General features: G+C 73.2%; 53 protein-coding genes, 1 tRNA gene and 2 pseudogenes (1 of these 56 running past the window's edge). 36 read left to right on the forward strand and 20 right to left on the reverse strand.

Annotated features, from left to right (window positions below; all coding sequences use genetic code 11):
• The coding region (locus ACWC9T_RS24245; RefSeq protein ID WP_449823146.1) for an MFS transporter at nt 1-1,363 on the reverse strand (1,363 nt) is incomplete at its 3' end.
• 110 nt (nt 1,364-1,473) lie between these two features.
• Here ACWC9T_RS24245 and ACWC9T_RS24250 point away from each other — a divergent pair.
• Entirely contained in the window at nt 1,474-2,064 is a 591-nt protein-coding gene (locus tag ACWC9T_RS24250; protein WP_449823147.1) for a TetR/AcrR family transcriptional regulator, read from the forward strand.
• Nucleotides 2,065-2,087: 23 nt separating this feature from the next.
• Here ACWC9T_RS24250 and ACWC9T_RS24255 read toward each other — a convergent pair whose 3' ends face one another.
• Entirely contained in the window at nt 2,088-2,405 is a 318-nt protein-coding gene (locus ACWC9T_RS24255) for a cupin (RefSeq protein ID WP_449823148.1), read from the reverse strand.
• Between the two features lie 121 nt (nt 2,406-2,526).
• On the opposite strand from ACWC9T_RS24255, the gene ACWC9T_RS24260 reads away from it, so the two are divergent.
• Nucleotides 2,527-2,793: a hypothetical protein gene (locus ACWC9T_RS24260; protein WP_449823149.1), complete on the forward strand. Its 267-nt coding sequence runs from the start codon at nt 2,527-2,529 to the stop codon at nt 2,791-2,793.
• Nucleotides 2,794-2,904: 111 nt separating this feature from the next.
• Here the strand turns inward: ACWC9T_RS24260 and ACWC9T_RS24265 are convergent, their stop codons facing one another.
• Nucleotides 2,905-4,062 (reverse strand): acyl-CoA dehydrogenase family protein, encoded by a 1,158-nt coding sequence (locus tag ACWC9T_RS24265; protein WP_449823150.1) that lies wholly within the window; start codon nt 4,060-4,062, stop codon nt 2,905-2,907.
• A gap of 199 nt (nt 4,063-4,261) precedes the next feature.
• Here ACWC9T_RS24265 and ACWC9T_RS24270 point away from each other — a divergent pair, with 199 nt between their 5' ends.
• Nucleotides 4,262-5,410, forward strand: a complete 1,149-nt coding sequence (locus tag ACWC9T_RS24270; RefSeq protein WP_449823151.1) for a TetR/AcrR family transcriptional regulator — start codon at nt 4,262-4,264, stop codon at nt 5,408-5,410.
• Between the two features lie 25 nt (nt 5,411-5,435).
• Here ACWC9T_RS24270 and ACWC9T_RS24275 read toward each other — a convergent pair whose 3' ends face one another.
• Nucleotides 5,436-5,603, reverse strand: a complete 168-nt coding sequence (locus ACWC9T_RS24275; RefSeq protein WP_449823152.1) for a hypothetical protein — start codon at nt 5,601-5,603, stop codon at nt 5,436-5,438.
• Nucleotides 5,604-5,609: 6 nt separating this feature from the next.
• Here ACWC9T_RS24275 and ACWC9T_RS24280 point away from each other — a divergent pair, with 6 nt between their 5' ends.
• The 9 genes from ACWC9T_RS24280 (at nt 5,610) to ACWC9T_RS24320 (ending at nt 17,462) form a co-directional block, all read left to right on the forward strand.
• Nucleotides 5,610-5,849: a hypothetical protein gene (locus ACWC9T_RS24280; RefSeq protein ID WP_449823153.1), complete on the forward strand. Its 240-nt coding sequence runs from the start codon at nt 5,610-5,612 to the stop codon at nt 5,847-5,849.
• A gap of 186 nt (nt 5,850-6,035) precedes the next feature.
• The gene (locus ACWC9T_RS24285; RefSeq protein ID WP_449823154.1) at nt 6,036-7,940 is read left to right on the forward strand and encodes an ATP-binding protein; all 1,905 of its coding nucleotides are present in this window, start codon (nt 6,036-6,038) and stop codon (nt 7,938-7,940) included.
• Nucleotides 7,941-8,010: 70 nt separating this feature from the next.
• The gene (locus ACWC9T_RS24290; protein ID WP_449823155.1) at nt 8,011-10,374 is read left to right on the forward strand and encodes a hypothetical protein; all 2,364 of its coding nucleotides are present in this window, start codon (nt 8,011-8,013) and stop codon (nt 10,372-10,374) included.
• A 132-nt stretch (nt 10,375-10,506) separates the two neighbouring features.
• Complete coding sequence (locus tag ACWC9T_RS24295) at nt 10,507-10,812, forward strand: hypothetical protein (RefSeq protein WP_449823156.1); 306 nt, start codon at nt 10,507-10,509, stop codon at nt 10,810-10,812.
• Nucleotides 10,813-11,018: 206 nt separating this feature from the next.
• Complete coding sequence (locus ACWC9T_RS24300; RefSeq protein WP_449823157.1) at nt 11,019-12,779, forward strand: threonine/serine exporter family protein; 1,761 nt, start codon at nt 11,019-11,021, stop codon at nt 12,777-12,779.
• A gap of 88 nt (nt 12,780-12,867) precedes the next feature.
• Entirely contained in the window at nt 12,868-13,953 is a 1,086-nt protein-coding gene (locus tag ACWC9T_RS24305) for a hypothetical protein (RefSeq protein ID WP_449823158.1), read from the forward strand.
• Nucleotides 13,954-14,191: 238 nt separating this feature from the next.
• Complete coding sequence (locus ACWC9T_RS24310; protein ID WP_449823159.1) at nt 14,192-15,466, forward strand: C40 family peptidase; 1,275 nt, start codon at nt 14,192-14,194, stop codon at nt 15,464-15,466.
• 156 nt (nt 15,467-15,622) lie between these two features.
• Nucleotides 15,623-16,141 carry a GNAT family N-acetyltransferase gene (locus tag ACWC9T_RS24315; protein ID WP_449823160.1) on the forward strand — a complete coding sequence of 173 codons (519 nt, stop codon included), beginning with the start codon at nt 15,623-15,625 and terminating at the stop codon, nt 16,139-16,141.
• Between the two features lie 40 nt (nt 16,142-16,181).
• Nucleotides 16,182-17,462 carry a GNAT family N-acetyltransferase gene (locus tag ACWC9T_RS24320; RefSeq protein WP_449823161.1) on the forward strand — a complete coding sequence of 427 codons (1,281 nt, stop codon included), beginning with the start codon at nt 16,182-16,184 and terminating at the stop codon, nt 17,460-17,462.
• Nucleotides 17,463-17,540: 78 nt separating this feature from the next.
• Here ACWC9T_RS24320 and ACWC9T_RS24325 read toward each other — a convergent pair whose 3' ends face one another.
• Together ACWC9T_RS24325 and ACWC9T_RS24330 are read right to left on the reverse strand one after the other, a co-directional pair.
• A complete protein-coding gene (locus ACWC9T_RS24325; RefSeq protein WP_449823162.1) occupies nt 17,541-18,341 on the reverse strand; it encodes a TetR family transcriptional regulator in 801 nt (266 codons plus the stop codon).
• Nucleotides 18,342-18,350: 9 nt separating this feature from the next.
• Nucleotides 18,351-18,500, reverse strand: coding sequence for a hypothetical protein (locus tag ACWC9T_RS24330; RefSeq protein ID WP_449823163.1), 150 nt, complete (start codon nt 18,498-18,500; stop codon nt 18,351-18,353).
• 32 nt (nt 18,501-18,532) lie between these two features.
• Between ACWC9T_RS24330 and ACWC9T_RS24335 the strand changes: the two genes are divergently transcribed.
• Nucleotides 18,533-19,111: an N-acetyltransferase family protein gene (locus tag ACWC9T_RS24335; RefSeq protein ID WP_449823164.1), complete on the forward strand. Its 579-nt coding sequence runs from the start codon at nt 18,533-18,535 to the stop codon at nt 19,109-19,111.
• Here the strand turns inward: ACWC9T_RS24335 and ACWC9T_RS24340 are convergent.
• Both ACWC9T_RS24340 and ACWC9T_RS24345 read right to left on the reverse strand, forming a co-directional pair.
• Complete coding sequence (locus ACWC9T_RS24340; RefSeq protein WP_396248417.1) at nt 19,096-19,575, reverse strand: macro domain-containing protein; 480 nt, start codon at nt 19,573-19,575, stop codon at nt 19,096-19,098. The genes ACWC9T_RS24335 and ACWC9T_RS24340 overlap by 16 nt on opposite strands.
• 9 nt (nt 19,576-19,584) lie before the next feature.
• Nucleotides 19,585-20,868 carry an MFS transporter gene (locus ACWC9T_RS24345; RefSeq protein ID WP_449823165.1) on the reverse strand — a complete coding sequence of 428 codons (1,284 nt, stop codon included), beginning with the start codon at nt 20,866-20,868 and terminating at the stop codon, nt 19,585-19,587.
• 284 nt (nt 20,869-21,152) lie between these two features.
• Here ACWC9T_RS24345 and ACWC9T_RS24350 point away from each other — a divergent pair, with 284 nt between their 5' ends.
• Nucleotides 21,153-22,130 (forward strand): LysR family transcriptional regulator, encoded by a 978-nt coding sequence (locus ACWC9T_RS24350; RefSeq protein WP_449823166.1) that lies wholly within the window; start codon nt 21,153-21,155, stop codon nt 22,128-22,130.
• 84 nt (nt 22,131-22,214) lie between these two features.
• Here ACWC9T_RS24350 and ACWC9T_RS24355 read toward each other — a convergent pair whose 3' ends face one another.
• A complete protein-coding gene (locus tag ACWC9T_RS24355; RefSeq protein WP_449823167.1) occupies nt 22,215-22,826 on the reverse strand; it encodes a YceI family protein in 612 nt (203 codons plus the stop codon).
• Between the two features lie 222 nt (nt 22,827-23,048).
• Here ACWC9T_RS24355 and ACWC9T_RS24360 point away from each other — a divergent pair, with 222 nt between their 5' ends.
• From ACWC9T_RS24360 to ACWC9T_RS24390, 7 genes are all read left to right on the forward strand, one after another.
• Nucleotides 23,049-26,189, forward strand: coding sequence for an SNF2-related protein (locus ACWC9T_RS24360; protein WP_449823168.1), 3,141 nt, complete (start codon nt 23,049-23,051; stop codon nt 26,187-26,189).
• Nucleotides 26,186-26,389, forward strand: a complete 204-nt coding sequence (locus ACWC9T_RS24365; protein WP_449823169.1) for a hypothetical protein — start codon at nt 26,186-26,188, stop codon at nt 26,387-26,389. Before ACWC9T_RS24360 ends, ACWC9T_RS24365 begins: the two co-directional genes overlap by 4 nt.
• A gap of 34 nt (nt 26,390-26,423) precedes the next feature.
• Nucleotides 26,424-27,305, forward strand: coding sequence for an RNA polymerase sigma-70 factor (locus ACWC9T_RS24370; protein ID WP_449823170.1), 882 nt, complete (start codon nt 26,424-26,426; stop codon nt 27,303-27,305).
• Nucleotides 27,306-27,339: 34 nt separating this feature from the next.
• Nucleotides 27,340-28,461, forward strand: a complete 1,122-nt coding sequence (locus tag ACWC9T_RS24375) for a DNA polymerase III subunit beta family protein (RefSeq protein WP_449823171.1) — start codon at nt 27,340-27,342, stop codon at nt 28,459-28,461.
• A 181-nt stretch (nt 28,462-28,642) separates the two neighbouring features.
• Nucleotides 28,643-29,050, forward strand: a complete 408-nt coding sequence (locus ACWC9T_RS24380) for a helix-turn-helix domain-containing protein (RefSeq protein WP_449823172.1) — start codon at nt 28,643-28,645, stop codon at nt 29,048-29,050.
• Between the two features lie 2 nt (nt 29,051-29,052).
• A complete protein-coding gene (locus ACWC9T_RS24385; RefSeq protein WP_449823173.1) occupies nt 29,053-29,568 on the forward strand; it encodes a hypothetical protein in 516 nt (171 codons plus the stop codon).
• Nucleotides 29,569-29,689: 121 nt separating this feature from the next.
• Nucleotides 29,690-30,040 carry a DUF2516 family protein gene (locus ACWC9T_RS24390; protein WP_449823174.1) on the forward strand — a complete coding sequence of 117 codons (351 nt, stop codon included), beginning with the start codon at nt 29,690-29,692 and terminating at the stop codon, nt 30,038-30,040.
• 128 nt (nt 30,041-30,168) lie between these two features.
• On the opposite strand, the gene ACWC9T_RS24395 is transcribed toward ACWC9T_RS24390, so the two are convergent.
• Complete coding sequence (locus ACWC9T_RS24395) at nt 30,169-31,689, reverse strand: SpoIIE family protein phosphatase (RefSeq protein ID WP_449823175.1); 1,521 nt, start codon at nt 31,687-31,689, stop codon at nt 30,169-30,171.
• A gap of 236 nt (nt 31,690-31,925) precedes the next feature.
• Here ACWC9T_RS24395 and ACWC9T_RS24400 point away from each other — a divergent pair, with 236 nt between their 5' ends.
• Nucleotides 31,926-32,489 (forward strand): O-acetyl-ADP-ribose deacetylase, encoded by a 564-nt coding sequence (locus ACWC9T_RS24400; RefSeq protein WP_449823176.1) that lies wholly within the window; start codon nt 31,926-31,928, stop codon nt 32,487-32,489.
• Nucleotides 32,490-32,671: 182 nt separating this feature from the next.
• On the opposite strand, the gene ACWC9T_RS24405 is transcribed toward ACWC9T_RS24400, so the two are convergent.
• Entirely contained in the window at nt 32,672-33,505 is an 834-nt protein-coding gene (locus tag ACWC9T_RS24405) for a class I SAM-dependent methyltransferase (RefSeq protein WP_449823177.1), read from the reverse strand.
• A 241-nt stretch (nt 33,506-33,746) separates the two neighbouring features.
• Between ACWC9T_RS24405 and mshA the strand changes: the two genes are divergently transcribed.
• Together mshA and ACWC9T_RS24415 are read left to right on the forward strand one after the other, a co-directional pair.
• Complete coding sequence (gene mshA / locus ACWC9T_RS24410; RefSeq protein ID WP_449823178.1) at nt 33,747-35,120, forward strand: D-inositol-3-phosphate glycosyltransferase; 1,374 nt, start codon at nt 33,747-33,749, stop codon at nt 35,118-35,120.
• A gap of 101 nt (nt 35,121-35,221) precedes the next feature.
• A complete protein-coding gene (locus tag ACWC9T_RS24415) occupies nt 35,222-35,734 on the forward strand; it encodes a YbjN domain-containing protein (RefSeq protein WP_449823179.1) in 513 nt (170 codons plus the stop codon).
• A 65-nt stretch (nt 35,735-35,799) separates the two neighbouring features.
• Here the strand turns inward: ACWC9T_RS24415 and ACWC9T_RS24420 are convergent, their stop codons facing one another.
• Nucleotides 35,800-37,101, reverse strand: coding sequence for an MDR family MFS transporter (locus tag ACWC9T_RS24420; RefSeq protein WP_449823180.1), 1,302 nt, complete (start codon nt 37,099-37,101; stop codon nt 35,800-35,802).
• 150 nt (nt 37,102-37,251) lie between these two features.
• Between ACWC9T_RS24420 and ACWC9T_RS24425 the strand changes: the two genes are divergently transcribed.
• Both ACWC9T_RS24425 and ACWC9T_RS24430 read left to right on the forward strand, forming a co-directional pair.
• Complete coding sequence (locus tag ACWC9T_RS24425) at nt 37,252-38,010, forward strand: phosphoglyceromutase (RefSeq protein ID WP_449823181.1); 759 nt, start codon at nt 37,252-37,254, stop codon at nt 38,008-38,010.
• Between the two features lie 157 nt (nt 38,011-38,167).
• A pseudogene (locus ACWC9T_RS24430) lies at nt 38,168-38,242 on the forward strand (lytic polysaccharide monooxygenase); the annotation flags it as partial.
• A gap of 83 nt (nt 38,243-38,325) precedes the next feature.
• On the opposite strand, the gene ACWC9T_RS24435 reads toward ACWC9T_RS24430, so the two are convergent.
• Nucleotides 38,326-38,505, reverse strand: a complete 180-nt coding sequence (locus ACWC9T_RS24435; protein ID WP_355672135.1) for a hypothetical protein — start codon at nt 38,503-38,505, stop codon at nt 38,326-38,328.
• Between the two features lie 167 nt (nt 38,506-38,672).
• A complete protein-coding gene (gene phoU, locus ACWC9T_RS24440; protein ID WP_449823182.1) occupies nt 38,673-39,362 on the reverse strand; it encodes a phosphate signaling complex protein PhoU in 690 nt (229 codons plus the stop codon).
• Between the two features lie 306 nt (nt 39,363-39,668).
• Between phoU and ACWC9T_RS24445 the strand changes: the two genes are divergently transcribed.
• Both ACWC9T_RS24445 and ACWC9T_RS24450 read left to right on the forward strand, forming a co-directional pair.
• A complete protein-coding gene (locus tag ACWC9T_RS24445; RefSeq protein ID WP_449823183.1) occupies nt 39,669-41,093 on the forward strand; it encodes a sensor histidine kinase in 1,425 nt (474 codons plus the stop codon).
• Between the two features lie 2 nt (nt 41,094-41,095).
• Nucleotides 41,096-41,791: a response regulator gene (locus tag ACWC9T_RS24450; protein WP_396248397.1), complete on the forward strand. Its 696-nt coding sequence runs from the start codon at nt 41,096-41,098 to the stop codon at nt 41,789-41,791.
• A 128-nt stretch (nt 41,792-41,919) separates the two neighbouring features.
• On the opposite strand, the gene ACWC9T_RS24455 is transcribed toward ACWC9T_RS24450, so the two are convergent.
• Nucleotides 41,920-42,633: a DUF461 domain-containing protein gene (locus ACWC9T_RS24455; RefSeq protein WP_449823184.1), complete on the reverse strand. Its 714-nt coding sequence runs from the start codon at nt 42,631-42,633 to the stop codon at nt 41,920-41,922.
• Nucleotides 42,634-43,061: 428 nt separating this feature from the next.
• Here ACWC9T_RS24455 and ACWC9T_RS24460 point away from each other — a divergent pair, with 428 nt between their 5' ends.
• The 7 genes from ACWC9T_RS24460 (at nt 43,062) to ACWC9T_RS24490 (ending at nt 50,036) form a co-directional block, all read left to right on the forward strand.
• The gene (locus ACWC9T_RS24460) at nt 43,062-43,544 is read left to right on the forward strand and encodes a CarD family transcriptional regulator (protein WP_030244332.1); all 483 of its coding nucleotides are present in this window, start codon (nt 43,062-43,064) and stop codon (nt 43,542-43,544) included.
• Between the two features lie 258 nt (nt 43,545-43,802).
• A complete protein-coding gene (ispD, locus tag ACWC9T_RS24465) occupies nt 43,803-44,558 on the forward strand; it encodes a 2-C-methyl-D-erythritol 4-phosphate cytidylyltransferase (RefSeq protein WP_449823193.1) in 756 nt (251 codons plus the stop codon).
• Nucleotides 44,548-45,039: a 2-C-methyl-D-erythritol 2,4-cyclodiphosphate synthase gene (ispF, locus tag ACWC9T_RS24470; RefSeq protein WP_449823185.1), complete on the forward strand. Its 492-nt coding sequence runs from the start codon at nt 44,548-44,550 to the stop codon at nt 45,037-45,039. The genes ispD and ispF overlap by 11 nt, the downstream gene beginning before the upstream one ends.
• A gap of 147 nt (nt 45,040-45,186) precedes the next feature.
• Nucleotides 45,187-45,582, forward strand: coding sequence for a PPOX class F420-dependent oxidoreductase (locus tag ACWC9T_RS24475; RefSeq protein ID WP_396248394.1), 396 nt, complete (start codon nt 45,187-45,189; stop codon nt 45,580-45,582).
• Between the two features lie 94 nt (nt 45,583-45,676).
• Nucleotides 45,677-47,071 carry a cysteine--tRNA ligase gene (gene cysS / locus ACWC9T_RS24480; RefSeq protein WP_449823186.1) on the forward strand — a complete coding sequence of 465 codons (1,395 nt, stop codon included), beginning with the start codon at nt 45,677-45,679 and terminating at the stop codon, nt 47,069-47,071.
• A 136-nt stretch (nt 47,072-47,207) separates the two neighbouring features.
• Entirely contained in the window at nt 47,208-48,200 is a 993-nt protein-coding gene (rlmB, locus tag ACWC9T_RS24485) for a 23S rRNA (guanosine(2251)-2'-O)-methyltransferase RlmB (protein WP_387618400.1), read from the forward strand.
• Nucleotides 48,201-48,368: 168 nt separating this feature from the next.
• The gene (locus ACWC9T_RS24490) at nt 48,369-50,036 is read left to right on the forward strand and encodes a DoxX family membrane protein (protein WP_449823187.1); all 1,668 of its coding nucleotides are present in this window, start codon (nt 48,369-48,371) and stop codon (nt 50,034-50,036) included.
• A 66-nt stretch (nt 50,037-50,102) separates the two neighbouring features.
• Here the strand turns inward: ACWC9T_RS24490 and ACWC9T_RS24495 are convergent, their stop codons facing one another.
• The 3 genes from ACWC9T_RS24495 to ACWC9T_RS24505 all read right to left on the reverse strand — a co-directional run bounded on the left by ACWC9T_RS24495 (nt 50,103) and on the right by ACWC9T_RS24505 (nt 52,664).
• Entirely contained in the window at nt 50,103-50,891 is a 789-nt protein-coding gene (locus ACWC9T_RS24495) for a nucleotidyltransferase family protein (RefSeq protein ID WP_449823188.1), read from the reverse strand.
• Between the two features lie 54 nt (nt 50,892-50,945).
• Nucleotides 50,946-51,389, reverse strand: a complete 444-nt coding sequence (locus tag ACWC9T_RS24500; RefSeq protein WP_449823189.1) for a hypothetical protein — start codon at nt 51,387-51,389, stop codon at nt 50,946-50,948.
• Nucleotides 51,390-51,566: 177 nt separating this feature from the next.
• Nucleotides 51,567-52,664 (reverse strand): ABC transporter ATP-binding protein, encoded by a 1,098-nt coding sequence (locus tag ACWC9T_RS24505; RefSeq protein ID WP_355672123.1) that lies wholly within the window; start codon nt 52,662-52,664, stop codon nt 51,567-51,569.
• A 276-nt stretch (nt 52,665-52,940) separates the two neighbouring features.
• Here ACWC9T_RS24505 and ACWC9T_RS24510 point away from each other — a divergent pair.
• Nucleotides 52,941-53,014 (forward strand) — tRNA-Thr (locus tag ACWC9T_RS24510).
• A 126-nt stretch (nt 53,015-53,140) separates the two neighbouring features.
• Here ACWC9T_RS24510 and ACWC9T_RS24515 read toward each other — a convergent pair.
• Nucleotides 53,141-54,664: pseudogene (locus ACWC9T_RS24515) on the reverse strand (site-specific integrase); the annotation flags it as partial.
• Nucleotides 54,661-55,088, reverse strand: the 3' portion of a protein-coding gene (locus tag ACWC9T_RS24520; protein ID WP_449823190.1) for a helix-turn-helix domain-containing protein. Its footprint extends 196 nt past the window's final position; the window shows 428 of its 624 coding nt (coding positions 197-624); the start codon falls outside the window, past its right edge; its stop codon occupies nt 54,661-54,663. The pseudogene ACWC9T_RS24515 and the gene ACWC9T_RS24520, both read right to left, overlap by 4 nt.

Raw genomic sequence — 55,088 nt, forward strand, 5'->3', positions numbered from 1 at the left:
TCGCGCAGCGAGGGGGCGGCGGTTGACGCCTCGTCCCCGCGTTGCCGGTTCGGTAGCCGACGCCCGCCGGGAGGGTGCCGTCCAGCTGGTGGCGGTAGACCGCGGCGCCGGCCGCGCCGAGCAGGGCGATGCCGAGCGAGCTGCCGAGTTCGACGGCGGTCTCGGAAGTGGCGGAGGCGGCGCCGGCCTGCTCGACCGGGGCGGCGGAGACGACCATCTCGGCGGTCATCGTCATGGTCCCGACCGTCCCGGCGGCCAGCACGCCCGCTGCCGTGAGGATGAGCGCCAGCGGGGAGTGGGCGCCGACCTGGGTCATCATCGCGAAGCCGGCCGCGCCGACCAGGAAGCCGCCGCCCATCAGCGCCGCCGGGCGGACCTTGCCGGCCAGTGCCGAGGTGACCCCGATCGCCGCGCCGACGCCGACGCTCGGCACCAGCGACCAGAGCGAGGCGGTGAACGGGCTCATGCCCTTGACCAGCTGCAGGTACTGCGAGGTGAAGAGGGCGAAGCCCATCATCGCGAACATCGCGACGGTGTTGACGCTGATCGCCCCGCTGAAGGTGCGGATCCGGAACAGGCTCAGGTCGATCAGCGGGTTGGTGGCGGTGCGCTGGCGCTGGACGAACGCACCGGCCAGCAGCAGTCCGGCGACGACGGCGAGTGCGGGCAGCGTGCTCCAGCCGTCCACGGCGAGGGTCTTGATCCCGTAGACCAGCGGCAGGATCGCGGCGAGCGAGACCGCGGCGCCGGGCAGGTCGAAGCGGCCGCTGCGGGTGGCGGTGCGGTACTCGGGCAGCAGGACGGGCGCGGTCAGCAGCACCAGGACCATCACCGGGACGGCGAGCAGGAAGGCCGAGCCCCACCAGAAGTGGTCGAGTAGCAGGCCGCCCGCGACCGGGCCGAGGGTGGCCCCGGCGGTGAGCATGCCGCCCCAGGCGCCGAGGGCGATCTGCCGCTGCTTCGGGTCGTGGAACATGTTGCGGATCAGCGCGAGGGTCGACGGCATCACGGTGGCCCCGGCGGCGCCGAGCACGGCGCGGGCGGCGATCAGTTGCTCGGCGCTGCCGGACCAGGCGGCCAGCAGCGAGGCGCCGGTGAAGCCGGCGGCGCCGATCATCAGCAGCCGGCGGCGGCCGATCCGGTCGCCCAGCGCACCCATGGTGATGAGCAACCCGGCCAGCAGGAACGAGTACATGTCCATGATCCACAGCTGCTGGGTGCCGCTCGGTGCCAGCGTGGTGGAGATGTACGGGACGGCGAAGAACAGCACGCCCATGTCCATGGACAGGACGAGCGTCGGGAGCAGGAGGACGGCCAGGCCGATCCATTCGCGACGGCCTGCGCGGCCGGTGGTTGCGGTCATGGGAAGGACAGTACGGCCGTGTCAGACGTTTGTCTAGTACAAACGTGCAAGTCGATCGTGCAAGACGTCCGTGCAAGACATCCGTGCAGTCCTTCCGTAGGATCAAGGGCATGGGAAACCGCGAAGACCTGATGGCCGGCGCCAAGCGCTGCCTGTACGAGAAGGGCTACGGGCGCACCACGGCCCGCGACATCGCGACCGCCTCGGGCGTCAGCCTGGCCGCGATCGGCTACCACTTCGGCTCGAAGGACGCCCTGCTCAACGCCGCGATGATCGAGGCGATCGGCGAGCTGGGGCAGAGCATGGGCGAGGTGGTCGTCGCCGCCAACGGGACCTCCGACGATCCGGAGGAGCGCTTCGCCGCCACCTGGGAGGGGCTCAAGGGCGTCTTCGTCGAGCACCGGGGCCTCTGGGCGGCCCAGTTCGAGGCGCTCGCCCTGGCCGGGCACGAGCCCGAGCTGGCGGCCGCGTTCGCGGAGGCGCAGAAGAAGGGCCGGCTCGGCCTCGCGGCCCTGTTCCAGGGGCTGCCCGAGGTGCCGGACACCGAGGAGGAGCTCGCCCGCGGCGCCTTCTACCAGATCCTGCTGGCCGGGTACCTCGCCCAGTGGCTGGCCGCGCCCGAACTGGTGCCCAGCGGCCAGGAGTTCCTGCGCGGACTGCGACTGGTCAGCGGCAGCGTGCTGGGCGCCGCCAAGCCCTGACGGCCGTTACGCCCTGACGGCCGTCACGCGGTGACGGCCGTCAGCAGCACCACCGAGTCGACGTGGGCGAGCAGCCCGTGCCGCTCCTGCGGGACGGGCTCCAGCTCGCCGACGGACAGTTCCGTCCGCCGCCCGGCGATGGTCAGCGACACCCGGCCGCGCAGCACCTGGACGCTGCCGGCGGTGGGCGGGGCGTGCTCGTCCAGCGCGGTTCCGGCGGTCAGCGCGATCACGGTCTGCCGCAGCACGCCGTCGTGCAGCACCAGATGGGCGCTGCGCCCGTGCGGGCTCTCGGCTGCCAGGGCCGCGTGCTCCACGGCGAGCTGTTCGAGATCGGGCATCGCGCCGCCTCCTCCTCACCCTGTAGCCAGGGTCGCGGACGCGCTGCCGAACCGCACCCGGAGGGGCCCGGAGCGGGGCACCCGAGGTGCAACCCCCGCCGATTGCCCCCATCGTGGAGGTATGGCGACCAACCAGAGAATCCCCAACGGGTTCCAGGTCAACCGGACGATGCTGACCGGCGGCGTGGTGCTCACCGGTATCGGCTCGGCGCTCGGCGCGGCCGGGACGGCGATGGTGTGCGTGGCGCTGCTCACCGCCGGCCGCAACTGGCTGCGCAGCCTGGACGCTACGCCGACCGCACTCGCCCAGCGGGCCCTGCACGAGGCCAAGGTGGCCTCCTCGGCCGGCTGGGAGGCCTGGCGCGCGGAGCACACCTCACCCAACTGAGCGCGCCCGCCCGGTCGAGCGCACCGGCCCGTACGGAGACGGGCGCGGCGGGCCGTCATGGGGGTACGGCCCGCCGCAGCTTGGAACTTTCCCCGGGCTCCTACGACGCGCCTACAGTCCCATCGACTTCGCGACGATGCTGCGCATGACCTCGCTGGTGCCGCCGTAGATCCGGAACACCCGGTTGTCGGTGTAGAGCCGGGCGATCGGGTACTCCAGGATGTAGCCGTAACCGCCGTGCAACTGAAGGCACTTGTCGATGACGACGGAGGCCGACTCGGTGCAGAACAGCTTCGCGGCGGCCGCGTCCGCGACGCTCAACTCGCCGTTCTGGTACAGCTCCAGCGCGCGATCCACCATCGACTGCTGCGCCATCACCTGGGACTCGCAGTCGGCCAGGGTGAACTTGGTGTTCTGGAACTCGGCCACCGCCTTGCCGAACACCTTGCGGTCCTTGACGTACTGCACCGCGAAGCGCACCGCCGCCGCGGCCGCCGCGTAGGCGCCGACGGCGATCGCGAGGCGCTCCTGCACCAGGTTGTGGGTCAGGTAGGAGAAGGCCCTGCCCTCCTCGCCGAGCAGGTTCTCCACCGGCACCTTGACGTCGCTGAACGCCAACTCGGCGGTGTCCGAGGTGCGAAGGCCGATCTTCTGCAGCTTGCGGCCGACGGTGTAGCCAGCCGACGTGGTGTCCACGCAGAGGATGGACAGGCCGGCCCGGCGGTTCTCCGGGTCGTACGGCGCGGTGCGGCAGACCACCAGGACCAGGTCGGCCAGCACGCCGCCGGTGATGAAGGTCTTCGCGCCGTTCAGGACGTAGTGGGTGCCGTCCTCGGAGAGTCGCGCGGTGGTGGTGATGCCCGCGAGGTCGGAGCCGGCGCCCGGCTCGGTCATCGCGATCGCGGTCATGATGTCGCCGGAGACGAAGCCGGGCAGCCAGCGCTGCTTCTGCTCCTCGTTCGCGTACTCCAGCAGGTACGGCAGCACCAGGCCGGTGTGCACGCCGGAGGAGCCGAAGCTCACGCCCGCCCGGGCGGTCTCCTCGGCGATCACCGCCTGGTACTTGAAGCCGCTCTCGCCCGCGCCGCCGTACTCCTCCGGCACCTCGATGCCGTAGACGCCGAGTTCGCCGAGCTTGCGGTAGAAGTCGCGCGGCGGGTGGCCGTCGGCCTCCCAGCTCTCGTAGACCGGGACGACCTCGTTGGCGATGAAGTCCCGGATGGTCTCCCGGAAGGCCTCGTGGTCCTCGTTGAACACGGTGCGGCGCACGGCGGCGCTCCCTTCGACGGTGCCGGCCGGTGGACCGGCCAAGGCGGAACGGCCCAGGTGGTGGCCCCACAAGTTAATCGCCGGTAGCTTCGGCTGTCCAGAGTCGACCAGCTTGTGAACCCCAGCCGCCGGGGCTGCCAAGTGAATCCTTGCTAGCCTTCGTACGGCGTTCAAAGGAGTCCGCGAGGGAGGTGCCGCCATGGTGGTCCGACGGCCGCCCGGCCGGCGCGCCCAGATCCTCGCCGTGGCCGCCGACCGCTTCCACCGCAGCGGCTACCACCAGGTCTCGATGACCGAGGTCGCCGCCGGGGTCGGCATCACCGCGCCGGCGCTCTACCGGCACTTCCGCGGCAAGCCCGAACTGCTCGACCGCGCCGTCCGGCTGGGCCTGGACGCGCTCGCCGACGGCCTGCGCGCGGCCGGCACCACCGCCGAACTCGGCGCCGCGCTGGCCGCGGTGGCGGTCGGCCACCGCCCACTCGGCACCCTGGTGCAGCGCGACGCCCGGCTGCTGCCGCCGGCCCGCCGGGCGGCGCTGCGGCGCGAACTCCGTACCGACGTCGCACTGATGGCCGCCGTGCTGCGCGCCGAGCGCCCCGAACTGGTCCGCTCCGACGCCGAGTTGCTCTGCTGGGCGGCGCTCTCGGCCTGCTCCGGGCTGTCCTACCAGTCGGCCGCGCCGCAGCCCCGCCGGGCCGAGGCGCTGCTGCGCGAGACGGTCGCGGCCGTCCTCGCGGTGTCCCTGGACGGTACGGCCGCCGGCCCCGAGGCCGTCCCGGGGCCGGAGCCGAGGCCCGGGGCCCGCCGGGAGGAACTGCTCGCGGCGGCCGTCCGGTTGTTCCACCAGCGCGGCTTCGACAACGTCAGCACCGACCAACTCGGCGCCGCAGTCGGCATATCCGGCCCCAGCGTGTACCGGCACTTCGACAGCAAGGCGCACCTGCTCGCGGCCTCCCTGGTGCGCAGCCGCGAGCGGCTCCGGCACGAGGTGGAGGGCGCCGTCGCGGCCGCCGCCGGGCCGGAGGATGCGCTGGCGGCCGGGCTCGGCGCGTACGTCGGCTTCGCGCTGCGCAACGGCGACTACCTGGGCGCGATGCTCAGCGAGACCGAGCGGCTGGCCCCGCCGGACCGGCGGGCCGCGGTGGACTTCCGACGGGACTTCCTGCGCACCTGGGTCGAGCTGCTGCAGCAGGTGCGCCCCGCCTTCGACGCGGTGGACGCCCGGATCCGGGTGCACGCGCTGTTCGCGCTGGTCAACGACGGGGTGCGGAACCGTCCGCACAGCGCCCGGCCGGACCTCGGCGACTGTCTGCTGCGCCTCGGCCGGGCGGTGCTGGGGCTGTCCTGACGCGCGGGGCGGGCACCCGGCCCGTTCAGCCCGTTCGTGTCGGCGAGTGGGGGACGTGCGGGTAGTAGACCCGGGCGTCGAAGTCCCCGTTGCCCTGCAGGGCGCCGACGTTCCCGCCGTTGCCGGCCACGGCGAGGCCGTTGTCCTGGTTGCTCACACCCGAACCGGTGGCCGTCTTGTGGGTGTTGACCACGTTGCCGTGGACGGTGCCGATGTGTTGTTGGAGCCGACGTTGCTCACGACGCTGCTGTTGGAGTGGTCGGTCGCGCCGGCGCCGTCGTCGGCGTGCGCGGTGGCGGCACCGACGCCGACGAGGAGGAACGCCCCGACGGCGGTGACGGCGGAGGCTGCGCGAATACGGGACACGCTGGACTCCCTGAGCTGGAAGTGCGAGATGTGGCGCGATCCGGAGTGGCCGCTCCGCGGCGCCGTTGCCTGACGTCGCACGATCAGCATTCACCAGCGACGTGGACGAACTCCGTCGAACGGGTGGCATTTCCCCGACGGTGGGGGAGTGGTCAATTCGGAGTTGACCGCAATGCGTCATCAGCTCGTCGTCTGTCCGTCATTCCGTCAGGGAGAAAGAAATGGTCGCCGGATTGTCGCACTGGCACACTGGGGACCCATGTCTGAAGGTGCCCCGACCGAGCCCACCCCCGCCGAGGACCTGCGCACCACCGAGGTCGATCTCGGCGGCCTGGTGAACGTCCTCGCCACCCACCTCTACTCCACCCCGCTGGTCGCCCTGCGCGAACTCGTCCAGAACGCCCACGACTCGCACACCCGCCGGTTCCTGGAGGACCCGGAGGGCAGCCACCGCCCGCTGGTCCGGGTGCGCGCCGACACCGGGCGGCGGACCGTCGCCATCGAGGACACCGGGGCCGGCCTCACCGAGCCCGAGATCCACTCCTACCTCGCCACCGTCGGCACCGGCTACACCCGGATGCTGCGCGAACTGACCGGCAACCAGGAGCTGATCGGCGCCTTCGGTCTGGGCTTCCTGTCCGCCTTCTCGGTCGCCGACGAGGTCACCGTCACCACCACCTCGCACCGCGAACCGGGACTCGGCCACCGCTACCGCAGCCGCGGCGGCGAGCAGTACCAGGTCGAGCCGGTCCCCGCCCGACCGCAGCCGGGCACCGTGGTCGAGCTGGCGCTCAAGACCGAGCACGCCTACCTCGCCGACGAGCACGCCCTGCGCGACGTCCTCCGCCGCTACTGCGTGTTGCTGCCGATCCCGGTCTACGTCGGCGAGGACACCGAGCCCGTCAACTCGGTCCGGGTGCCCTGGCGGCAGACGATCGACGGTGACCAGCACGCCGCCCGGATGCGCTTCGCCACCGCCTTCGGGCGTCGCTTCGAGCCGCTCACCGCCTTCCCCGTCCACCCTGTCGAGGACGCCACCGACGCCGTCGGCCTGCTCTGGGTCCAGGACGGCGGCACCTACGGCAGCAGTGACAACCGCGATCTCGCCGTCTACCTGCGCGGCATGCTGCTCGCCGAGGACGCCCGCGACCTGCTGCCGAGCTGGGCCGGGTTCATCGGCGGCGTGGTCGAGTCCAACCGGCTCACCCCCACCGCCAGCCGCGAGGACCTCCAGCGCGACGAGCACTACCGCGCGCTGCAGAAGGCCCTCACCGACGCCATCGTGGACGGCCTGTACGAGACGGCCCGGCTGCGGCCCGCCGCCTGGCGCCGCATCCTCACCCGGCACGGCCAGGACCTGCTCGGCGCCGCGCTCTGCGACGAGCGGCTGTTCACCCTGCTCGCCGACGACGTCCCGGTGCCCACCTCGCAGGGCGACCTCACCGCGGGCGGGCTGCGCGCGGCCGGCGGGGGCGCGGTGCACGTCGCGCTCGGCAGCGGCGGCGGCTTCGAGGAGATGCTCTACCGGGCGATGCAGGTGCCGATCGCCCGCGGCGACCGCTACGCCGTCCTGCCGTTCCTGCGCCGCTACGCCCAGCTGCGCGGCTGCCGGCTGGTCGAGCTGGGCAGCGAGCGGGGCAACCGCGAACTTTTCCGCGACCCGGAGCGCCCGCTGCCGCCGGAGGAGTCGGCCTGGCTGGCCGGCGCCCTCGCCGACCCGGGGGAGCAACTCGTCCCGGCCCGTTTCGACCCGCCCGGCCTGCCGCTGGTCCTGGTGCCGGACCGCGAGGCCGAGCGGAAGGCCCTGATCGAGGACGACCAGGCCGACGCCCGGATCCCGTCCGCCGCGCTGCGGCTGGCCCGGGCGTTCACCGCCCGCACCGACGGCGCGGTCAAGGCCCGGCTCTACCTCAACCTGGCCTGCCCGGCCGTCCAGGAGCTGCTCACCGCCTACCGTACCGGGCACACCGGCAGCGCCACCGCGGCCGGGCTGCTCCGCTCGGTCAAGGTGATCATGGCCTCCGCCTCGGCCGGCCCCTCCGAGGGGGACCTCGGCGCCGCGCTGGCCGGCATCGGCACGGCGGTCTCCGCCCTGACCGCCGCCGTCCCGACCGGCCTGCCGTCCGTCCCGGACAGCCTCGGGGCGCTCTCGGAGGAGGCGTGACGGCCGCGACCGACGGGTTGTCAGTGGCTTGCGGTAGAAAACTGATCAGCACGACGCAGGGGGCGCAATCATGACCACCGACATCTGGGGCTGGGTCCACGACACCCACCGCCAGCTGACCGAGGCCGGCCACCGGAGGCTGGCCGACGCCATCTACGAGCTTCCCGGCCACGCCAACGAGGGCCGGAACGAGCAGTTGGACGCGGTCTACCCGGAGGCAGTGGCGGCCGCCCGGGCGCTCGGCCTGCCCTGGGTCGAGGTCTACCTGCGGCACTGGCGGATGCAGAACCTGCTGAACAAGCGCCACCAGGGCGAGCAGGCCCTGCCCGAGGCGGTCGACCTGCTGGAGTTCGCCCACCGCGAGGAGACCGCCGGCTGCCCGCAGTCGGTCTGCGCGGTGCAGGACTTCGCGATCTGCCACGCCCGGGTCGACGGCCCCGGCTACGTGCCGCAGCGGCTGGAGGTGCTCGGCGAGACACTGGAGCGGATCGAGCCCGCCCGCGCCTGCTTCGACTGCCTCTCCCGCGAGTACGCCGACGCGCTGGAGGACGACGGCCGCCCGACCGAGGCGCTCAGCCACCTGGACACCGCGGCCACCCGAATACAGGCCGCCGGCCAGCGGCTCTCGCTGCACTTCCACCACTCCCGGGCCGGCGCCCTGCACCGGCTGGGCCGGCACGAGGAGGTGCTCGCGCTGGTCGACACCGCCGAGCAGGCCGAGCGCGCCCGGGGCCGTGAGCTCGACGAGAGCGACCGGCTCTGGGGCGGCCTGCTGCGGGCCCGTGCACTGGCCTCGCTCGGCCGGACGCGGGAGGCGCTCCCGCTGCTGCCCTCCCGCGAGGCCGCCGACCGCCACGCCGACCTGCGTCAGGGCTGGACGGAGACGGTCGCCCTGCTGGTCGCGGCCGACGCCTGGGAGAACGACGCCGAGCTGGGCGCCGTGCTGGCCGGCTGGGTCGGCTACCTGGACGGCACCGGCTCGCACCGCCCGTGTGTGGACCTGCTGCTGGCGGCGGGTCGGCTGGCCGTCGCCCGCGGCGCCCGTACGGTGGCCCGCACGCTCGCCGCGACCGGGGAGCGTAAGCTCGCCCAGTTGCTGCGCACCGACGGCGTGGCCGAGGAGGTCGCCGCCCTGCGCGCGGCCGCCGAGGCGCTGCCGGTGCCCGAGCTGCCGGTTCCGCCCGGCGAACTGACGGCGCACCTGGCCGAGGCCCGGGTGCCCTACGAGACCGGCGCCGACCTGCTCTCCGTCGCCCTGGACCGGTACCGGGGTGAGCAGGCCGGCGCCACCGAACTGGCCCTGCTGCTGGCCACGGTGCTCGGCGGACTCGGCCACGCCCGGCCCGCCGCCGACCTGCTGTGGCGGCAACTGGACGCCGACCCCGGCAACGAGGAGCTGATCGGCACCCTCGGCCAGGCCCTGATCGAGGCCGCGGACGCCGAGGGCGTGCGCCGCCTCGCCGACCGGCTGGCCGCGACCAGCCCGGCCGACGGGCACTGGATCCGCGCCCGCTGGGCCTCCGCCGAGGGCCGCTGGGCCGAGGTGCTGGAGCACTGCGAGGCGATCCTCGCGCTGGAGGCGAGCCGGATCAACACCCGCCGGCTGGCCGCCGCCGCGGCGACCCGGCTGGGCGAGCACGCCGCCGCGCAGCGGTTCTACCAGGACCTGCTGGAGCACGCCCTGCCGGCCGAGGAGGTCTCGGAGGAGGAACTGCACCGGACGGTCCAGGAGCCCGACCTCTGGCACCTGATCACCGCGGCTACCGCCAACCGGGACTGGGCCGTGGTCCGCTCCACCGGCGCGCGGCTCGGCATCGAGTTCGACGAACCCGAGGGCCCGGTGGACGAGGAGTGGCAGCTCGTCACCGTCCGCGCCACCCGGACCAACGGCGCGACGGCCGACCTTCCCGCGATCCGGACCGGCCCGGCCACCGCCCGGATCCTGCCGGTGCTGGGCGACGACCTGACGCTCAACCACGGCGACGTGGTGGTGTTCGCCCCTGCCCTGCTGGAGGGCCCGCCGGCCGAGGACGCCCCGGCGGAGGAGCGGGAGCGCTGGCGCCCGGTGTTCGAGCTGCTGGCCCCGCTCGACCCGGCCGGCTACACCACCTACTGGATCGACGGCGCCTGGCCCGGCGACGAGGCCTGGGCCGCGCTGCGCGACGACTTGCAGGAGACCGGCTACGCGGTCTGGGCGTACAGCGGGGAGCAGTACCGCGTCCACGACCCGGCGGACGAGGACGAGGAGGAGATGCTGCCCGGCATCTACGCCGCGCTCGGGGTGCCGCCGACCGCCTCGGCAGAGGAGGCGGACGCGCTGATGCACCGGCTCACCGCCGGCTGGGAGCACCCGCTCGCCTGGCTCGACCTGGCCAAGGCGGCGGAGGCGGACCTCGGCCGGCACACGGAGATCATCGAGCGCTACGGGCTCTGAATCCCCGCTCTCCCGGGCGCCCCGCACCCGGCAGTCACCGACTGCCGGGGCCGGGGCTTTCCCGGCGCCCGCGCCCCGCACTCGACCCGGGAACCTTTCCGCCCACAGCCGAATCTTTGTCAGTGCTTTGCCATGTCATTGCCAAGACTCGACCCCGGGAGTGCTCGCACCGCGACCGGCCTCGCCCTCGGCCCCTCCTGGCTCGAGAGCAGGATGAACTACCGCGGCTTCGTGGTCTTCAACGTGGTCGGCGGCGTGCTGCGGGGCGCCGGCGTCACCGTGCTCGGCCACTTCCTCGGCCGGAGCCCCTTCGTCCGGGACCACATCGAGGCGATCCTGGTCGGCATCGTGCTGGTCTCGGTGATCCCGGTGGCGATCGAACTGCTCCGGGCCCGCCGCTCCGGCACGGCGACCACCGCCCGCCACCGTGCCGGGTAGGCGATCGAGGCGCAGGCCACGGGACGTCGCGTACATGTGCGTCACACTGTTCGATCAGGCAAGGTGTACCCCGAGATCGAACGGTGGCCGGAGGCCACCAGGGGCGGCAAGGAGCGGAAGTGCCTAAGCGGGGCCGACCGGGTGCGGGCAAGCGGGCGAGGGGAGGCCGGGCGGTCCGTCAGGCGAGGCAGGCGTCGCCGAAGCCGGTGCACCCCGCCGACGCACCGCCCACCGAGGGCCTGCTCGGCCACCCCGCCCCGCCCGTCGAGCCCACCACCGTCGTCCCGCTCGTCCCGCCCATCCCGGAGACCAAGGGCCTGCTGACCCCGGAACCGACCCCGGAGCCGCGCGTCGAGCCGACCCCGGAGCCGCACCCCGAGCTCACGATCGAGGTGCGCCCCCGGGAGCCCCGCCCCGAGGCGGGACGCCCGGCCCGCCGCCGGTCGGTCGCCGAGGACACCCTCACCCCCGAGGAGTGGCGCGCGGCCGGCTACACCCCGCCCACCGGCGTCCCGATCCCCGAGCTCACCACCGGCGCCCCCGGCGAGGCGCCCTGGCCGGACCGGATGCGCACCCTGCTGCGCACCCCGATGTCCGAGCGCCCCGCCTTCGAGCGGACCGCCCGCGAACTGCACCCCTCCGCGGGCACCGCCCGCAACGTGCCCCGCATCCTCGACCTGACGCTGCGCATCGGCGAGCTGCTGCTGGCCAGTGGCGAGGCCGCCGAGGACGTCGAGGCGGCGATGCTCGGCATCGCGCACGCCTACCGGCTGGACCGCTGCGAGCCGCAGGTGACCTTCACCCTGATCGGCATCTCGCACCAGCCCTCGCTGGTCGAGCCGCCGGTCACCGCCGACCGCGTGGTGCGCCGCCGCACCTCCGACTACACCCGGCTGAACGCGGTGTACGAGCTGGTCGCGGACATCACCGCGGAGAAGGTGACGGTCAACGACGCCTACCGCCGGCTGGCCCTGATCCGCCGCAACCGGCACCCGTACCCGGCCTGGCTGCTCGCCCTGACCACCGGTCTGCTGGCCGGCGCGGCGACCTTCCTGGTCGGCGGGCGGATCGACGACAAGGCCTGGCTGGTCTTCGCCAGTGCCTTCGTCGCGGCCGTCCTCGGCGACCGGCTGGCCTCCGCGCTGGCCCGGCGCCGGCTGCCGGAGTTCTACCAGTTCGTGGCGGCCGCGATGCCGGCCGCCGCCTCGGGCATCATCCTGTCCTTCAACGACTGGGGCCTGCGCGGCTCGGTCGTGATCACCGGCGGCCTGTTCGCCCTGCTGCCCGGGCGCGCCCTGGTGGCCGCCGTCCAGGACGGCCTGACCGGCTTCTACATCACCGCCGCGGCCCGTCTACTGGAAGTGATCTACCTGGTCGCGGGCATCGTGATCGGCGTGATGGTGATCCTCTACCTGGGCGTCGGCTTCGAGGCGAAGCTGAAGCCGGACGAGAGCCTGGCGGGCATCAGCTACCCGCCGGTCCAGATGGTCGCCGCGATGCTGCTGACCCTGGCCTTCGCGATGCTGCTGCAGACCGACCGCCGCACCCTCGCCCTGGTCACGTTCAACAGCGGCATCGGCTGGGCCAGCTACGGCGCGCTGGTCTACAACGCGGGCGTCAACCCGATCGCCGCGACCGGGGTGGCGGCCGGCCTGGTCGGCCTCTTCGGCCAGCTGATGGCGCGCTACCGCAACGGCTCGGCGCTGCCGTACGTGACCGCCGCGATCGGCCCGCTGATGCCGGGTTCGGCGCTCTACCTCGGGATGCTCGCCTTCGCCCAGGGGCACTCCAGCACCGGTCTGGTGTCGGTCTTCCGGGCGGCGGCGATCGCGATGGCGCTGGCGGTCGGGGTGAACCTCGGTGGGGAGATAGCCCGGCTGTTCCTGAAGCTGCCGGTCGGCGCCGAGCTCCCCTCGCTCTATCCGGCGGTGCCGCGCCGGGCGGCCAAGCGCACCCGGGGGTTCTGACCGCGCGTTGACCCGTGGTGGACCCCTCCCGGGCCCCGGGCCATGTCACGGCAGGCAGAACGCAGGACCAGGAACGAAGGTAAGACCCATGACCACACTGCTGGACGGCTACCGCGAGCACATCGTCAACGCGCACAAGCAACCGCTGTTCCTGCTGCTGGTCGGTTTCATCACCTCCTTCGTCTTCATCCGCTTCAGCGTGCGGATGATCCGCGCCCAGGTGCGCTGGTGGCCGGGCAACGTCACCCCGGGCGGCCTGCACATCCACCACATGGTGTTCGGCCTGGGCTTCCTGCTGGTCGGCGGCATCGGGGTGTTCGCCACCTACGGCGGGAGCCCGTGGATCGACGTTTTCGGGCTGGTCTTCGGCATCGGCTGCGGCCTGGTGCTGGACGAGTTCGCGCTGATCCTGCACCTGGACGACGTGTACTGGAGCGAGCAGGGCCGCAAGTCGGTGGACGCGGTGATCTTCGGCATCCTGTTCACCGCGCTGCTGCTGATCGGGTACGTGCCGTTCGGCGCCCTGCCCGGCGAGGAGACCAGGTGGGGTCTGATCACGGTGATCTCGGTGAACGCGCTGGCCTCGGTGATCACCCTGCTCAAGGGCAAGGTGTGGACCGGCCTGCTCGGGATCATGGTCCCCGGCCTGTCCTGGATCGGTGCGATCAGGTTGGCCCGTCCGAGCAGCCCGTGGGCCCGCTGGCGGTACAAGCCGCGCTCCCGGCGCCGGGCGCGTGCGCTCCGGCGTGAGCGTCTGCTGCACCGGCGCGCCGACCGGGCCCGCACCTGGCTCTTCGACCTGATCGCCGGTGCCCCGGACAAGGTGTCCGCCAACCACCCGGCCGCCCACCGGGTCGCCGAGCGGATGGCCGCCCGGGCCAGCGCCCACCTCGACGCGCACGCCGCCCGGGCGCTGGCCCGCCGCCAGGCCCGGCTGGTCGACCGGCGCTCGGCGGCCGCCACCAAGGTGGTGGCGCACCTGCCCGCGGCGCAGGCGCAGCCCGGGGAGGGTGCCTCCGGCACCGGTCCGGGCCGCTCCCACGGAGCGCAGCAGCGCCGCCGTACGGTCCGGGCCGGGCGCAACCGGACGTACGTGCTCGGCGTGACCGGGCAGCAGAGCCGGCCTCGGCGACACCCCCACCTGCGGACGCACACCCACCGGATCCACCGGTAGTTCGTGCACCCGGCACGCCCGGCCGGAGTTGACGCCTGGTCGGATCATCGGATGGTCACCTGGCTGGCGGGGCGTTCGAGATGTGAAAAGCGCCGGAATTGAGAACATGATCAGTGAATGACTGTTCTATTGCGTGATGGGATGGTTCGTCGGACCTCCCGCCGCCCGGCCGCTGCCCGCCCGCGAGCCGCTCGGTGACCGCCGCCGTCCCCTCCGGACCCGTGAGAAGGGGTGTCTCGTGGCGCGCAGGCTCCTGCCGACCCTCCTGTTGTCCCTCACCGCCCTGCTCGGGCTGCTCCCCGCCGCCCAGGCCGCCCCGGTGGACCCCGAACCGGCGGCCGGCCCGGCCCTGGGCGACGGCGGGGGAGAGGACCCGTACCCGACCACCGAGGAGATCGACCGGGCCCGCGCCGAGGCCGACGGCAGGGCCGCCTCGGTCGCCGCCCTGGAGGCCGCGCTCACCGCCGCCCGGGCCGAACTCGACCGGGTCGGGCGCGGAGCCGAACAGGCCGTCGAGGCCTACAACGGCGCCCAGCTCGCCCTCACCCGGGCCCGCACCGAGGAGACCGCCGCCGCCCGGCGCGCGGCCACCGCCGAGGCCGAACGCACCGAGGCCGCCGAGGACGCGGCCCGACTGGCCGCCGAAACGTACCGCCGGGGAGCGGGCGCCGAACTGTCCGCGCTCAACGCCCTGCTCGGCGCCCACGGCCCGCGCGAGGCCGGCGAGCGAGCGGCGGTGGTCGGCGTGGTCAGCGGGCGCACCCGGCAGGTCCTGGACGCCGCCACCTCCACGGCCGCCGCCGCCAGGGCCGCCTCCGCCGCCGCCCGGACCGCCACCGAGACCGCCGAGAAGGCCGCGACCGAGGTGGGCGCCGCCAAGGCCCGGGCCGAGCAGCGACTCGCCGCCCAGCGGGGCGAGGTCACCGCCGCCACCCGCCGCCGCGAGCACCTGCTCGCCGAACTGGCCGCCGCCCGGCGCACCACCGTCGAGCTGGAGCGCAAACGCCGCGACGCCCTGGAGGCGATCGCCGCCCGCGCCGCCGCCGAACAGGCCGCCCGCGAGGCCGAGGCGGCAGCCGAAGCCGCCGAAGCCGCCGCTGCCGCAGCCATGACCCCGGTACCGCCGCCCGTCGTCGGCCCCTGGCCGGCCGAGGGCGCGGCCGCCGCCGTGGCCTTCGCCCAATCCAAGATCGGCCTGCCCTACATCTGGGGTGGCGAGGGCCCGGACGGCTACGACTGCTCGGGGCTGACCATGATGGCCTGGCGCACCGGCGGTAAACAGCTCAACCACTTCGCCGCCGACCAGTACGCCCAGTCCACCCCGATCACCTACCGCCAACTGCGCCCCGGCGACCTGGTCTTCTGGACCGACACCGGCCGCGCCGCCGACATCCACCACGTCGGCCTCTACATCGGCGACGACCAGATGATCGAAGCCCCCCGCGTCGGCATGCCGGTCAAACAGGCCAGCCTCTGGATCATGGGCACCCCGGACTTCTACGCCCGCCCGTAGCTACGAGGACGGGCCGGGCGGAGCCGGACGGCCGCTGCCCGTGTGCCCCGCAGGCTACCGGCCGGTCAGGGCGCTCCCGTCCCGGGTCCGCATCCGCACGGGCATGTCGGCGGTCGACGCTAGCGTGGCTGCTCCGAGCACTCCTGAGGAGGAACCGTGCGGTTGCGGAACGTGGAAGCGGGCGACGTCGAGGCGTACGTCCGGATGCGGTGCGACGTCGGGATGATGGCCGAGCTGGGCGGGCCGCTGCCGCGAGAGGGGGTGGAGGCGCGGCTGCGCAAGGACGTCGAACTGGCGGCGGCGGACCGCTCCTGGATCAAGATGATCGTCCCGGACGGCGCCGACGACGAGGCGGCCGGCACGATCGTGCTCTGGCAGGACGAGGAGGACGGCGCCTCCGTCTCCGAGATCGGCTGGATGGTGCTGCCCGATTACCAGGGCCGCGGCCTGGCCAAGGCGGCGGTGCGTGAACTGCTGGACGCCGCCGCGCAGGACGGCCGCTGGGGCGAGGTGCACGCCAACCCGGGGGTGACCAACGGCCCGTCCAACGGGATCTGCCGGGCGCTCGGCTTCCGGCTGCTCGGCGAGCGCAACCTCGACTTCGCGGACCGGGTCCTGCGCACCAACCACTGGGTCGTGACGCCGGGCGAGCACACCGGATCGGGGACGGAATAAATCGGATGCCGCCCCCGGGCCACCGCCGTACGGTGGCCCGATGGGCAACATCATCGATGACACCTCCGCGGACACCGTGAACGGGCTCCAGGTCCGGGCCGTATCCGTGGAGGAGGTGGAGGCCTGGAACCGGGCGCTCAACTTCGGCTTCCTGCGCCCGCACGCTGGTGTCGCGCCGGAGCTGCGCCGCATGCAGTGGGAGCCGGGCCGGATGCTGGCCGGGTTCGACGGGGACCGCCAGATCGCCACCTACCGCAGCTTCGACGTGGAGCTGACCGTCCCTGGCGGGGTCGTCGTCCAGGCCGACGCGATCACCAACGTCACGGTCAGCTCGACGCACCGCCGCCGGGGCCTGCTCAGCGCGATGGTGCGGCGCGACCTCGCCTCCGCCGCCGAGCGCGGCTGCGCGGTCGCCATCCTGATGGCCGCCGAGTACAACATCTACGGCCGGTTCGGCTTCGGCCCGGCCACCCGGGGCTGCGGCTGGAACATCGACCTGGGGCGCACCCGCGGTCTGCGCGAGGGCCTGCCCGGTGTGCCCGGCGGCCGGATCGACTTCGTGACCCTGGCAGAGCAGCGCGAGCTCGGCGCCGAGCTGTACGACCGCTGGCGGCTCACCCAGCCGGGCGCGATCGCCCGCAACGGGATCTGGTGGCAGCGCAGGACCAACGAGATCCGGATGCCGGGCGACGACTTCAAGGAGCCGTTCACCGCCGTCCACCGGGACGCCGACGGTGAGGTCACCGGCCTGGTGGTCTACCGGGTCGAGAACAAGTGGGACGGGGCCTACCCCGACTCGGTGCTCACCGTGAACGATTTCATCGCCCTCGACCTGCCCACCGCGGTCGAACTGTGGCGGCTGGTGCTGTCCGTCGACTGGGTGCGCAAGGTCGTGGTGGACAGCCTCTCCCCGGACGACCCGCTGCCGCTGCTGCTCCAGGACCCGCGCGCGGCGACGCCGTGCGAGGAGAACTCCGACTCCATGTGGCTGCGGCTGCTGGACGTCGAGGCCGCGTTCAACGCCCGGACGTACGGCGCCCCCGGCCGGGTGGTGCTGGAGGTCGAGGACCGGCTCGGCTACGCCTCGGGCCGCTTCGCGATCGAGGTCGCCGAGGACGGTGCCGGCCGCTGCACCCGGACCACCGACGACGCCGATCTCTCCCTCGGCGCCTCCGAGTTGGGCTCGCTCTACCTGGGCTCCGAGACGGCCCCGAGGCTGGCCGCGGCCGCGTTGCTCACCGAGCTGCGCCCGGGTGCGGCGGCCGCCGCCGACCTGCTGCTGCGCGCCCCGTTGCAGGCCTGGACGCCGACCGAGTTCTGAGCCGCCGGTACGCGTCGGAGGCCGGACCGCGCTTTGCGGCCCGGCCTCCGACGTCTCACAACGTTCCCTGGTGCGGTGCTACTTGACGGCCGTCTTGCCGATCGTGGGGAGGATGAAGTCCTGGATCAGCCCCTTGGCGTCGCGCACGATCGGCCGGAACACCCGGTAGCGCGAGAGGTTGATGACCCGGGCCGCCAGCGGCGTCGAGCGTCGGACGAACTCCCTGGTCCGCTCGGTGTCCTCGGTCCGGTCGAAGACCCAGTAGAGCACCACGACCATCAGGTGCAGCCAGAGCACGTCGGGAAGCAGCTCGACCAGCTCGGCGTCCAGCTTGGGCGCCAGCTCCGAGCCCTGGAGGACCTCGCGGAACAGCTCGACCGCGGTCGCCCGGGCCGGGTGGGACTCGTTGGAGAACGGGCTCAGCGAGCTGGTCGGGTCGGCCGCGGTGCGGAAGAACTGCGCGGCGAACTCGTGGTACGGGGCCGCCGTGTCCAGCCAGGAGGTCAGCGCGATCTGCAGCCGCTCGCCGAAGTCCCGGGTGTGGGCCATGCGGTGCCTGGCGTCGGCCGCGTGGTCGTAGGTCATCCGGTCGTAGAACCCCTGGATCAGGAATTCCTTCGCCGAAAAATAATAGTAAGCATTCCCGACCGAGACGCCTGCCTCGGTGGCGATGGCGCGCATCGTGGTCTTCTCGTACCCCCGCTCCTGGAATAGCCGCATGGCCGTCTCCAGGATCAGCGCCCGGGTCGCCTCGCTCTTGTCGGTCTTAGGCTGGGCCCGGCCGCCGGGCATGGGCCCGGTGTCCGTGCCGGGTGCGGCCGCAGGCCCGGCCGCACCCTTCTCGCCGTCCGTTCGGTTCGTCGCTGCCAGGTCGTCCACGGCACGAGCCTAGCCGGAGACGACGTTCCACCCGGTGTCGGTGTTGTCGGTGCTCGCGGCACCGGATGCCCCCTCCGCATCCGGTGCCGCGACCACCGTCCCCGCCATTCCGAACGCGTTCAAAAGCTGGTGGGAACTGTAGCGGGTTCGATTGAACATGTTCAACTCCATCTCTGTGGGAGGCTCGTCGCATGATCGGTTCAGGGCAGACCACCATCCGGCACGGCGGAGCACAGGACGCCGCGCGCGTCGCCGAGCTGCACGCCGACAGCTGGCGCACCACGTACCGGGGGATCGTCCCCGACGAGGCGCTCGGGGACGGGCTGGCCGCCCAGCGGCGCGAGCTGTGGGAGCTGCGCCTGGAGGCGGACTACGGTGAGCCGGAGAACACTCCGGTCCTGCTGATCGCCGAACAGGCCGGTGAGACGGCCGGGTTCGTCTATCTCGTGCCGCAACCCGACGGTCGGGTGCTGGTGGACAACCTGCACGTCCGCCCCGGCCGGACCGGCGGCGGCATCGGCCGCGAACTACTGGCCGCCGCCCGTGCCGAGGTCGCCGAGTGGCACCCCGGGGCCGAGTTGTACCTGGAGGTACTGAGCGGCAACACCCGCGCGATCGCCTTCTACGAGCGCGAGGGCGGGGTGCGGGTCAGGGCGCAGGAGGGCGTCTTCCCGGGCGGCTACCTGCTGCCCGAGTACGTGTACGCCTGGCCGGCCGCACCCGAGCCGGCCGCCGACCGGGAATCGGTCGGTGGTCAGTCGACGTCGTAGACCGTCACCGGTATGCCACGCGCCGTCAGTCGGGCCGCCACCAGCGGCTCGACCTTCGCCCAGCGCCCGCCCGCCAGTCCGCAGCCGATCCGCGGCATGTGGACGGAGGCGCCGAGTTCGAGCGCGCGCTCGCCCAGGGCGGCCAGCGCGGTGTCGACTGCCTCGTACCGCACCGGCACTCCGGTGGAGCGCCCGGTCCGGATGCCGCGCTGGCCGACCATGTTGGCCACCCAGACGTACGGCTCGACCTGCACCAGTTGCAGGCCGCCGAGGCCGAAGTCGTTCTTCGCCCGCTCCCGGTGCCAGCGTCGGAACGCGGCCTCGGGCTCGGGCCAGCGTCTGGAGAGCGCGAGCACGAAGCCCTTGCCCCAGCCGCCGAGGTCGTTGCAGACGTGCGCGATCACCTTCACGCCCTTGCCCTGGGGCGTGGTGGCATCGCCTCGGACGTAGGTGATTTCCGCCATGCCTCGAAGTTAGACGGAGGCACTGACAATCCGCTCGGGATTTTCCGGCGCCCGCTCCTTTCGCGCCGCCGCCGGCTGCCTTCGCGCCATCAGGTGCCGCCGCCCGGCCAGTGCGATCAGCAGGGCGAGCGTGGCGGCCGAGGCCGGCAGGGCGTAGCCGGTGCCGGGGGCGGCGTGTTCGGCGAGCGTTCCGGCGAGTGCCGCGCCGGCCGAGATGCCGACCACGATGCCGGACACCGCCACCGCCATTCCCTCGTTGAACTGTCGCTGCGGCAGGAGCTCCTGGACCAGCGTCATCCCGGTCACCATGGTCGGCGCGGTGGCGGTGCCGGCCGCGAACAGCACCACCCCGAGCACCCCGAGCCCGGCCCCGCCCAGCCCGGCGGCGAGCGGCAGCAGCAGCACGCCGGCCATCGCGCCTGCCCCGATCAGGAAGCGCAGACCGGGCGCCCTACGCGGGGTCAGCAGTCCGAACAGCAGCCCGGCCACGCAGGAGCCGGCCGCGACCAGGGCCAGCAGTCCGCCGGCCGCCGCCTTGTGGCCGAGCTCGTCGGCGTAGGCCACGGTGGTGATCTCGGTCGCGCCGAAGACCATCCCGGTGGCCAGGAAGGTCAGCACCAGCACCCGCAGCCCGGGCACCCGCAGCGGGGAGCCGTGCGCCCGCTCCTTCGCCGAGGCCGGCGGCAGCGGCGGTTCGGTGCGCCGCTGGGCGGCGAACAGCAGGGCTCCGGTGGCGCCGAGGGTGCCTGCGGTGAGCAGTCCGGCCTCCGGGGCGAGCGTCGTGCAGAGCAGCATCGCGAGCACCGGCCCGGCCATGAAGCAGAGCTCGTCCAGAGCCTGTTCGAAGGAGTTGGCCAGGTGCCGGGCGGCCGGGTCGTCCCGGTACAGGTGCGCCCAGCGGGCCCGGGCCATGCCGCCGAGGTTGGGCGCGGCCGCGCAGGCCGCCCAGCAGAGGTACAGCGTCCAGTCGGGCTCGCCGAGCCGGACGCAGAGCAGCAGGGCGAGTAGCGGGACGACGTTGTACAGCGCGGCCGGTACGGCCACCCGCGACTGCCCGTACCGGTCCACCAGCCGTCCGAGCAGCGGCATCCCGAGCGCTCCGGTGACCAGCCCGGCCGCCGAGACCGTCCCGGCCAGCGCGTACGAGCCACGCCGCTCGGCGAGCAGCACCACCAGCGAGACGCCGTTCATCGACAGCGCGAGCCGGCCGAGCATCCCGGCCAGGGTGAAGGCGGCGGCGCCGGGGGCCGAGAACAGCCGGCGGTAGGAGGCGAGGAGGGCAGGCGAGGGCAATCGGGCTCCTGAGCAGGGAGGATCGGGGGACGCGCGATGGGGCGTGTCTTGTGGGTTTTGTCGGATCAGGCCGCGGCGTTGGGGTGCGTGCATCGCAAGTTGGGGTGCGTGCATCGCAAGTTGGGGTGCGTGCATCGCAAGGCGGAGGCGGCGAGGTGCGTGCCCCGGCGTCGTGGCCCCGGCAAGCACCCGCAGGACACGCCCCAAGCCTGGCGGTGGTGGCGGGCGGGCGTCCAACACCTGTTTCGTCGCACTCACAACACGGTGTTGTTAATCTGCCGAGCATGCCCCGTGACCTGCACCCCCGTCTGCTCCGCGGTTTCCTCGCGACCGCCGATACGCTGCACTTCGGCCGGGCCGCCGAGCGGCTGCACGTCGCCCAGCAGGCGCTCAGCCGGGACATCCGGGTCCTGGAGGGGCTGCTCGGCGAGGCGTTGTTCACCCGCACCACCCGCAGCGTCGAACTCACCCCGGCCGGGCGGCGGCTGCTGCCCCGGGTGCGCCAACTCCTCGCCCTGCACGACGAGATCCTCGCCGAGGCCGGCGCCGGGGCCGTCGCCCGGCCGCTGCTGCTGGACCTCAACAGCGATGTCACCGGCCCCGACCTGACCGCCGACCGGGTGCTGGAACGGGCCCGCGCCGCCTGGCCGGAGGGTGATCTGCTGGCCCGCTTCCACGGCGGCCTGGCCGCGGCCGCCGCCGAACTGCTGGCGCACCGGCTGGACGCCTCGTTCGGCCGCTTCGCCGGGCTTCCCGCCCCGGTGCGCGGCCAACTCGCGCAGCTGCCGGTGCGGTTGGAGCGGGTCTCGGTGATGATGGCGCAGACCCATCCGCTGGCCGGCCGCCCGGTGCTGCGGCTGGCCGAGCTGGCCGGGCACCCCGTCGACATCTGCGCGGGCAACCCGGCCACCACCGAGTGGACCGACCTCGGCGAGCGGCTGCTGCGCGAGCACGGCCTGACCGCGGCCGCGCCGTACGTCCCGCCGGTGGGCCTGGACGAGACCGCCCGCTACCTCGCCCGGCACGGCGACCCGATGCTGACCACGGTGGGCGGGCCGAGGATCCCGGGGGCGGTGAACGTGCCGCTGGTGGAGCCGGTGCCGCTGAGCCTGGTCAGCCTGGTGCACCGGCCCGGCGAGCGCCGTCCGGGGCTGCGCGCGCTGGCCGCCGCGGCGGCCGAACTCGGTGCGGCCGAGGGGTGGTTGCGCCGCCCGGCGGGCAGTTGGCTGCCGTCGGCGGACGCGGCGCTCGTGGGGGCGTAGGGCACCGCCCCTGCCCCGGGGGGGATGGGCAGGGGCGGTGGTCGGTGGGCGGCGACAGGCGCCGCCGGGCCGTGGACGGCCGGGTCAGGCCGCCTTGACGGCGGAGATGTCGAAGCTGAGCTTGACCTTCTCGCCGATCAGCACGCCGCCGGTCTCCAGGGCCGCGTTGTAGGTCAGGCCGAAGTCGGTGCGGTCCACGACCGTCTTGCCCTCGAAGCCGACCCGCTCGGCGCCGTAGGCGTCGGTGGCGCTGCCGGTGAACTCCAGGTCGAGGATCACCGGGCGGGTGGTGCCCTTGATCGTGAGCTCGCCGGTCATCCGGTAGGAGTCGTCGCCGAGTTGCTCGGTGGAGGTGCTGCGGAAGCGGATCTCCGGGTAGGTGTCGGCGGCGAAGAAGTCGCCGGTGCGCAGGTGCTCGTCGCGTTGGGCCTGGTTGGTGTCGATGCTGGCGACCTTGATCACCAGGTCGGCCGAGGAGTTGCCCGGCGTGGCGCCGTCGAGCCGCAGCTTGCCGTCGTACTCGGTGAAGCGGCCCCTGACGTTGGTGACCATCGCGTGGCGGACCGAGAAGCCGATCTCGCTGTGCATGGCGTCGATCGCCCAGTCGCCGGTCAGGTGCGACAGGTCCGGGCCGGCCGTGGCCCGGACGGCGACGGGGGTGACGGTGGCGGTCTTGGTGCGGTTGAACAGGCCCATGGCTCCTCCTCGGGTTCGAAGCCATTTGTTTAGGCTTCAACTTCTTGGCTCCAGCGTATGGCGCTGTCATTCAAATTTCAACCACAGGTTGGGCGGTTTTCTTCTGGATCACCGAACGGCCCAGCACGGCGGCCCGACGCCCGCCGTCCGGCACCCGACAGCCGCTGTCGGACCACCCCGTTAGGCTGCGAAGAACGGTTCCCCCGCCCCGAGAGGCCCCACATGTTCGTCCTGCACGCGCTCTGGCGGGCGGACGGACGGCTGGCCCTTTGGGCCGAGGACGCCCGCGCCCACCCCGGCGCCGCCGAACCTCAGCCCGACCGGCCCACCCCGCGCGCCCACCCCTACGCCTGCCCGGCCGGCGAGCTGGCCGCCGTGCTCGGCGGCATCGGGCCCGGCCTCGGCTGGCTCGCCGGGCAGGCCCCCGAACGCTGGGCCACCCTGCTGCTGCCCACCGTCGGCACCCTGCCCGCACCCTCGCCGGACCTGCCGGTCACCCCGCCGCGCGGCGGCGCCGTCCTCACCCCCTGGCGGGTCCCGGCACTGCTCTTCGACGCTGCGGCCGCCGCCCAGCTGCTCGGCGAGGTGCACGACCCGCACTGGGCCGTCACCGGCACCGACCTGCCCGGCACCGGCCGGGTCGAGGTGGTGTACGGGCCCTCGCTGCGCTGGCTCACCGGGGTGCACGACCTCGCCTGGCGGGCGGTCGGCCGCGGCCGGCTACTGCCGCTGCCCGTGTCGACCGACGGCCGCCCGCAGGCCCGCTGGCGGCCCGACCCCACCCCGGCCGGGCGCCGGGAAGCCGCCGCGCTGGCAGCGGGCTGCCCGCCCGTCCTGCTGGGGGAGTGGCCCACTGGCGCCGGAACGGGCGAGGCACTGCTGGATGCCGCCCTCGGCGCCCTGGTGGACGCCGAGGCCCGCGCCGCACTGGCCGACCAGCCGTTCCCCGCCGCCGACGCCTCCGCCGCCGACCGGTGGCTGCACGCCCTCAGCTCCCCCTCCGGCGAACTCGCCGACGTCCCGGCCGAGGAGTTCGCCGAACTGCGCCGCCGGATCGACGCCTGGTACGCCACCGCCGAACCCGCCGAACCCGCGCTGCGGCTCTGCTTCCGCCTGCTCGAACCGCTCGGCCCCGACCCGGACGACCCCGAGGGCCGTCCCTCCGACGACGCCTGGCGGCTGGAGTTCCTGCTCCAGGCCGTCGACGAGCCCTCCCTACTGGTCCGCGCCGCCGACCTGCACGAGGGCGGCGCCGCGAACGCCACGCTCGCCCGCAAGGCCGCCGACCCGGCCGACGTCCTGGTCGCCGAACTCGCCCGCGCCGCCCACCGCTGGCCCGCCCTGGACGGGCTGCGCCACCGCTCCCGCCCGTCCGCCCTCCCGCTCGACCGGGCCGGCGCGCTGGACTTCCTGCGCACCGCCGCGCCCGCCCTCGCCGAGAGCGGCTTCGGCGTGCTGCTGCCCGCCTGGTGGCGCCGCCGCCCCCGACTCGGGCTCGCCCTGCGGGTCACCACCCCGCCCGCGCCCGGCACCCTCGCCGTCACCAGCCAGGTCGACCGGGACGCCGTGGTCGCCTTCCGCTGGCAGGCCGCCCTCGGCCCGGACGGCACCCCGCTCACCGAACAGGAACTCGCCGAACTAGCCGCCGCCAAGCAGGGCCTGGTGCGGGTCCGCGGCACCTGGCTGGAAGCCGACCCGACGCAGATCGCCGCCGCACTCGCCTTCCTCAGCGAACAGCGCGACGGCGTGCTGGCCGCAGCCGACCTGCTGCGGCTCGCCCTCGACCCCGAGGCGACGGTCGCCGGACTGCCGGTCACCGCCGTCCGCGTGGACGGCCCGCTCGGCGACCTGCTCGCCGGACGCACCACCGCCGACCCGGCCGGCCCCGAAACCCTGTCGCTGCCGCCGGACTTCCACGCCGAACTGCGCCCGTACCAGCGGCGTGGCCTGGCCTGGCTGCGGACGATGTCCGGGCTCGGCCTCGGCGCCGTACTGGCCGACGACATGGGCCTCGGCAAGACCGTCCAGACCCTCGCCCTGCTGGCCGCCGAACAGGCCGAGGGAGCCACCGGCCCGACCCTGCTGGTCTGCCCGATGTCCCTGGTCGGCAACTGGCAGCGCGAGGCCGAACGCTTCGCCCCCGGCCTGCGGCGCCACGTCCACCACGGCACCGGCCGCCTCGGCGCCGATCAACTCGCCCAAGTCGTAAGGGGCGTGGACCTGGTCATCACCACCTACGGGCTGGTCCAGCGCGACCTCGCCGCGTTGTGCGCGATCCGCTGGCGCCGGGTGGTCGCCGACGAGGCGCAGCACATCAAGAACTCCGGCACCGCGCAGTCCCGGGCGGTCCGCGCCCTGCCCGTCACCCGCCACCGGATCGCCCTGACCGGCACCCCGGTGGAGAACCGGCTCGCCGAACTGCACGCCGTGCTGGACTTCGCCAACCCCGGCCTGCTCGGCCCGGCCGAGCGCTTCAAGGAGCGCTACGCGATCCCGGTCGAACTGCACCGCAGCCCCGAGCGCACCGCCGAACTCCGGCGCCGCACCGCCCCGTTCGTACTGCGCCGACTCAAGTCCGACCCGGCGGTGGCGGCCGAACTGCCCGCCAAGCAGGAGATGACCGTCTGGTGCAACCTCACCGCCGAGCAGGCAGGGCTCTACCAGGCCGTGGTCGCCGACCTGCTGCAGCGGGTCGAGGGCATCCGGGGCGTGGAGCGGCGCGGCACCGTGCTGGCCGCGATCGGCAAGCTCAAGCAGGTCTGCAACCATCCGGCCCAACTGCTGCACGACGGATCGCCGTTGGGTGAACGCTCGGGCAAGGTCGCCCGGCTCGCCGAACTGCTGGAGGAGGCGCTGGCCGAGGGCGACCGGACACTGGTCTTCACCCAGTACGCCGAGTTCGGCACCATGCTGCGCCCGTACCTGGAACGCCGACTCGGCGAGGAGGTGCTCCACCTGCACGGCGGCGTCCCCCGCGCCCGCCGCGAGGAGCTGGTCCAGCGCTTCCAATCCCCGGACGGGCCTGGGGTGTTCCTGCTCTCGCTGCGGGCCGGCGGCACCGGACTCAACCTGACCGCCGCCAACCAGGTGATCCACCTGGACCGTTGGTGGAACCCGGCGGTCGAGGAGCAGGCCACTGACCGCGCCTTCCGGATCGGCCAGCGCCGGGACGTCCAGGTCCGCCGCCTGGTCTGCGTCGGTACCGTCGAGGAGCGGATCGACGAACTCCTCACCGCCAAGCGCACCTTGGCCGACACCGTGGTGGGCGAGGGGGAGCACTGGCTGACCGACCTGCCGGTCGAGGCGCTGCGCGAACTGGTCGCCCTCACCCGCGAGGACGCCGTCGCCGAGGAGGAATCGTGACCGACCGACCGCAACAGCCCAAGGCCCCCGTGGTCAACATCTCCGCCTACTGGCGCGGCGACTTCACCCTGCGCCCCGACCAGCCGGACGAGGATCCCGACGAACCCTCGCTGCGCCGCCTCGGCCGCTCCGGCATCACCGTGCACGGCCGTGACCTCGCAGCCCTGCTCGCCCCCGCGTACGACACCCTCCGCAGCTGACCGGGCGCCCCTACCGTGCGGTAACGTCCCGGGGGTGACCGACACTTCAGACACCCGCCTCGCCGACTTCGAGCAGCACCGGCGGATGGTCTTCGGCATCGCCTACCGGATGCTCGGCAGCGTCGCCGACGCCGAGGACCTGGTCCAGGACACCTGGCTGCGCTGGAGCCAGGTCGCCGGCCCGGTCGCCAGCCCCGGCGGCTACCTGGTCCGTACGGTCACCAACCTTGCCCTCAACCGGCTGGACTCGGCCGCCGTCCGCCGCGAGTCCTACATCGGCCCCTGGCTGCCCGAGCCGCTGGTCACCGAGCCGGACGCGACCGACGGCGTCGAACGCGCCGAGACCGTGTCGCTCGCCCTGCTGGTGGTGCTGGAGAGCCTGTCCCCGCTGGAGCGGGCGGTGTTCGTCCTCAAGGAGGCCTTCGGCTTCTCCTACCTGGAGATCGCCGAGGCCCTGGACCGCACCGAGGCCGCCTGCCGCCAGGTCGGCAGCCGGGCCCGGGCGCACGTCCGCGCCCGCCGCCCCCGCTACGACGCCCCGCCCGAGCTGCGCCGCCGGGCCACCGACGAGTTCCTGGCCGCCTGCGTCGGCGGCGACCTCAACCGGGTGCTGGAACTGCTCGCCCCCGACGTCACCTCCTGGAACGACGGCGGCGGCGTGATCACCGCCGCACTGCGGCCGATCACCGGCGCCGAGAAGGTCGCCCGCTTCATCCTCGGCGTGCTCCACAGGCTGGGCGAGGGTGCGGGCGCCCGCCCGGTCCTGGTCAACGGCGAACCCGGCGTGCTGGTCACCGTGAACGGCGCGGTCGACTCCGTCTCGGCCTTCGACTTCACCGAGGGACCGGACGGCGAACCCCTGATCTCCGCGATCCGCGCCGTCCGCAACCCCGAGAAGCTCGCCCACCTCGCTTGACCCTCGACCAGGTCGAGCCCGGAGAGTCATCGGCATGGAGAGCGAGCTGCACAGCATCGGCGAGCTGGCCCGCGCCAGCGGCCTGGGCGTGGGCACCCTGCGCTACTACGACGGCGCGGAGGTGCTCACCCCCGCCTGGGTCGACCCGCACACCGGCTACCGCTGGTACCGGCCCGGCCAACTCGCCGACGCCCGGCTGCTGGCCCGGCTGCGCCGGGTCGGCCTGCCGCTGGCCGGCATCCGCGCCGTGCTCGGTGCCGGCCCCGGCAGCGGCCAGGCCCGACGGGTCCTCGACGCGCACCTGCGCCGGCTGGAGGACGGCCTGGCCGACGCCCGCCGCGAGCTCTCCCTGATCCGCACGATGATCGAGCAGAGTGAGCAGCCGATGACCACCACCCCCGCCGGGACCCTCCCCCAGCCTTCGGCTGGGGGGACCCCCATCACCGTCCCCGCCGACGGCCTGGCCGCCGCCCTGGACGCGGTCCGCTTCGCGGTCAGCGGAGACCCCGAACTGCCCTCCCTCGCCGGGGTGCTGTTCGAACCGGACGGCCCGGTGCTGCGCCTGGTCGCCACCGACCGCTACCGAATGGCCTTCGCCGAAGTACCCGCCACCGGCACACCCGACCGGCCGACCGCCGGCACCATCGTCCCGACCGCACTGGTGGACGCCCTGCGCGCCCTGCTCGCCGCCGACCCCGCCCAGGCGGCCCTCACCCTGGCCGACGGCCACTTCCGTGCCGAGGTCGGCGGGCACGGGATCGAGGGCGCCGCGCTGGACTTCGACTACCCCGACCACCGCGTCCTCACCCGGCTCGACCCGCAGTACCGGATCACCCTGCCCGCCACCGAACTGCGCGCCGCCATCGAGACCGGCGCCACCCGCACCCTCCCCTCCGGCCCCCAGGGCGCCGACTGCGCGGTCACCGTCCTGACCCTCACCGAGGACGGCCGCCTCACCGTCGCCGCCGACCTCACGGCCCAGCAGGTCCAGGTCGCCGTCAACCGCGACTTCCTCCTCGACGCCCTCCGCGCCGGCCACCCCGAGCAGCTCCTGCTCGAACTCGGCGGCCCGATCGCCCCGCTCGCCATCCGCACCCCCGGTCAGGCGGGCACCTTCTCCGTCCTGATGCCCGTCCGCCTCCCCGACGCCGCGTAACCCCCGGCCCGCCCACGGGCGAACCACTGATCGCCTGCGCCGAGGCCGCGGCCGGGACCGTCGGCGCCCACCGCCCCGCACCCCACCCTCCCGAGATCTCACCCCCGAACAGACACCACCGCGCTTGCCGCCGGCTAACGGCCTGCTTGCAATTGCAAGCAGGCTGCTGCACCCTGTCCCCATGGCCTCACTGAACGTCGGCTCGCTGGGCGAGTACATCCGCGAGCAACGTCGCAATGCGCAGTACTCGCTGCGCCAGCTGGCTGAGGCCGCCGGCGTGTCCAACCCGTACCTCAGCCAGATCGAGCGAGGGTTGCGCAAGCCGAGCGCGGAGATCCTGCAGCAGATCGCGAAGGCGCTGCGGATCTCGGCGGAGACGCTCTACGTCCAGGCCGGGATTCTGGAGGAGCGGCGGGGTGAGGGCCTGGAGCTGCGGGCCTCGATCCTGGCCGATCCGCTGATCAACGAGCAGCAGAAGCAGGCGCTGCTCGCGGTCTACGACGCCTTCCTCAAGGAGAACGCCACTTCGGCCTCCGGTCCGACGACCGACGCCGCAACCATCCAGAACACCCACCGGGAGGACCGGTAGCCATGCCGATCACCGACGACATCAAGAAGACCCTCACCGACCCGACCCCGCTGTACGCCCTGGCCGGCGCCGGGGACCTCGCCTACGAGAAGCTGCGCGAGGTGCCGGGCAGGGTCGAGGCGCTGGCGGCGGACCGCAAGGGCGCGCAGGACAAGGCCACCGCCAAGCTGTACGAGGCGCAGGAACTGCTGGTCGGGGCGCCCGCCAAGGTCACCGAGGCCGTCACCGCCCTCCCCGCCGATCTGAGGGCCCTGCAGGAGCGGGCCCAGGGCTTCGCCCTCCAGCAGGTGGCCCGCGCGGTCGAGCTGGCCGTGAAGGCCAAGGAGACCTACGACGAGCTGGCCGAGCGCGGCAAGGTCGTGGTCGACAAGACCCGCCCGCAGGACGGTGCCTCCCGGTCGGCGGCCGAACTCGGTGAGCGGCCCGTCGAGGCCGAACCGGTCGAGGACGCCGCCGAGCCCGCCCCGAAGAAGTCCGCCCGGGTGAAGAAGAGCGGAACCCCTGACCGCACGGACTGACCCGCGCCCGCAGAGCGGGGCACATCCGCTGATGGCGGGACGTTGACAGATCGCGGACGGTCGCCGTGCCAGGATGGACGACGGCCGGGGTGCGGCAAGCCGAGAGACGTAGGAGATCGCGATGACCGGAGTGTTCCAGATTCTGGCCTTTTCCTACCTGAACCCGTTCTGGTGGATGGCCGTGGCCATCCTGGGCTACAAGCTCTTCGCGCTGCTCGACGCGGCCACCCGCCGCGAGGACGCCTATCGGGCGGCGGACAAGAAGACCAAGGGGTTCTGGCTGGCCATCCTCGGGATCAGCTTCGGGTGGGACCTGCTGTTCGGGGCGAACTTCCTCGGCAGCATCGGGACCCTGGTCGGCCTGGTCGCCTCGATCGTCTACGTGGTGGACGTCCGCCCGGCGATCCGGGCGCTGACCGGTGGCACCGGCCGGGGCGGCCGCAGCAACACCGGCCCGTACGGCCCCTGGTAGGCCGCAACAGCCGAAGCGGAGGACAACGCCGCAGCCCGGGAGGGGAGTTCACCCGCCCGGGCTGCGGCGTTTCCGCAAGGACCGCTCAGCCGGGAACAGCCGGGAACAGCAGGGAGCCAGCCTGGGAATCAGCCGAGGATCAACTGCACCGGATTGCGCTCCAGCAGCAGCACCGCGACGTCGTCGGTCAGCGCGCCGCCGTTCAGCTCCTCGACCTCCGCGATCGCGCTGTCGACCAGCCGCCCCCGGGTCAGTCCGGCGGACTGGTGGTCGGCGATCAGGTCGGCCAGCCCGTCCTGCCCGAGGCGGCGGGACCCGGCCCCGACCCGGCCCTCGATCAGTCCGTCGGTGTAGAGCAACAGCCGCCAGCCGGAGCGGAGTTCGAGCTCGTGCGCGGGCCAGGCGGCCTGCCCGTCGTGGCAGGGCAGCAGGCCGAGCGCGGGACCGGCGAGGTCGGCGGGCAGGGAGACCGGTGCGTGGTCGTGGCCGAGCAGCAGCGGGGCCGGGTGCCCGGCGAGGTAGAGCCGGGCCCGTTCGCCGGTGCCGAGCGCGTCGAGCTCGGTGTCCGTGTCGCCGGGCTCGATGACCAACATGCAGAGCGTCGCGAAGATCTCGTCGCTGCGCCGTTCGTGCTCCAGTACGTGCTGGAGGGTGGTGAGCAGGGCTTCGCCGGTGAGGCCCGCGAAGACCAGGGTGCGCCACGCTATCCGGAGCGCGACGCCGAGCGCTGCCTCGTCCGGGCCGTGGCCGCAGACGTCGCCGATCACGACGTGGACGGTGCCGTCGTCGGTGCGCACGGCGTCGTAGAAGTCGCCGCCGAGCAGGGCGCGGCGGCGGCCGGGGCGGTAGCGCCGGGTGAAGGAGAGCCCGGCGCCGTCCAGCAGCGGGGTGGGCAGCAGGTGGCGCTGGAGGCGGGCGTTCTCCTGGCCGCGCAGCTCGGCCTCGACCAGGCGGCGCTGGGACTCGTCGGCGCGCTTGCGTTCGACGGCATAGCGCAGTGCGCGGGCCAGCAGCGGGCCGTCGGTCTCGTGTTTGAGCAGGAAGTCCTGGGCGCCGGCGGCGACGGCGGCGGCGCCGAGTTCGGCCCCGGCGGCGTCGGTGAGCACCACGACGGGGGTGTGCGGGGCGCGGCGGAGCAGCTCGTGCAGGCCTTCCAGGCCGTCCGAGGCGTCGGAGGGGTGCGGTAGGTCGGCGGGGGAGGCCAGGTCGAGCAGCACGCAGCCGAACCCGGGGCCGCGGGGGCGCCCGCGTCGGGCGGCGGGGGCGGCCTGGGCCAGCAGTCGGGTGGCCTGGTCGAGGCCGCGCGCCCAGTGGATCTCGATCGAGGTGCCGCTGTCGGCGACCGCGGCCTTGATCAGCTGGGCGTCCGAGGCGTCGTCCTCGATGACCAGCAGCCGCAGCGGTGCGGAGCCGCCGTCGGCGGGCCCGTCACCCGGTGCCGGAACGCTTCCCGCTTCGGCCGTGGGCGACGGGTACCGCACGCCGTGCGCGGCCCGGACCGCCTGCGACCGGGGGTGAGGTATCGGGGGAGTGGCCGTCGCGGGACCGGTCGTCGCCGGGTGCTTACGGGCATGGCCGACGGGGGCGCCGTCATGGGCGCCCGGCAGGTCCGCGGCACCAGGTGCCCGCCCGTCTCCCGTTGCGGGCATCGGTGGTTCCTCCCTTTCCCCGACTGCGTAACGGCCGGCGTCCGTCCGCAGTGCCCTCCTGGCACCTCGCGTCGGGGAACTTCTCGCGACCATAACGTGATCTCCGGGGATTTCTCTGGCCGACCGGCGCCGTTGTGGTTATTGCCACGCCGGTGGCGGTGTGGTGATCGGACTCGGACGACGGCTCGGATCCCCTCCCGGCGGCTGCCGGGAGGGCCCGGGGAAGGGAGCAGGCGATGGTGACGCGGATCACCCTGGTCGAGGGTGACATCACGGAACAGCGGGTGGACGCGGTGGTGAACGCAGCCAACTCGTCCCTGCTGGGCGGTGGCGGGGTGGACGGCGCGATCCACCGCAGGGGCGGGCCGCAGATTCTGGAGGAGTGCCGCCGGCTGCGGGCCTCGCACTGGGGCAAGGGGCTGCCCACCGGGCGCGCGGTGGCGACCACGGCCGGGCGGTTGCCGGCCCGGTGGGTGGTGCACACCGTCGGGCCGGTGTACCTGGCGGAGGAGTACGAGGAGCGGGCTGAGCTGCTGGCCTCCTGCTATCGAGAGTCGCTGCGCGTGGCGGCGGAGTTGGGGGCGGCCACGGTGGCCTTCCCGGCGGTGTCGGCCGGGATCTTCGGCTGGCCTCCGGCGGACGCGGCCCGGATCGGGCTCGGCACCGTCGCCCGGGTACTGGACGGCGGCGACGCGCACGCGGGCGCGGAGCTGGCGGAGGTGCGGTTCGTGCTGTTCGGGTCGGAGATGTACGAGGTGTTCGAAGGGGCCCTGGGGGAGCTGCTCGGCCAGGGCGGCTGACGGCGGTGCGCAACTGGGCATGACGGGCGCTGGGCGGCGCGTGGTGGCGTCGCTCGGCGGCCTCCATCGTGGCGTGACGAGGCGTCAACACGCCAGAGATATTCGATAACTCGTTCGAGTGAATGCGGCGCATCGCTCACCAGAGCTGGGGCGCACCGCCCACCGGAGCCTGAGGCGCGCGACTACGGCGCGAGCGCCGTCCAGGGCACCGTGACCTCGCCCTGCCGCCACCGCCCGCGCGGGTCCACCAGCGGCCAGCTGCCCGCCAGCGCCGTGCACGCCGCCACCCAGCGCTGCCGCGCCCCGAACGCCCCGTACGGCGCGGCGGCCGCCCAGGCCCGGTCGAACTCGGTCAGGAAGGAGTGCACCGGCCGGCCCGGCACGTTGTGGTGGATCAGTGCCTTCGGCAGCCGTTCGGCCAGGTCGGAGGGCTGGTCCAGGCTGCCGAGCCGGGCCGCGAAGGTCACCGTCCGGGGCCCCTCCGGGCCGAGCGCGACCCAGACGTGCCGCCGCCCGATCTCGTCGCAGGTGCCCTCGACCAGCAGCCCGTCCGGGGCCAGCCGGGCGCACAGCCGCTCCCACACCCCGGCCACCGCCGACTCCTCGTACTGCCGCAGCACATTGGCCGCCCGGATCAGCTGGGCCGGCGCGCCGCCGTCCAGCGGCACCTCGAAACCGCCGCGCCGGAAGGTGAGCAGCGGCGGCTCGGCGTACGGCAGCGCGGCCGTGACCCGCTCCGGCTCGATCTCGATCCCGACCACCCGGACGTCCGGCCGCACCGCGCGCAGCCGCCCGCCCAGCTCCACGGCCGTCCAGGGTGCCGCGCCGTAGCCGAGGTCGACCGCCACCGGCGGCCGGTCGGCGGCGCGCAGCGTACGGCCCAGGGTGTGCGCGATCCAGCGGTCCATCCGGCGCAGCCGGTTGGTGTTGGTGGTGCCCCGGGTGACGGTCCCCACCGGACGGCCGGTCCGCCCGCGGGCGGGCGCGGTGGTCGCGGGGTCGAAGGAGGCAGCCATGCCCAGAAGGGTAGTCGGGACGGCGGCGGCACCGCCCCTGACCAGCGCGGCTGCCGCGCCGGCCGGGGGAGCCGGCCGGTCCCTGCCATCTCACCGCCCGGACCGGGAATGTCAGACGGCCGCCGCGTGGTTGGCACACTGGTGGTGATGTGTGCCCGGACGGGGCAGCGCACACCGGACATGCGGCGGCCCGTTCACGCGGACCGCCGAGACGGGCCGCACACGAGGAGGCTTCAGCCAGGTGATCCAGCACCCCGTCCGTTCGGTACGCCGTGCCCAGTCCACCGCGCCAGCGCGCGGGCGGCTCCAGTCGCTCGTCCCGGGACGCCGCCGCCCGCGCCGAATAGCCATGCTGAGCGTCCACACCTCGCCGCTGCACCAGCCCGGCACCGGGGACGCCGGCGGGATGAACGTCTACATCGTCGAGCTGGCCAAGCGCCTGGCCGAGCTCAACATCGAGGTCGAGGTCTTCACCCGGTCGATCTGCTCGGACGACGCGCCGACCGTCGAGCTGGCCCCGGGCGTGCTGGTCCGGCACGTCACCGCCGGGCCGTACGAGGGCCTGGTCAAGGAGGACCTGCCGGCCCAGTTGTGCGCCTTCACCCACGGGGTGCTGCGCACCGAGGCCGGCCACCGCCCCGGCCACTACGACCTGGTGCACTCGCACTACTGGCTCTCCGGGCAGGTCGGCTGGCTGGCCGCGCAGCGCTGGGGGGTGCCGCTGGTGCACACCATGCACACCATGGCGAAGGTGAAGAACGCCGCGCTGGCCGAGGGCGACACGCCCGAGCCCGCGGCCCGGGTGATCGGCGAGACCCAGGTGGTCGAGGCGGCCGACCGGCTGATCGCCAACACCACCGAGGAGGCCGCCGAGCTGGCGCTGCACTACGGCGCCCGGCCGGACCAGCTGGCCGTCGTCCACCCCGGGGTGAACCTGGACGTCTTCCGCCCCGGCGGCCCGCCGGCCGCGGCCGCCGCCCGGGCCCGGTTGGGCCTGCCGCAGGACGCCGCCGTGCTGCTGTTCGCCGGCCGGATCCAGCCGCTGAAGGCACCGGACGTGCTGCTGCGGGCGGTCGCCGCGCTGCTGGAGCGCCGTCCGGAGCTGCGCGAGCGCCTGGTGGTGCCGGTGGTCGGCGGTCCGTCCGGCACCGGGCTGGCCCGGCCGGAGAGCCTGCACAAGCTGGCCGCCCAGCTGGGCATCGGCGACGTGGTGCGGTTCCACCCCCCGGTCGGCCAGGCCCAGCTCGCGCACTGGTACCGCGCGGCGACGGCCCTGGTGATGCCGTCCTACAGCGAGTCCTTCGGGCTGGTCGCGCTGGAGGCGCAGGCCTGCGGCACCGCGGTGGTGGCGGCCTCGGTGGGCGGCCTGCCGGTCGCGGTGCGGGACGGCGAGACCGGCACCCTGGTGAACGGCCACGACCCGCTGGCGTGGGCCCGCGCGCTGGAGCCGTACGTCACCGACCGGGCGCTGGTGGCCCGGCGCGGCGCTGCGGCGGCCCGGCACGCGGCCGCCTTCGGCTGGGACACCGCCGCGGCGGCCACGGCCGAGGTGTACGCCGGCAGCATGGCCCGCCCGGCCGGCCGGCTGGCCGGGGCGCTCCGCCGCTCGGTCTGAGCCCGCGCCGAGCCCGGTCTGCCGCGCGGTGCCGGGCCGCGCCCTGCGGGCCGCGCTCCACCGGCTGCGCTTTGCCGGTACTGGCGAGTAACGTCACCCCCATGGCAATCCGCACCAAGGACGAGGCCCTGACCCTCCTGCGCACCGCCCTGGACGAAGCCGGGGTGGCCTGGGAGCCGGCCGCCAACGACCCGTACACGCTGGTGGCGACCCTCCCGGGCACCCGCAAGCTGAGCACCACCTGCGCCCTGCGGGTCGGCGACCACACCCTGTCGGTGAACGCCTTCGTGATCCGTCGCCCCGACGAGAACCACGAGGCCGTCTACCGCTGGCTGCTGGAGCGCAACACCCGGCTGTACGGCGTCGCGTACGCGATCGACCAGCTCGGCGACGTCTACCTGGCTGGCCGCCTGCCGCTGGAGTCGCTCACCCCGACGGCCGTGGACCGGCTGCTCGGGACGGTGCTGGAGAACGCCGACGAGCCCTTCAACACCCTGCTGGAGCTGGGCTTCGCCTCGGCGATCCGGCGCGAGTGGGAGTGGCGGACCAAGCGCGGGGAGTCCACCCGCAACCTGGCCGCCTTCGCCCACCTGGCCGCCCCGACCCCCGACTGATCCGGGGCCCTCAGGGCCTGTCTCCCGGGTCCTTGCCGGCTCCGACAGAACCGGGAGACGGGTCCCTAGGCGCCCGCCGGAGCCTTCTCGGCCTCCGCCGCGGGCGCCGCCACCTCGGTCACCGCGTCGGTGCGGCGCCCGGCCGCGCCGGTCCGGCGGGCCAGCGCCACGTACCCGAGCGCCGCGACCGTGCCGACCGCCCCGCAGGCCAGCCAGAGCGCCGCCGGCCCGACGTACTGGAGCAGCAACCCGCCGCCCGCCGGGCCGAGCAGCGAGGCGAGCGACCAGGACAACGAGTAGACGCCCTGGTACCGGCCGCGCGCGTGGGTGGGCGCCAGCTCGGCGATCAGGCCCATCATCACCGGCGTGTGGAGGATCTCCCCGACCGTCCAGACCCCCACCGAGAGCGCGAACAGCCACGCCGAGGACCCGGCCAGCGCGGCCAGCCCGAAGCCCCAGCCGGTGAGCAGGCAGCTGGCGATCAGCAGCCCGGTCCGCGAGCGGCCCTCCATCCACCGGGTGAGCGGGATCTGCAGCACCACGATCAGCAGCCCGTTCAGTCCGATGACCAGCCCGTACTCGGTGGACGTGACGCCCGAGGCGCCCATGTCCACGGCCAGCGTGGTGCTGCCCTGCTGGAAGAGCAGGGCGACCAGCAGGGTCAGCCCGACCAGCGCCATGAACGGGGCGTCCCGGAGCACGGTGAGCAGGCTGGTCTTCGGCTCCTCGGCGTCGGCCGCCTGGTCGGGCGGGGTCTGCGGCTTGGTCTCCGGGATCCGGATGAAGATCACCACCGCGCAGACCAGGGTGGTCAGCGCGTCCAGCAGGAAGAGCGTGAGGTAGCCGTGGGTGGCGATCAGGCCGGCCGCGGCGGCCGAGAGGCCGAAGCCGATGTTGATCGCCCAGTAGTTCAGCGAGTACGCCCGGACCCGGTCCTCGGCTGGGACGAGGTCCGCGATGATCGCCGAGGTGGGCGGCCGGGTCGCGTTGTTGCACAGGCCCACCAGGAAGGCCACCACGGCGATCACCACCTGGCCGTCCACGAAGCCGAGCACGGCGGTGGACAGCGCGGTGCCGAGCTGGGCGGCGACCAGCGTCGGCCGGCGCCCGATCCGGTCGGTCAGCACGCCCGCGCCGACCGCCGAGATCGCCGAGCCGAGACCGAACAGCGAGGCCACCAGACCCGCGTAGGAGGGCGAGTACCCCCGCTCGGCGGTCAGGTAGAGCGCGAGGAAGGTGACGACGAACGATCCGAGGCGGTTCACCAACGTGCTCACCCAGAGCCACCAGAACTGCCGTGGCAGCCCGCCCACCGTCTCCCGCGCCAGTCTTCGGAACCGGGGGTTGCTGACCAGGCTGACGAGCATGTGGGGGCTCCCGATGGCAGGCGTCCGCTGAGCGGCAGGGGCAGGCCCGCTCAGCCGACTTGTGTAAGTGGCAGATGCGCGGCGCACACATTACCCACGGGATGAAGGTCCCCACCAGGGGTTTTCCGGCCCTCCACTAAGCTGGGGCCCATGGCTGACACGACGTACCGACTCATCCTGCTCCGCCACGGCGAGAGCCAGTGGAACCAGAAGAACCTGTTCACCGGTTGGGTCGACGTCGACCTCAACGAGAAGGGCGAGAAGGAGGCCGCCCGCGGTGGCGAGCTCCTGTCCGCCGAGGGCCTGCTCCCCGACGTGGTGCACACCTCGCTGCTGCGCCGCGCCATCCGTACCTCGCAGATCGCCCTGGACAAGGCCGACCGCCACTGGATCCCGGTCAGCCGCAGCTGGCGTCTGAACGAGCGCCACTACGGTGCGTTGCAGGGCAAGGACAAGGCCCAGACCCTGGCCGAGTTCGGCGAGGAGCAGTTCCAGCTGTGGCGCCGCTCCTACGACACCCCGCCGCCGGCCCTGGCCGACGACAACGAGTACTCGCAGGCCCGTGACGCCCGCTACGCCGAGATCCCGAGCGAGCTGCGCCCGCGCACCGAGTGCCTGAAGGACGTCGTCGAGCGGATGCTCCCGTACTGGTACGACGCCATCGTCCCGGACCTCGCCGCCGGCAGGACCGTCCTGGTCACCGCCCACGGCAACAGCCTGCGCGCGCTGGTCAAGCACCTCGACGGCATCTCCGACGCCGACATCGCCGGCCTGAACATCCCCACCGGCATCCCGCTGGTCTACGAGCTCGACGCCGACTTCAAGCCGGTCGTCGCCGGTGGCCGCTACCTCGACGCCGAGGCTGCTGCCGCCGCCATCGAGGCGGTCAAGAACCAGGGCAAGAAGTAAGCCCGGAAGCTGATCGGCCCCGCTCCCCGGCAAGCCGGGAGCGGGGCCGATTCTGTTCGCCGACTGGCAGGTCAACCACTCGTGCGGCAAATGTGTGAATCCGGTTGAGGCCGATTGATGTCCGGTACGTACTCCTGCGGTTTGAAGCACCGGGCACCAGGTGGTCGTCGCGGTCTGGACGATCGCCGACACCGGGAACGCCTTCTACTCCTGCACCGACGCCCAGTTCTGACCGCTGGATCGGACTGGAACAGAGCTGAGGCACACGGCCGCCGGGCGGCCGTGCACCTCCTGGCTCCTCGGCGGCGGGTTTCCTCAGTGGCCGCCGCAGCAGCCGCCGTCCGCACCGCCGCACTGGCAGGGCGCGCCGGACTGGCAACCGCAGCCGCAGCCCGGTCCGCAGCCGCAGCCGGCCGCGAGGACGGGCAACAGCTTCGGGGTGGGCGGCTCGACGGTGTTGTGGGCTGGTGCCGGTCGGGTCGGGTTGGCCTTCATCGAGCTCTTCCCTCCTTGTGACGGGCACACTCCTGTGCCCCCAACGTCGAGTGAAGCCGCTGATCGGAGGGAGCGTCAATGGGCGCGCAGTGGTGGGGCGCACGGAAGACCGTGCACCCACACCACCCTCGCCGCAGGTTTACTCAGCCCCGGGGGGCGACCGGCGGTCACTCCGCCCCGGCGGCCTCCGCGGCCTCGGTGGCGGCCACGAACTCGGCCACGTGCTCGCCGGTCACCAGGTACACCACGCGCTTGGCGACCGACACGGCGTGGTCCGCGAAGCGCTCGTAGTAGCGGCCGACCAGGGTGATGTCGACGGCGGTCTCGATGCCGTGGTGCCAGCGCTCGTCGATCAGGTGCGACAGCAGCTCGCGGTGCAGGCTGTCGATGGCGTCGTCGTCCTGCTCCATCTCCAGAGCCTTGTCGACGTCCTTGGTGGCGATCACCAGGCCGGCCTTGGCGACCAGTCTCTGGGCGAGCTGGCCCATCTCCAGGACGGTGGAGTGCAGGTCGGCGGGCACGGCCGACTCGGGGTAGCGCATCCGCGCGACCTTGGCGACGTGCCGGGCGAGGTCACCGCAGCGCTCCAGGTCGGCGCTCATCCGCAGCGAGGTGACCACGATGCGCAGGTCGGTGGCGACGGGCTGCTGCCGGGCGAGCAGATCGATGGCGCGGTTCTCCAGCTCGTGGTGGAGGTCGTTGACCTTCTCGTCGGCGGCGATGACGCTCTCCGCCAGTGCCAGGTCCGCGTCGAGGAGTGCGGTGGTGGCCCGGCCCATGGCCGAGCCGACCAGCCGGGCCATCTCGACCAGGCTGTCGCCGATCGAGTCCAGTTCCTCGTGGTACGCGTCGCGCATGTTCTCTCCTCAGTAGCTGTGTCGGTGGCGGTGCCGACCGGTCAGCCCGTCCGACCGTCGTTCCGGCGTCCGGGCGACCGCTGCTGGTGGCGCGAATCGTACGCGCACACCTGAGACCGTGGCCGCTGTTCGGCACGCCGTTCTCTCCCACACGGGCTGCATGGCCAACTCTGTGCCGTTCGGGCGACGACGCACGACCGGTGCGGTGAATCGGCAGCTACGTGAAGGTGAATTCTCGGCAACGCGTGGTCGATGCCTTGATCCAGCCCTTGGGGAGTGGCCAGGTCGTGCGCTTACGCTGGCCACATGGACGTGAACGTGGCCGCTGCCGCTGCCTGTGCCATAGCCGGGCTCGGCGTGGGCCTCACCGCCTCCATCGCCTTCCGTTGGAGTGAGCGCGAGCAGGCCAAGGGCAGGCACACCGACGGCAGGCATTACGGCCGGTACCAGGCACTGGGCACCCCGGAACCCCCGCTGCCGCCGGGGGTCGACACCGTACTCTCCGTGCTCCGCTCCTGCGCGATCGTGCTGGGCGAGGGCGACGAGGTGGTCAAGGCCAGCTCGGCGGCGTACGCGATGGGCCTGGTGCGCGGCGGCGCGGTCGCCGTGGACCAGATGCTCGCGCTGGCCCGCGCCACCCGCCGGGACGGCGAGATCCGGCAGGTCGAGCTGGAGGTGCCCCGCCCCGGAGCGGCCCGCGCGGCCGAGCCGCTCGCGGTGTCCGTCCGGGTCGCCCCGCTGGGCTCCCGGCTGGTGCTGGTGCTGGTCGAGGACCAGACCGAGCGCCGTCGGGTGGAGGCCGTCCGCCGGGACTTCGTGGCCAACGTCAGCCATGAGCTCAAGACCCCGGTCGGTGCCCTGTCGCTGCTCTCCGAGGCGGTCGCCGACGCGGCCGACGACCCGGAGGCGGTGCAGCGCTTCGCCGGCCGGATGCAGGTCGAGGCGACCCGGCTGGCCAGCCTGGTGCAGGAGATCATCGACCTCTCCCGGGTTCAGGACGACCGGCTGATGGTCGACCCGGAGCCGGTCGCGGTGGACGAGCTGATCGCCGAGGCGATCGACCGCTGCCGCCAGCAGGCCGCCGCCAAGCAGATCCTGATCGCGGCCGGCGGCATCGCCGGGCTCTACCTGCACGGCAACCGCGGCCAGCTCGCCGCCGCGCTCGGCAACCTGGTGGAGAACGCCGTCAACTACAGCCCGCCCCGCACCCGGGTGGCGATCGCCACCCGCCGGATCTCCAGCGCCGCGGCGCTCGGCGAGGCGGACGGCGAGCTGATCGAGATCTCGGTGACCGACCAGGGCATCGGCATCTCCGAGAAGGACCGCGAGCGGGTCTTCGAGCGCTTCTACCGGGTCGACCCGGCCCGATCCCGGCAGACCGGCGGGACCGGCCTCGGCCTGTCCATCGTCAAGCACGTCGCCGCCTCGCACGGCGGCACCGTCTCGGTGTGGAGCGTCGAGGGCCAGGGTTCGACCTTCACCGTCCGCCTGCCCGCCGGACAGGCGCCCGCCGACGACGAATTCGACGACGGCCGGATCGACGAGGACCTCGACACCGACGGACTCGACACCGACGGACTCGACGGCGAACCCGGCGACCACACCGCCCGGCCCGCCGCCGCACCCCGAACCGTCACCGCGGACCGTACGCACGGTACGGCCCGTTCGCTCCCCGCCGGGGAGCGGGAAGAAACCCTGACAACCACAACCCAGCGCGCCCCGGAGGCCTGATCGTGACCCGAGTACTGGTGGTCGAGGACGAGGAGTCGTTCAGCGACGCCCTCTCGTACATGCTCCGCAAGGAGGGCTTCGAGGTGGCCGTCGCCGCCACCGGCCCCGACGCCCTGGAGCAGTTCGAACGCAATGGCGCGGACCTCGTCCTGCTCGACCTGATGCTGCCGGGCCTGCCGGGCACCGAGGTCTGCCGCCAGCTCCGGGTGCGCTCCAACGTCCCGGTGATCATGGTGACCGCCAAGGACAGCGAGATCGACAAGGTCGTCGGGCTGGAGATAGGCGCTGACGACTACGTCACCAAGCCGTACTCCACCCGTGAGCTGGTCGCCCGGATCCGCGCGGTGCTGCGCCGCCGCGGCGAGGACGGCGGCGCGGGCGACAACGGTGGCGGCCCGGGTGCCCTGGAGGCGGGCCCGGTCCGGATGGACGTGGACCGGCACGTGGTGACCGTGGACGGCGCCAAGGTCGAGCTGCCGCTCAAGGAGTTCGACCTGCTGGAGATGCTGCTGCGCAACGCGGGCCGGGTGCTCACCCGCATGCAGCTGATCGACCGGGTCTGGGGCGCGGACTACGTCGGCGACACCAAGACCCTGGACGTCCACGTGAAGCGCCTGCGGGCCAAGATCGAGCCCGACCCGGGCGCGCCGCGCTACCTGGTCACCGTTCGCGGCCTCGGCTACAAGTTCGAGCCGTAAGCCGTAAGCCGTGGACCGCGGAAACGTACGGACGCGGAAGGCCCCCGCCGGCACCGGCCGGCGGGGGCCTTCCGCGTGAGCGGCCTCCCGCCGGCCCGGGAAGGGCCCGCGGGGGGCGGTGTGCTGCGTCAGTGGGCGGCCGGAGCGGTCGCCGACGGGGTGGCGGGAACGAGCGGAGCGGCCGCACCGGTGGTGGCGCCGGCCGCCGGGGTGCCGGTGACGCCCGGGATGGTGGCGCCGGCCGACGGGGTGGCCGCCGGGGCGGTCGCGGCCGGGGAGCCCGGGATGGCGCTCTTGGTCGGGAGGGCCGCCGGGGTCGGGACGGCCGCCGGGGTCGGGCCGAAGCCCGTGTAGAGGCCTGCGGCCGGGCTCACGCCGGCCTGGGCGTCGACCTTCTGGCCGTCCTTGAAGGTGAAGGTGGTGGTGGCGAAGCCGCCGATGTGCACGGAGGCCGGGGCGACGGTGGCGGACGGGTTGCCCTGGCCGCCGATCGACACCGAGCCGCCGGCCGGGACGACGATGCCGGACAGCGGGGCACCCGCGGCGTCCGCGAGGGTGGCGCTGCCGGTGCCGACGGTGATCGACTGCAGCTCGGCCGGGACGGCGGCCGTGTTGGAGATGTTGACGACCACGTTGGCGGGGCCCGTGTAGTCACCCGAGGTACCCACCCCGGTGACGACCACGATGTTGTTCAGCCGGAGGTTCGTCCCGATGGTCGCCGCCGCGCTGTCGGGCTTGATCTGCAGTGTGTCCGGCGTGTTGCTTGCGGCGCAGGACGACAGCGAGGCGATGGCGATGGCGGCGATAGCGGCGATGCTGCCGCGTCGAAGGCTGCGGCTCACGGCGGCGGCTTCTCCCTAGGTCACGTGTCGACAGGTCAGGTCTCAGATTATCGACCTCACTTATGCGCTCCTCACGGGGTGGTCCCCGTGTCGCACTCCCGGGGCCGCTCCGGGGCCGTCCGGCCGTACTGATGTCATGTCCGGGTCGCGGCGGGGACAAGCTTCGACCAAGATCGAATAACGATCGTGTCACGGCTCGAAAGACGGCGAAAGCTCAAGATCCAATCACGGCCGCAGGGGTGTTGCGCAAGGGTTTCGTCGAGAGCCGGAACCGCCTCCGACCTGCGGGAAGCCCGTCTCGAACATCGGTCGCAGCACGTCATGGGGGTCCTTGTCAAGCCCCGAGACCGGCCCTGACCTGCGAAAACGCCCTTCGGGTGCGCCGCGAGGCGTGTTATTCTGGAAAGCCACGGAAGGGGTCCTGTCACATGACGTTCAAGGTTGGCGACACGGTGGTCTACCCCCATCACGGGGCCGCGCTGATCGAGGCCATCGAAATTCGCCAGATCAAAGGTGTGGACAAGACCTACCTGGTGCTCAAGGTGCAGCAGGGAGACCTGACGCTCCGCGTGCCCGCCGAGAACGCGGAGTTCGTCGGCGTGCGCGATGTGGTCGGCCAGGAGGGTCTGGACCGGGTCTTCGAGGTGCTGCGCGCACCGTACACCGAAGAGCCGACCAACTGGTCCCGTCGCTACAAGGCGAACCTGGAGAAGCTCGCCTCGGGCGACGTTATCAAGGTCGCCGAGGTTGTGCGCGACCTCTGGCGTCGCGAGCGCGAGCGCGGCCTCTCGGCCGGCGAGAAGCGGATGCTCGCGAAGGCGCGCCAGATCCTCGTCAGCGAGCTCGCGCTGGCGGAGAACACCAACGAGGACAAGGCGGAGACGCTGCTCGACGAGGTCCTCGCCTCGTAGCGCAGTCGGGCTGCCGCCCACCGCTAACAGCGCCCGGTGCCGGCGTGCCGCTCCCAGGACGAAGCGTCCAGGGGTGGTGCAGTGGCACTTCGGGCGCTGAGGCGTGTCCGGACGACGCCTCCCGCCCGAGCCGGTCCAGGCCTGCAAGACCGTTTCTGCGGAGTTGTGCGGCGGGCAGTGGACCGTGGTTCTTCGGAAGGGGCCCGGGCGCCCGCCGGGCACGCCAAGGCCATACCCACTTCGCCGAAGGAGTGAAACCTGAACGCCTCAGCAGCAGTCGCAGCAGCAGTGGTGCCCGCCGCCGGACGCGGTGAGCGGCTGGGGCCCGGAGCCCCGAAGGCCCTGCGGGAACTGGGCGGTGTGCCTCTCCTGGTGCACGCCGTACGGGCGCTGGCGCGCAGCCGGGCGGTCGGCCTGGTCGTGGTCGCCGCGCCCGCCGACGGGGTGGCCGAGGTGGTCGCCCTGCTGGACAGCCACGGGCTGGACGGCAAGGACATCCGGGTGGTGGCCGGCGGCGCGACCCGCCAGGAGTCGGTCCGGCTCGGCCTGGCCGCGATCCCGGAGGACGTGGAGATCGTCCTGGTGCACGACGCGGCCCGCCCGCTCGTCCCGGTCGAGGTGGTGGACGCCGTCGCGGCCGCCGTCCGGGCCGGGGCCGAGGCGGTGGTGCCCGCGGTGCCGTTGGCCGACACCGTGAAGCGGGTCGAGCCGAACCCGGGCCGTCCCGAGCCGGTCGTCGACACGCCCGAGCGGGCCACCCTGCGCGCGGTGCAGACCCCGCAGGGCTTCGACCGGGCCACCCTGGTCGAGGTGCACGCCAAGGCGCTGGCCGAGGAGGCCGCGGGCGGCGCCGACGCCCCGGCCGTCACCGACGACGCCGGCCTGGTGGAGCGCTACGGCGGCCGGGTCGTCGTGGTGCCCGGCCACGAGGAGGCGTTCAAGGTCACCCGTCCGTTGGACCTCGTACTCGCCGAGGCCGTACTCGCCCGCCGGAGGGCCGCCGATGCCTACTGAGCCGTTGATCCCCCGGGTCGGGATCGGTACCGATGTGCACGCCTTCGAGGCCGGCCGCCCGCTCTGGGTGGCCGGACTGGAGTGGCCGGACGCCGAGTTCGGGCTCTCCGGGCACTCGGACGCGGACGTCGCCGCGCACGCCGCCTGTGACGCGCTGTTCTCGGCCGCCGGAATCGGCGACCTGGGCGCCCACTTCGGCACCGACCGCCCGGAGTGGGCCGGTGCCTCCGGGGTGAAGCTGCTCTGCGAGGCGGCCCGGCTGGTCCGCGAGGCGGGCTTCGAGATCGGCAACGTCGCGGTGCAGGTGATCGGTGTCCGGCCGAAGATCGGCAAGCGCCGGGCCGAGGCGCAGGCCGCGCTGTCCGAGGCGGCCGGTGCGCCGGTCTCGGTCTCCGGCACCACCACCGACGGCCTGGGCCTGACCGGCCGGGCCGAGGGGCTGGCCGCGATCGCCACCGCCCTGGTGTACGAACGGCGTTGAGCGGGGTGTCGGTCGGCGGGGCGGAAATACCCGGCCGCTGACGGGTGTTCACCAGGTGCTGCGGGGGCCCGGATCGATAGTGTGCGATACGGGCCCGCGCGGAGCTCGCCCCGGGTCCGTACCGCCGCCGACGAGAAGAGGTTTCCGATGGGAGTCGAACTTTCCGACAAGGCCAAGGCGTTGCTCGACGGCAAGAGCTTCGCCGTGATCTCCACGATCCAGCCCGACGGCAGCCCCCAGTCCTCCGTGGTCTGGGTCAAGCGGGACGGCGACGACATCCTGTTCTCCACGGTCGAGGGCCGCCGCAAGCACCTCAACCTGGTGAAGGACCCGCGCGTCTCGCTGGTGATCAACCCGCCGGAGAGCCCGTACGAGTACCTGGAGGCGCGCGGCTCGGTGACGATGACCACCGAGGGCGGCCGGGAGCTGATCAACGAGCTGGCCGCCAAGTACCGCGGCGTGGACGCCTACACCTGGGACGGCCCGGACGACGTCCGGGTGGTCGTCCGGCTCAGCCCGCGCAAGGTGGTCGGCGGCATCTGACCGGCACGGCCGAGTCGCGTTTCCCCGGGGGTGCGGCCCGTCATTCCCGGGGAATGTCGTGGGGCACCCCCCGCCGCCCACTACGCTTGACGCTGTGAGCATTCGTCTGTACGACACCAGCACCCGCCAGGTACGCGACTTCGTCCCGCTTGTACCGGGTTGTGTCTCGATCTACCTGTGCGGCGCTACCGTCCAGTCGGCGCCACACATCGGGCACGTCCGGTCCTACCTCAACTTCGACATCATGCAGCGGTGGTTCGCCTACCGCGGCTACCAGGTGACCTTCGTCCGCAACGTCACCGACATCGACGACAAGATCATCGCCAAGGAGCGCGAGCTCGGCACGCCGTGGTGGCAGATCGGCTACGAGAACGAGCGCGCCTTCAACGAGGGTTACGACGCGCTCGGCTGCCTGCCGCCGACCGTCGAGCCGCGGGCCACCGGGCACATCCCCGAGATGATCGAGATGATGCAGGGGCTCATCGAGAAGGGCCACGCCTACGCGGCCGACGGAAACGTCTACTTCGACGTGAAGTCGTACCCCGACTACCTCGCGCTCTCCAACCAGAAGCTGGGCGACCTGCGCCAGCCCGAGGGCGAGGGCGAGACCGGCAAGCGCGACCAGCGCGACTTCGCGATGTGGAAGACCGCGAAGCCGGGCGAGCCGAGCTGGGAGACCCCGTGGGGCCGCGGCCGTCCGGGCTGGCACCTGGAGTGCTCGGCGATGGCCCACAAGTACCTGGGCCCGGCCTTCGACATCCACGGCGGCGGGCTGGACCTGATCTTCCCGCACCACGAGAACGAGATCGCCCAGTCCAGGGCCTACGGCGACGACTTCGCCAGCTTCTGGGCGCACAACGCCTGGGTCACCATGGCCGGCGAGAAGATGAGCAAGTCGCTGGGCAACTCGGTGCTGGTCTCCGAGATGGTCCAGCGCTGGCGGCCGATCGTGCTCCGCTACTACCTGGGCGCCCCGCACTACCGCTCGATGATCGAGTACAGCGAGGAGTCGCTGCGCGAGGCCGAGGCCGGGTTCGGCCGGATCGAGGGCTTCATCCAGCGCGCCGTCGAGCGCTGCGGCAGGGTCGACGCGGCGCCCGAGGTGCCGCCGGCCTTCGCCGAGGCGATGGACGACGACTTCGGTGTGCCGCAGGCGCTCGCCGTCGTGCACACCGCCGTCCGTCAGGGCAACGGCGCCCTGAACGCGGACGACGAGGAGAGCGTGGTGGCGCGACTGGCCGAGGTCCGTGCGATGCTCGGTGTACTGGGCCTCGACCCGCTCGACCCGCACTGGGCCGGGGCGGAGCGTGGCGAGGACCTCCACGGCGTGGTCGACTCGCTGGTCCGCCTGGTCCTGGACCAGCGGCAGGCGGCGCGTGAGCGCAAGGACTTCGCCACCGCGGATGCCATCCGCGACCAGCTCGGCCTGGCCGGGCTGGCCATTGAGGACACCCCGTCCGGCCCGCGCTGGACGATCAACAGCCAGTAACCCCATCTGACGATCGGGGTGATGGGTGGGCCGTGCCGGACCGGTGCGGCCCTCCCGCATGACGTAGCGCATGCCGTCGGCCGCCGCCGCACCGAGCGGAGCGGCCGGGCATGCCGGACAGACAGGAAGTACAGCCATGGCCGGCAACAGCCAGCGCAGGAACCGCCGCAACCCCGGATCCAAGAAGGGTGCGTCTGTCGGTACCGGCGGGCACAGCCGGAAGGCGCTGCAGGGCAAGGGCCCGACCCCGCCCGGTGAGGAGCGCAAGGGCCACCCCAAGCAGCGGGCCGCCAACGCCGCGCTGAAGCGCGAGCGGGACGCCAAGGCCCGGGCCGGCATGCGCCGGGCCGGGGCCGGCGGTCGCGGCGGCCGCGGCGGCGCGGGCAGCGCCGAGCTGGTCTTCGGTCGCAACTCGGTGGTCGAGGCCCTGCAGGGCGGCGTCCCCGCCAACGCGCTGTACGTCCAGCAGTTCATCGACACCGACGACCGCGTGCGCGAGGCCTTCCAGGCCGCCAACGACCGCGGCATCCCGCTGATGGAGGCCCCGCGCCCGCAGCTGGACCAGATGACCGGCGGGCTCAACCACCAGGGCCTGGTGCTGCAGGTCCCGCCGTACGAGTACGCGCACCCCGAGGACCTGCTGGAGGAGGCCGCCGACGCCGGCCAGGACGCGCTGATCATCGCCCTGGACGGGGTCACCGACTCGCGCAACCTGGGCGCCGTGGTCCGCTCCGCCGCCGCCTTCGGCGCGCACGGCGTGGTCATCCCCGAGCGCCGCGCGGCCGGCATGACCGCCGGTGCCTGGAAGACCTCCTCCGGTGCCGCGGCCCGGCTGCCCGTGGCCCGCGCCACCAACCTGACCCGCACCCTGGAGGCCTACCAGAAGGCCGGTCTGATGGTGGTCGGCCTGGCCGCCGACGGCGAGGCCGAGCTGGGCGACCTGGAGCTGCTGACCGGCCCGGTCGTGATCGTCGCGGGCAGCGAGGGCAAGGGCCTGTCCCGGCTGGTCTCGGAGACCTGTGACATGCGGGTGCGGATCCCGATGTCCGGGCTGACCGAGTCGCTGAACGCCGGTGTCGCGGCGGGCATCGTGCTGTACGAGGCCGCGCGGCTGCGCGCCAAGCGCTGAGCACGCCAGGCGCTCTTTCCGCAGGCGATCTTCTGAATTCTCTGCGATCCGAGTGAAAAGCGATCGGGCCCGACCGGGCCCGATCGCTTTTCTCGTGATCACTTCAAGTTTGCGCCGGACATCCACCCGGGAGAGTGTCCAAAGCGGCCGTCGCCCGGTTAGACGGGCGTGGACACCAGAACACCTCGGCGCCCCCTGTTCGGCGGCGGCAGCACCGGGATAGACGCGGGCCCCGGGCTCGACACCGTCAAGGTGCCGTCGGACCCGGCGCGCCTCAGCAGCACCCAGGCGAGCTTCCGGCTCCGGCTCGGCACCCCGACGGCGCCGCTGATCGAGGCCCCGGCCGGACTGCTGTCCAGCGGCGCCGCGTTCGGCGACCCGTACGCCGGCCAGGGCCTGATCCGCCGTCCGCTGGTCACCCCGCAGGTCGTCGTGCCCGCCTCCGCCGTCCCGGCACTGGTCGGGGCCGGCGGTGCGCCACGCCGCAAGGGCCGGGTCACCGCCGTCACCTGGACCGGCCAGGCGGCCCCCGGGGACCTCGCGGCCACCCGGCTGCTGGAGGCGGTGCGCCAGAACGGCTCCCCGACCGGCGGCGGTATCGGCCTGGCCGAGGCGGGCACCCGGGTGCTCCCGGCCTACGCCGGAGCCCGGACCGTCCCGCGCCAGTCGCGCGAGGGCACCGGCACCGCCACCGACGCGGGCGTCGGCCCGGTCGGCGAGCCGCACGGCTGGACCCCGAGCGGCGAGCTGCCCGAGGTCTCCGCCGCCGAGGCCGAGGGCAAGCAGCCCTGGTACCCCGGCCGCCGGGTCGACCTCGGCCTGGTGCTGCTGCCGCTGCGCGCGGTGCTGGGCTCGCTCTCGGTCTACGCCGGGTTCAGCAAGCTCTGCGATCCGGTGTACTTCGACGGCGGCGAGCGCGGCTCGATGATGCGCTGGCTCTCCTCGCTGCACCCGTGGAAGGTCGCCGAGCCGCTGCTCACGTTCGCGATGGCGCACCCGGTGGGCTCCGGCCTGGTGGTGTCGTTCACCGAGATCGTGGCCGGCGTGCTGACCATCCTGGGCCTGTGGCAGCGGCTCGCGGCCGGGGCGGCGATGCTGCTCTCCGCGGCGCTGCTGTTCACCGTCAGCTGGCGGGCCGTGCCGGTCTACGACACGCCGGACCTGATCTTCCTCGCGGCGTGGAGCCCGCTGCTGATCGCCGGGGCGCCGTTCGCCTCACTGGACGGGCGGCTCAACCTGGAGGCCTGGCGCCGCGTCGGCGCGGGCGCGCCGGGCGCGCTGCGCCGCCGGGTGCTGCGTCGGGGCGCGGTGGTCACCACCGTCGTGGTCGGCCTGACCCTGCTGCTCGGCTCGATACTGGGCGCGGCCGTCCGCACCGGTGCCCGGCCGCACCAGGCACCGGCCCGCCCGGCCACCGACTACGGCACCCCGGTCTGGCCGTCGGGCAGCCCGTCCGGCGCCCCGGGCGGCCAGGGCACGTCCACCTCGCCCTCGCCCGCCGCCCCGCGCCCGGCCAACCCGACGCCGAGCGCGACCGCCTCGTCCAGCGCCCCCGGTGCCAAGTCGACCGGTGCCGCGTCGAGCGGCAAGCATTCCGGCAAGGCGGAGACCGGGGCGGGCTCCTCCCCGGCGTCGGCGGCCCCGTCCGCGGGCTCCGCGGGCGGCTCCGCGCCGGCCCAGCGCGGTACCCCGGCCGCCGGAGGCTCGGGGGCCGCGTCCAAGCCGAGCCCGAGCAACGGTTCTGGGCTGCTCGGCGGGGTACTGGGCAGCGGCCCGCTGGCCGACCTGTCCGGCGGCGGGAACTCCTCCCGGCCGGGGACGCCGACGGCGACCTGAGGTCCCGTTCCCGTCCCCCGGCACGACGGCCGGGTGCTCCATGGGGAGCACCCGGCCGTCGTGCCGTCAGCGGGAGATGTCGCGGTGCGCGGCGAGCTCCTTGGCCGCCTCGGTGAGGTCCTTGGCCGTGTCGATGGCGCGCCAGTACACGCCCTGCGGCAGCTGGTAGCCCGCCAGCCGCTTGCCGCGGGCGAGTTGGGGGAAGGTGGTGCGCTCGTGGTCACCCACGTCCGGCAGCAGCTCGGCGAACTCCGGGCTGAACACGTACAGGCCGGCGTTGATCAGGAAGGGTGAGGGCGGGGCCTCGATGAAGTCCAGCACGTTGCCGAACTGGTCGGTCTCCACGGCGCCCCAGGGGATCCGCGGCCGGGCCAGCGCGAGCGTCGCGACGGCGTCCCGCTCGTGGTGGAAGGCGGCCATGTCGCGCAGGCTGAAGCGGGTCCAGATGTCGCCGTTGGTGGCGTACCAGGGCTCGTCCGGGCGGGACAGTGCCGTGGCCGCGTACTTGAGGCCGCCGCCGCGTCCGAGCGGCTCCGCCTCGACCACCGTACGGACCCGCAGCGGCAGGTCCGCCCTGTCGAGCCACTCCTCCAGCACGTCGGCGAGGTGCCCGCAGGACACCACGACGTCGGTGACGCCCTCGGCGGCCAGCCAGGCCAGCTGGTGGCCGAGGATCGGAGTGCCCGTCCCCGGGATCTCGACCAGCGGCTTGGGGCGGTCGTCCGTGTAGGGGCGCAGCCGGGAGCCCTGTCCGCCGGCCAGGATGACGGCCTGGGTGACGGGTGTCGTGGTCGGCCGGGACTGGTGGGACTGCGGGGACACGAGGTCGGCGGTCGGGCCGGAGTCAGCGGTCATGCCCGAACGATAAGGCGCCTGTGGCCTCCTTCGTCAGCCCACCGTCGTCGACCGTCAGCCGACGACGCCCGCCGTGAAGGAGCCGTCGCAGACCGGGCGGGCGAAGGAGCGGGCTCGCTGGACGTCGCCCTGGTACTTGCGCACCGCGGCCTTGCCCAGCTCGGTCGCCAGCGAGGTGCAGTACGGCGTGAGCGAGGGCTGCTCGCGCATCGAGCGCTCCAGCAGGTCCAGCGCGGCCGACGGGTTCTTGGCGCGCAGCTCGTCCAGCAGCGCCACCCGCAGGGACTCCTGCGGGGCCAGCCCGTCCGTCTTGGTGGTGGCGGCGGAGGAACGCCCGATCCCGGCGCCGTCGCCGCTGGACGCCGCCACGACCTGCTGGTCGAGCCCGGTCGGTGGGGCCCACGGGACCCGGGTCACGGCGAGGGTGCCGGTGGTCACCAGGACGACCGGCAGGGTCAGGGCGACGGTCTGGCCGATACGGCGCACAAGCTGCTTCACCCTCAGGAGAGTAGCGGTGGGTACGGGCTGGATCGCCCTCCGTTACACCATCGAGTGATGCGGTGTCCGGGTTTGTCCCTGCATCGTGTTGACGTGGGGGTGTACGGGCGGAGCCCGCCGGACCGGGGAGGGTCCGACGGGCTCCGCCGAGGTGGTGCGCTGGCGCGTCAGTCCGCGTCAGTCGCAGACGCTCAGGCGCACACCGGTGCTGGTGGCAAAGACGTGGGTCTCCTGCGCGATCGGCACGACGTGGATGGTCTCGCCGCGGGTCGGGATCTGGCGGCCGGGCACGCGGACGACCAGGTCCTTGTCCACACCGCCGATCTGGGTGGTGCCGTAGACGAAGCCGTCCGAGCCGAGCTCCTCGACCACGTTCACGGTCACCGCGACGCCCTCGATGCCGCCGGCCGGGACGATCTCGAAGTGCTCGGGGCGGATGCCGACGATCACCGTCTTGTCGGAGCCGGCGCCGGCCAGGTTCTCGCGCGAGATGTTGACGACCGAGCCGCCGAACTTCACGCCGCCGTCCACCAGCGGCACCTCGACCAGGTTCATGGCCGGCGAGCCGATGAAGCCGGCCACGAAGAGGTTGGCGGGCTTGTCGTACATGTTGCGCGGGGTGTCGACCTGCTGCAGCAGGCCGTCCTTGAGCACCGCGACCCGGTCGCCCATGGTGAGCGCCTCGGTCTGGTCGTGGGTGACGTACACCGTGGTGATGCCCAGGCGGCGCTGCAGGCCGGCGATCTGGGTGCGGGTCGAGACGCGGAGCTTGGCGTCCAGGTTCGACAGCGGCTCGTCCATCAGGAAGACCTGCGGCTGGCGGACGATCGCGCGGCCCATCGCGACGCGCTGGCGCTGACCGCCGGAGAGCGCCTTCGGCTTGCGGTCCAGGTAGTCGGTGAGGTCGAGGATCTTCGCCGCCTCCTCGACCTTGGTGCGGATGTCCGCCTTGTTGACGCCGGCGATCTTGAGCGCGAAGCCCATGTTCTCGGCGACGGTCATGTGCGGGTAGAGCGCGTAGTTCTGGAACACCATGGCGATGTCCCGGTCCTTCGGCGGTAGGTGGGTGACGTCCCGGTCGCCGATCCGGATGGCGCCGCTGTTGACGTCCTCCAGGCCGGCCAGCATGCGCAGGCTGGTCGACTTGCCGCAGCCCGACGGGCCGACCAGAACGAGGAACTCGCCGTCCGCGATCTCCAGGTCCAGCGCGTCCACCGAGGGCTTGGTCGCCCCGGGGTAGATGCGGGTCGCCTGGTCGTACGTGACAGAAGCCATGGTTGTGCTCTCCTTCACCGGCAGGAACGTGCCGGACGATCCGAGTAAAGGGGGGGTCGTATCCGCCGGTCCGTCAGTGGTCTGAACCACTATGCGAACCGACTCCCGGCGACGCTACCTGCGCTTTCGCCGCTTGTCAGCCCCCTCCGCCCCGTTTTCGGCATCGGTTCCATCACGCCCACCCGCCCCGCCAACCCCGGATATCCCTCCACCCCGCCACCCCGGCCCGGTAGACTGCCCCCGGTGCCGCCGTGATCCATCGCGGACGGCCACCGTGCCTCCTTAGCTCAGCTGGCCAGAGCACCGCTCTTGTAAAGCGGGGGTCGTCGGTTCGAACCCGACAGGGGGCTCTCGTTTCCACCCCTGATGAGCTGCAGGTTTGGCCTTCTGGGGGCTTGATCACCGGCCTCGGACTTCTCGTCCGAGGCCGTTTGCGTGAGCGATGCGTGAGCGGATGGCCTGGTCGGGTCGGTTGCCGCCGCGGACTGGGCAACCTTGCGCGGCCTGTTCGCTCGGGGGACAAGCCGGGCCGCCGCCTCTGCGATCGCCCGGTCGACCTGCGGGAGCAGGGTCGTGTACGTGTCCGAGGTGATGCCGATCGAGGAGTGGCCGAGCATCTCCTTGATCGAGTGCAGGTCTGCGCCCGCCGCGTGAGCGAGCGTGGCCGCGCCGTGCCGGAGATCATGCAGCCGGATCGGCGGCAGGCCGGCCTCCTCGGCCAGCTCGCGGAAGCGGTCGGTCACGGCGGTCGGGTGCAACCACTCGCCGTTCTCCTTGGTGAAGACCCGGCCTGTCTCGACCCAGGCCGTGCCCCACTCCTCGTGGTCGGCCCGCTGCCGTTCGCGGTGCGCCTCCAGGACGGCCACCGTCTCGGAGTCGAGCGCGATGGTGCGGGCACCCGCATCGGTCTTGGGGTCGTCCTCGTAGACCTGCCAGCCGTCCACGACGAGCTGCTTCGCCACGGTGAGGAGTCCCGACTTCAGGTTGGTGTCGGCCCACCGCTGGCCGCACGCCTCGCCACGCCGGAGCCCTCGGAAGGTGATGAGGTGGAACAGCGCGTACAGGCGGTCCCCGGCGGCGTGGTCGAGGAAAGCGCCCGTCTGCTCCGGAGTCCAGACCATCACCGGCGACGGTCGCTCGCCGGTGAGCTCCCAGTGCTCGATCCGCTCCTCCGTCCACACGAGCGGCTTGGGGCGCTTCGCGGACTCCAGCTCGACGTGGGATGCCGGGTTGAAGGTGATGATCTGCCGCCGGATCGCGGCGTTGAGGCCGGCCCGGAGCATGGAGCGGATCCGCTGGCAGGTCGCGGCACTGACAGTCCGGCGGAACGGCTCCATCTCGGCGATGGCGGCCTTGAGGGCCTTGCGCTGCGCGCGGAACTCCCGCCCCTTCCAGGGGATCTGCGCCAGTTCGTCGATGGCGGCTCGCCGCTGGGCGTTCGCCTCGGCGATCTCGACGTTCTCCTCCTCGATGGCCGCGAACATCTCCTCCAGATGCCGGACCCGAAGGCGGTCGAGCCGTATGTGGCCGATCCGCGGCTTGAGGTAGAGCCGGATGCTGCTCTCGTCCCGGCTGATCGCGGTCTGTCGGCCGCGCTTGCCCGCCAGCCACTGGTCGAGCCACTCGCCGACCGTCAGCCGGTTCTGGAGGTCCTGGCCGGAGGCGAGCCGGCGACGGGTCTCCTCGACGTCGGGCAGCGGCGCCTTCTCGTGGGCGACCTTCTCCAGCAGGTCGGCTATCTGCGCGAGGCCCTCGGGATCGTCCGCGTCCGGGATGTGCAGCAGCTCGCGCACCTGGTCGAGATCGGCCTGGGCGGTCTTCCGGGATTCATAGCCGGAGCGGTTGAAGGACCGGCGTGAGCCGTCCTCGCGGTTGGGTAGCTCCCGGCGGACCGCGTAGGAACCGTGCTTGCGGCTGCTGAGCTTCGGGCAGGCCTTGCCGAGCGGTTTGCCGGTGTCGGCGTCCCGGCAGTAGCAGCGGTGGTAGGTGGAGCCCTTCACGGGGTTCCCTCCTTCATCTGGTCGTCCTTGTGGTTGGTGTCGAGGAATGCGAGGTGACTGGGGAGCGGAGGGGGAGTCAGCCCCAGCTCGCGCATGCGGTGCCGGATCGGCACGAGCTCCGAGCGAATGGCCTTCACGAGGTGGCCGAACTTGGCTTCTGCGCCGTGCGGCCAGTCCTCCCTCGCGCCGGAGAACTGGAGCTGCCAGGCGTCGTGGTGCCCGGTCCGGATGCGGTGCTCGACGCTTGCGTACTCGCGAAACACGGCCGCGTCTCCGAAGTCCAGGTCCTCGCCGGTGAACCAGCTGAACGCCGTCCACGGGTCTCGGCTCTCGTGCGGCAGGCAGTCCACGTTGGTGCTCCCGCCGAGGGGGAAGACCAGGGCGGCCGGCGGCGTGTCGACCGCCTGGGCGAGCACGAGCAGTT

This window comes from Kitasatospora sp. NPDC001159, assembly GCF_053598235.1.

Excerpts from the sequence above, each read along its gene's own strand:
- ACWC9T_RS24250 (WP_449823147.1), top strand. The coding sequence starts at position 1,474 with ATGGGAAACCGCGAAGACCTGATGGCCGGCGCCAAGCGCTGCCTGTAC.
- ACWC9T_RS24255 (WP_449823148.1), bottom strand. The coding sequence starts at position 2,405 with ATGCCCGATCTCGAACAGCTCGCCGTGGAGCACGCGGCCCTGGCAGCC.
- ACWC9T_RS24260 (WP_449823149.1), top strand. The coding sequence starts at position 2,527 with ATGGCGACCAACCAGAGAATCCCCAACGGGTTCCAGGTCAACCGGACG.
- ACWC9T_RS24270 (WP_449823151.1), top strand. The coding sequence starts at position 4,262 with ATGGTGGTCCGACGGCCGCCCGGCCGGCGCGCCCAGATCCTCGCCGTG.
- ACWC9T_RS24285 (WP_449823154.1), top strand. The coding sequence starts at position 6,036 with ATGTCTGAAGGTGCCCCGACCGAGCCCACCCCCGCCGAGGACCTGCGC.
- ACWC9T_RS24290 (WP_449823155.1), top strand. The coding sequence starts at position 8,011 with ATGACCACCGACATCTGGGGCTGGGTCCACGACACCCACCGCCAGCTG.
- ACWC9T_RS24295 (WP_449823156.1), top strand. The coding sequence starts at position 10,507 with ATGTCATTGCCAAGACTCGACCCCGGGAGTGCTCGCACCGCGACCGGC.
- ACWC9T_RS24305 (WP_449823158.1), top strand. The coding sequence starts at position 12,868 with ATGACCACACTGCTGGACGGCTACCGCGAGCACATCGTCAACGCGCAC.
- ACWC9T_RS24320 (WP_449823161.1), top strand. The coding sequence starts at position 16,182 with ATGGGCAACATCATCGATGACACCTCCGCGGACACCGTGAACGGGCTC.
- ACWC9T_RS24330 (WP_449823163.1), bottom strand. The coding sequence starts at position 18,500 with ATGTTCAATCGAACCCGCTACAGTTCCCACCAGCTTTTGAACGCGTTC.
- ACWC9T_RS24335 (WP_449823164.1), top strand. The coding sequence starts at position 18,533 with ATGATCGGTTCAGGGCAGACCACCATCCGGCACGGCGGAGCACAGGAC.
- ACWC9T_RS24340 (WP_396248417.1), bottom strand. The coding sequence starts at position 19,575 with ATGGCGGAAATCACCTACGTCCGAGGCGATGCCACCACGCCCCAGGGC.
- ACWC9T_RS24350 (WP_449823166.1), top strand. The coding sequence starts at position 21,153 with ATGCCCCGTGACCTGCACCCCCGTCTGCTCCGCGGTTTCCTCGCGACC.
- ACWC9T_RS24355 (WP_449823167.1), bottom strand. The coding sequence starts at position 22,826 with ATGGGCCTGTTCAACCGCACCAAGACCGCCACCGTCACCCCCGTCGCC.
- ACWC9T_RS24360 (WP_449823168.1), top strand. The coding sequence starts at position 23,049 with ATGTTCGTCCTGCACGCGCTCTGGCGGGCGGACGGACGGCTGGCCCTT.
- ACWC9T_RS24375 (WP_449823171.1), top strand. The coding sequence starts at position 27,340 with ATGGAGAGCGAGCTGCACAGCATCGGCGAGCTGGCCCGCGCCAGCGGC.
- ACWC9T_RS24380 (WP_449823172.1), top strand. The coding sequence starts at position 28,643 with ATGGCCTCACTGAACGTCGGCTCGCTGGGCGAGTACATCCGCGAGCAA.
- ACWC9T_RS24385 (WP_449823173.1), top strand. The coding sequence starts at position 29,053 with ATGCCGATCACCGACGACATCAAGAAGACCCTCACCGACCCGACCCCG.
- ACWC9T_RS24390 (WP_449823174.1), top strand. The coding sequence starts at position 29,690 with ATGACCGGAGTGTTCCAGATTCTGGCCTTTTCCTACCTGAACCCGTTC.
- ACWC9T_RS24395 (WP_449823175.1), bottom strand. The coding sequence starts at position 31,689 with ATGCCCGCAACGGGAGACGGGCGGGCACCTGGTGCCGCGGACCTGCCG.
- ACWC9T_RS24400 (WP_449823176.1), top strand. The coding sequence starts at position 31,926 with ATGGTGACGCGGATCACCCTGGTCGAGGGTGACATCACGGAACAGCGG.
- ACWC9T_RS24405 (WP_449823177.1), bottom strand. The coding sequence starts at position 33,505 with ATGGCTGCCTCCTTCGACCCCGCGACCACCGCGCCCGCCCGCGGGCGG.
- ACWC9T_RS24415 (WP_449823179.1), top strand. The coding sequence starts at position 35,222 with ATGGCAATCCGCACCAAGGACGAGGCCCTGACCCTCCTGCGCACCGCC.
- ACWC9T_RS24420 (WP_449823180.1), bottom strand. The coding sequence starts at position 37,101 with ATGCTCGTCAGCCTGGTCAGCAACCCCCGGTTCCGAAGACTGGCGCGG.
- ACWC9T_RS24425 (WP_449823181.1), top strand. The coding sequence starts at position 37,252 with ATGGCTGACACGACGTACCGACTCATCCTGCTCCGCCACGGCGAGAGC.
- ACWC9T_RS24435 (WP_355672135.1), bottom strand. The coding sequence starts at position 38,505 with ATGAAGGCCAACCCGACCCGACCGGCACCAGCCCACAACACCGTCGAG.
- phoU (WP_449823182.1), bottom strand. The coding sequence starts at position 39,362 with ATGCGCGACGCGTACCACGAGGAACTGGACTCGATCGGCGACAGCCTG.
- ACWC9T_RS24445 (WP_449823183.1), top strand. The coding sequence starts at position 39,669 with ATGGACGTGAACGTGGCCGCTGCCGCTGCCTGTGCCATAGCCGGGCTC.
- ACWC9T_RS24460 (WP_030244332.1), top strand. The coding sequence starts at position 43,062 with ATGACGTTCAAGGTTGGCGACACGGTGGTCTACCCCCATCACGGGGCC.
- ispF (WP_449823185.1), top strand. The coding sequence starts at position 44,548 with ATGCCTACTGAGCCGTTGATCCCCCGGGTCGGGATCGGTACCGATGTG.
- ACWC9T_RS24475 (WP_396248394.1), top strand. The coding sequence starts at position 45,187 with ATGGGAGTCGAACTTTCCGACAAGGCCAAGGCGTTGCTCGACGGCAAG.
- rlmB (WP_387618400.1), top strand. The coding sequence starts at position 47,208 with ATGGCCGGCAACAGCCAGCGCAGGAACCGCCGCAACCCCGGATCCAAG.
- ACWC9T_RS24495 (WP_449823188.1), bottom strand. The coding sequence starts at position 50,891 with ATGACCGCTGACTCCGGCCCGACCGCCGACCTCGTGTCCCCGCAGTCC.
- ACWC9T_RS24505 (WP_355672123.1), bottom strand. The coding sequence starts at position 52,664 with ATGGCTTCTGTCACGTACGACCAGGCGACCCGCATCTACCCCGGGGCG.